This window comes from Pseudomonas sp. SA195, from assembly GCF_054131565.1.
The window spans coordinates 4,025,168-4,080,519 of the sequence record NZ_CP096392.1 but is presented as its reverse complement, the minus strand read 5'-3'; the positions used below and the strand labels follow the sequence as shown (position 1 = coordinate 4,080,519).

54 protein-coding genes (1 of these 54 cut by a window edge) are annotated in these 55,352 nt (G+C 64.4%); 24 read left to right on the top strand and 30 right to left on the bottom strand.

All coding sequences use genetic code 11. From position 1 onward, the window contains the following. The first annotated feature begins 165 nt into the window (after nucleotides 1-165). From glcD to M1D78_RS19060, 10 genes are all read left to right on the top strand, one after another. On the top strand, nucleotides 166-1,665 hold the full coding sequence (glcD, locus tag M1D78_RS19105) for a glycolate oxidase subunit GlcD (protein WP_437421528.1): 1,500 nt from the start codon (nucleotides 166-168) through the stop codon (nucleotides 1,663-1,665). After that, a complete protein-coding gene (gene glcE / locus M1D78_RS19100) occupies nucleotides 1,665-2,723 on the top strand; it encodes a glycolate oxidase subunit GlcE (RefSeq protein ID WP_437421527.1) in 1,059 nt (352 codons plus the stop codon). Before glcD ends, glcE begins: the two co-directional genes overlap by 1 nt. 2 nt (nucleotides 2,724-2,725) lie before the next feature. Then, entirely contained in the window at nucleotides 2,726-3,943 is a 1,218-nt protein-coding gene (glcF, locus tag M1D78_RS19095; protein ID WP_437421526.1) for a glycolate oxidase subunit GlcF, read from the top strand. 304 nt (nucleotides 3,944-4,247) lie between these two features. Beyond that, complete coding sequence (locus M1D78_RS19090) at nucleotides 4,248-4,652, top strand: heme-binding protein (RefSeq protein WP_437421525.1); 405 nt, start codon at nucleotides 4,248-4,250, stop codon at nucleotides 4,650-4,652. 22 nt (nucleotides 4,653-4,674) lie between these two features. After that, nucleotides 4,675-6,855: a malate synthase G gene (locus M1D78_RS19085; RefSeq protein WP_437421524.1), complete on the top strand. Its 2,181-nt coding sequence runs from the start codon at nucleotides 4,675-4,677 to the stop codon at nucleotides 6,853-6,855. 224 nt (nucleotides 6,856-7,079) lie between these two features. After that, on the top strand, nucleotides 7,080-8,789 hold the full coding sequence (locus M1D78_RS19080) for an L-lactate permease (protein WP_437421523.1): 1,710 nt from the start codon (nucleotides 7,080-7,082) through the stop codon (nucleotides 8,787-8,789). 154 nt (nucleotides 8,790-8,943) lie between these two features. After that, complete coding sequence (locus tag M1D78_RS19075; protein ID WP_437421522.1) at nucleotides 8,944-9,111, top strand: rubredoxin; 168 nt, start codon at nucleotides 8,944-8,946, stop codon at nucleotides 9,109-9,111. 1 nt (nucleotide 9,112) lies between these two features. Continuing rightward, on the top strand, nucleotides 9,113-10,312 hold the full coding sequence (locus tag M1D78_RS19070; protein ID WP_437421521.1) for an NAD(P)/FAD-dependent oxidoreductase: 1,200 nt from the start codon (nucleotides 9,113-9,115) through the stop codon (nucleotides 10,310-10,312). A gap of 151 nt (nucleotides 10,313-10,463) precedes the next feature. Then, a complete protein-coding gene (locus M1D78_RS19065) occupies nucleotides 10,464-10,736 on the top strand; it encodes an HU family DNA-binding protein (protein WP_014854330.1) in 273 nt (90 codons plus the stop codon). 137 nt (nucleotides 10,737-10,873) lie between these two features. Then, nucleotides 10,874-11,260, top strand: a complete 387-nt coding sequence (locus M1D78_RS19060) for an SCP2 sterol-binding domain-containing protein (RefSeq protein WP_437421520.1) — start codon at nucleotides 10,874-10,876, stop codon at nucleotides 11,258-11,260. A 54-nt stretch (nucleotides 11,261-11,314) separates the two neighbouring features. On the opposite strand, the gene M1D78_RS19055 is transcribed toward M1D78_RS19060, so the two are convergent. Beyond that, nucleotides 11,315-12,220, bottom strand: coding sequence for a LysR family transcriptional regulator (locus M1D78_RS19055; RefSeq protein WP_437421519.1), 906 nt, complete (start codon nucleotides 12,218-12,220; stop codon nucleotides 11,315-11,317). A gap of 179 nt (nucleotides 12,221-12,399) precedes the next feature. Between M1D78_RS19055 and M1D78_RS19050 the strand changes: the two genes are divergently transcribed. The 5 genes from M1D78_RS19050 to M1D78_RS19030 all read left to right on the top strand — a co-directional run bounded on the left by M1D78_RS19050 (nucleotide 12,400) and on the right by M1D78_RS19030 (nucleotide 17,240). Next, on the top strand, nucleotides 12,400-13,581 hold the full coding sequence (locus tag M1D78_RS19050) for an acyl-CoA dehydrogenase (RefSeq protein ID WP_437421518.1): 1,182 nt from the start codon (nucleotides 12,400-12,402) through the stop codon (nucleotides 13,579-13,581). A 127-nt stretch (nucleotides 13,582-13,708) separates the two neighbouring features. Then, a complete protein-coding gene (locus M1D78_RS19045; RefSeq protein WP_437421517.1) occupies nucleotides 13,709-14,932 on the top strand; it encodes a CaiB/BaiF CoA transferase family protein in 1,224 nt (407 codons plus the stop codon). 289 nt (nucleotides 14,933-15,221) lie between these two features. After that, nucleotides 15,222-15,830, top strand: coding sequence for a LemA family protein (locus M1D78_RS19040; protein WP_437421516.1), 609 nt, complete (start codon nucleotides 15,222-15,224; stop codon nucleotides 15,828-15,830). Beyond that, nucleotides 15,827-16,579 carry a TPM domain-containing protein gene (locus M1D78_RS19035; RefSeq protein WP_437421515.1) on the top strand — a complete coding sequence of 251 codons (753 nt, stop codon included), beginning with the start codon at nucleotides 15,827-15,829 and terminating at the stop codon, nucleotides 16,577-16,579. Before M1D78_RS19040 ends, M1D78_RS19035 begins: the two co-directional genes overlap by 4 nt. A 43-nt stretch (nucleotides 16,580-16,622) precedes the next feature. Continuing rightward, entirely contained in the window at nucleotides 16,623-17,240 is a 618-nt protein-coding gene (locus M1D78_RS19030; RefSeq protein ID WP_437421514.1) for a TPM domain-containing protein, read from the top strand. 106 nt (nucleotides 17,241-17,346) lie between these two features. Here the strand turns inward: M1D78_RS19030 and M1D78_RS19025 are convergent, their stop codons facing one another. Next, complete coding sequence (locus tag M1D78_RS19025) at nucleotides 17,347-19,314, bottom strand: AAA family ATPase (RefSeq protein ID WP_437421513.1); 1,968 nt, start codon at nucleotides 19,312-19,314, stop codon at nucleotides 17,347-17,349. Nucleotides 19,315-19,836: 522 nt separating this feature from the next. On the opposite strand from M1D78_RS19025, the gene M1D78_RS19020 reads away from it, so the two are divergent. Further along, entirely contained in the window at nucleotides 19,837-20,595 is a 759-nt protein-coding gene (locus M1D78_RS19020; RefSeq protein ID WP_437421512.1) for a substrate-binding periplasmic protein, read from the top strand. Between the two features lie 27 nt (nucleotides 20,596-20,622). Here M1D78_RS19020 and M1D78_RS19015 read toward each other — a convergent pair whose 3' ends face one another. The 15 genes from M1D78_RS19015 to M1D78_RS18945 all read right to left on the bottom strand — a co-directional run bounded on the left by M1D78_RS19015 (nucleotide 20,623) and on the right by M1D78_RS18945 (nucleotide 34,638). After that, complete coding sequence (locus tag M1D78_RS19015) at nucleotides 20,623-21,840, bottom strand: c-type cytochrome (protein ID WP_437421511.1); 1,218 nt, start codon at nucleotides 21,838-21,840, stop codon at nucleotides 20,623-20,625. Between the two features lie 9 nt (nucleotides 21,841-21,849). Further along, nucleotides 21,850-24,048, bottom strand: coding sequence for a xanthine dehydrogenase family protein molybdopterin-binding subunit (locus M1D78_RS19010; RefSeq protein WP_437421510.1), 2,199 nt, complete (start codon nucleotides 24,046-24,048; stop codon nucleotides 21,850-21,852). Between the two features lie 11 nt (nucleotides 24,049-24,059). Next, on the bottom strand, nucleotides 24,060-24,512 hold the full coding sequence (locus M1D78_RS19005) for a (2Fe-2S)-binding protein (RefSeq protein WP_423707008.1): 453 nt from the start codon (nucleotides 24,510-24,512) through the stop codon (nucleotides 24,060-24,062). Between the two features lie 176 nt (nucleotides 24,513-24,688). Then, a complete protein-coding gene (locus tag M1D78_RS19000) occupies nucleotides 24,689-25,465 on the bottom strand; it encodes a ferredoxin--NADP reductase (RefSeq protein ID WP_437421509.1) in 777 nt (258 codons plus the stop codon). Nucleotides 25,466-25,496: 31 nt separating this feature from the next. Beyond that, on the bottom strand, nucleotides 25,497-26,495 hold the full coding sequence (locus M1D78_RS18995; protein ID WP_437421508.1) for a YeiH family protein: 999 nt from the start codon (nucleotides 26,493-26,495) through the stop codon (nucleotides 25,497-25,499). Then, nucleotides 26,492-26,845 (bottom strand): DUF971 domain-containing protein, encoded by a 354-nt coding sequence (locus tag M1D78_RS18990; protein WP_437421507.1) that lies wholly within the window; start codon nucleotides 26,843-26,845, stop codon nucleotides 26,492-26,494. Before M1D78_RS18990 ends, M1D78_RS18995 begins: the two co-directional genes overlap by 4 nt. A 23-nt stretch (nucleotides 26,846-26,868) precedes the next feature. Further along, a complete protein-coding gene (locus M1D78_RS18985) occupies nucleotides 26,869-27,066 on the bottom strand; it encodes a hypothetical protein (RefSeq protein ID WP_423707005.1) in 198 nt (65 codons plus the stop codon). Nucleotides 27,067-27,069: 3 nt separating this feature from the next. Continuing rightward, on the bottom strand, nucleotides 27,070-27,393 hold the full coding sequence (gene fdxA / locus M1D78_RS18980) for a ferredoxin FdxA (protein ID WP_041014673.1): 324 nt from the start codon (nucleotides 27,391-27,393) through the stop codon (nucleotides 27,070-27,072). 181 nt (nucleotides 27,394-27,574) lie between these two features. Further along, entirely contained in the window at nucleotides 27,575-28,534 is a 960-nt protein-coding gene (locus M1D78_RS18975; RefSeq protein ID WP_133456521.1) for a HEAT repeat domain-containing protein, read from the bottom strand. A 10-nt stretch (nucleotides 28,535-28,544) separates the two neighbouring features. Then, nucleotides 28,545-28,778 carry a 4Fe-4S dicluster domain-containing protein gene (locus M1D78_RS18970; protein ID WP_014597289.1) on the bottom strand — a complete coding sequence of 78 codons (234 nt, stop codon included), beginning with the start codon at nucleotides 28,776-28,778 and terminating at the stop codon, nucleotides 28,545-28,547. Between the two features lie 99 nt (nucleotides 28,779-28,877). Beyond that, a complete protein-coding gene (locus M1D78_RS18965; RefSeq protein ID WP_133456522.1) occupies nucleotides 28,878-30,614 on the bottom strand; it encodes a fumarate reductase/succinate dehydrogenase flavoprotein subunit in 1,737 nt (578 codons plus the stop codon). 11 nt (nucleotides 30,615-30,625) lie between these two features. Continuing rightward, entirely contained in the window at nucleotides 30,626-31,369 is a 744-nt protein-coding gene (locus M1D78_RS18960) for a GntR family transcriptional regulator (RefSeq protein WP_437421506.1), read from the bottom strand. Nucleotides 31,370-31,440: 71 nt separating this feature from the next. Continuing rightward, complete coding sequence (locus M1D78_RS18955) at nucleotides 31,441-32,313, bottom strand: ABC transporter ATP-binding protein (RefSeq protein WP_267934925.1); 873 nt, start codon at nucleotides 32,311-32,313, stop codon at nucleotides 31,441-31,443. Beyond that, nucleotides 32,310-33,215: an ABC transporter permease gene (locus tag M1D78_RS18950; RefSeq protein WP_243364282.1), complete on the bottom strand. Its 906-nt coding sequence runs from the start codon at nucleotides 33,213-33,215 to the stop codon at nucleotides 32,310-32,312. The genes M1D78_RS18955 and M1D78_RS18950 overlap by 4 nt, the downstream gene beginning before the upstream one ends. A gap of 52 nt (nucleotides 33,216-33,267) precedes the next feature. Further along, entirely contained in the window at nucleotides 33,268-34,638 is a 1,371-nt protein-coding gene (locus M1D78_RS18945) for an ABC transporter substrate-binding protein (protein WP_437421505.1), read from the bottom strand. Nucleotides 34,639-35,056: 418 nt separating this feature from the next. On the opposite strand from M1D78_RS18945, the gene M1D78_RS18940 reads away from it, so the two are divergent. Beyond that, a complete protein-coding gene (locus tag M1D78_RS18940) occupies nucleotides 35,057-35,254 on the top strand; it encodes a hypothetical protein (RefSeq protein ID WP_437421504.1) in 198 nt (65 codons plus the stop codon). Between the two features lie 13 nt (nucleotides 35,255-35,267). Here the strand turns inward: M1D78_RS18940 and M1D78_RS18935 are convergent, their stop codons facing one another. Further along, on the bottom strand, nucleotides 35,268-37,361 hold the full coding sequence (locus M1D78_RS18935) for an HD domain-containing phosphohydrolase (protein ID WP_437421503.1): 2,094 nt from the start codon (nucleotides 37,359-37,361) through the stop codon (nucleotides 35,268-35,270). A gap of 117 nt (nucleotides 37,362-37,478) precedes the next feature. Here M1D78_RS18935 and M1D78_RS18930 point away from each other — a divergent pair, with 117 nt between their 5' ends. Both M1D78_RS18930 and M1D78_RS18925 read left to right on the top strand, forming a co-directional pair. After that, nucleotides 37,479-37,967, top strand: coding sequence for a FecR family protein (locus M1D78_RS18930; protein WP_437421976.1), 489 nt, complete (start codon nucleotides 37,479-37,481; stop codon nucleotides 37,965-37,967). A 5-nt stretch (nucleotides 37,968-37,972) separates the two neighbouring features. Continuing rightward, nucleotides 37,973-38,566: an OmpA family protein gene (locus M1D78_RS18925; protein ID WP_437421502.1), complete on the top strand. Its 594-nt coding sequence runs from the start codon at nucleotides 37,973-37,975 to the stop codon at nucleotides 38,564-38,566. A 6-nt stretch (nucleotides 38,567-38,572) separates the two neighbouring features. On the opposite strand, the gene M1D78_RS18920 is transcribed toward M1D78_RS18925, so the two are convergent. From M1D78_RS18920 to M1D78_RS18895, 6 genes are all read right to left on the bottom strand, one after another. Further along, the gene (locus tag M1D78_RS18920) at nucleotides 38,573-40,675 is read right to left on the bottom strand and encodes a CHASE2 domain-containing protein (RefSeq protein ID WP_437421501.1); all 2,103 of its coding nucleotides are present in this window, start codon (nucleotides 40,673-40,675) and stop codon (nucleotides 38,573-38,575) included. A 50-nt stretch (nucleotides 40,676-40,725) separates the two neighbouring features. Next, nucleotides 40,726-41,106: a RidA family protein gene (locus tag M1D78_RS18915; protein WP_437421500.1), complete on the bottom strand. Its 381-nt coding sequence runs from the start codon at nucleotides 41,104-41,106 to the stop codon at nucleotides 40,726-40,728. Between the two features lie 134 nt (nucleotides 41,107-41,240). Beyond that, nucleotides 41,241-43,349: a bifunctional GTP diphosphokinase/guanosine-3',5'-bis pyrophosphate 3'-pyrophosphohydrolase gene (gene spoT, locus M1D78_RS18910; RefSeq protein ID WP_437421499.1), complete on the bottom strand. Its 2,109-nt coding sequence runs from the start codon at nucleotides 43,347-43,349 to the stop codon at nucleotides 41,241-41,243. 61 nt (nucleotides 43,350-43,410) lie between these two features. Beyond that, nucleotides 43,411-43,674 carry a DNA-directed RNA polymerase subunit omega gene (rpoZ, locus tag M1D78_RS18905; protein ID WP_243606830.1) on the bottom strand — a complete coding sequence of 88 codons (264 nt, stop codon included), beginning with the start codon at nucleotides 43,672-43,674 and terminating at the stop codon, nucleotides 43,411-43,413. 163 nt (nucleotides 43,675-43,837) lie between these two features. After that, entirely contained in the window at nucleotides 43,838-44,458 is a 621-nt protein-coding gene (gene gmk, locus M1D78_RS18900; RefSeq protein WP_437421498.1) for a guanylate kinase, read from the bottom strand. A gap of 65 nt (nucleotides 44,459-44,523) precedes the next feature. After that, nucleotides 44,524-45,387, bottom strand: a complete 864-nt coding sequence (locus tag M1D78_RS18895) for a YicC/YloC family endoribonuclease (RefSeq protein ID WP_437421497.1) — start codon at nucleotides 45,385-45,387, stop codon at nucleotides 44,524-44,526. 177 nt (nucleotides 45,388-45,564) lie between these two features. Between M1D78_RS18895 and rph the strand changes: the two genes are divergently transcribed. Then, nucleotides 45,565-46,287 (top strand): ribonuclease PH, encoded by a 723-nt coding sequence (gene rph / locus M1D78_RS18890; protein ID WP_437421496.1) that lies wholly within the window; start codon nucleotides 45,565-45,567, stop codon nucleotides 46,285-46,287. A 16-nt stretch (nucleotides 46,288-46,303) separates the two neighbouring features. Then, nucleotides 46,304-46,672, top strand: a complete 369-nt coding sequence (locus M1D78_RS18885; protein WP_437421495.1) for a DUF4870 domain-containing protein — start codon at nucleotides 46,304-46,306, stop codon at nucleotides 46,670-46,672. Between the two features lie 78 nt (nucleotides 46,673-46,750). On the opposite strand, the gene M1D78_RS18880 is transcribed toward M1D78_RS18885, so the two are convergent. Further along, nucleotides 46,751-47,530 (bottom strand): exodeoxyribonuclease III, encoded by a 780-nt coding sequence (locus tag M1D78_RS18880; RefSeq protein ID WP_437421494.1) that lies wholly within the window; start codon nucleotides 47,528-47,530, stop codon nucleotides 46,751-46,753. An 84-nt stretch (nucleotides 47,531-47,614) separates the two neighbouring features. Between M1D78_RS18880 and pyrE the strand changes: the two genes are divergently transcribed. Together pyrE and M1D78_RS18870 are read left to right on the top strand one after the other, a co-directional pair. Further along, nucleotides 47,615-48,256, top strand: a complete 642-nt coding sequence (gene pyrE, locus M1D78_RS18875) for an orotate phosphoribosyltransferase (RefSeq protein ID WP_437421493.1) — start codon at nucleotides 47,615-47,617, stop codon at nucleotides 48,254-48,256. Between the two features lie 316 nt (nucleotides 48,257-48,572). Further along, nucleotides 48,573-49,157, top strand: a complete 585-nt coding sequence (locus M1D78_RS18870; RefSeq protein ID WP_437421492.1) for a DUF4124 domain-containing protein — start codon at nucleotides 48,573-48,575, stop codon at nucleotides 49,155-49,157. Between the two features lie 75 nt (nucleotides 49,158-49,232). On the opposite strand, the gene argB is transcribed toward M1D78_RS18870, so the two are convergent. The 4 genes from argB to coaBC all read right to left on the bottom strand — a co-directional run bounded on the left by argB (nucleotide 49,233) and on the right by coaBC (nucleotide 54,506). Further along, on the bottom strand, nucleotides 49,233-50,144 hold the full coding sequence (gene argB, locus M1D78_RS18865; protein WP_437421491.1) for an acetylglutamate kinase: 912 nt from the start codon (nucleotides 50,142-50,144) through the stop codon (nucleotides 49,233-49,235). A gap of 15 nt (nucleotides 50,145-50,159) precedes the next feature. Beyond that, complete coding sequence (algC, locus tag M1D78_RS18860) at nucleotides 50,160-51,551, bottom strand: phosphomannomutase/phosphoglucomutase (RefSeq protein ID WP_437421975.1); 1,392 nt, start codon at nucleotides 51,549-51,551, stop codon at nucleotides 50,160-50,162. A gap of 1,227 nt (nucleotides 51,552-52,778) precedes the next feature. Further along, nucleotides 52,779-53,234 (bottom strand): dUTP diphosphatase, encoded by a 456-nt coding sequence (gene dut, locus M1D78_RS18855; RefSeq protein WP_437421490.1) that lies wholly within the window; start codon nucleotides 53,232-53,234, stop codon nucleotides 52,779-52,781. A gap of 63 nt (nucleotides 53,235-53,297) precedes the next feature. After that, entirely contained in the window at nucleotides 53,298-54,506 is a 1,209-nt protein-coding gene (coaBC, locus tag M1D78_RS18850) for a bifunctional phosphopantothenoylcysteine decarboxylase/phosphopantothenate--cysteine ligase CoaBC (protein WP_437421489.1), read from the bottom strand. A gap of 119 nt (nucleotides 54,507-54,625) precedes the next feature. On the opposite strand from coaBC, the gene radC reads away from it, so the two are divergent. After that, complete coding sequence (radC, locus tag M1D78_RS18845) at nucleotides 54,626-55,300, top strand: RadC family protein (protein WP_437421488.1); 675 nt, start codon at nucleotides 54,626-54,628, stop codon at nucleotides 55,298-55,300. Nucleotides 55,301-55,312: 12 nt separating this feature from the next. On the opposite strand, the gene M1D78_RS18840 is transcribed toward radC, so the two are convergent. Next, nucleotides 55,313-55,352: the final stretch of a hypothetical protein gene (locus M1D78_RS18840; protein WP_437421487.1), read on the bottom strand. It continues 1,298 nt past the right edge of the window; only the last 40 of its 1,338 coding nucleotides appear in the window; its start codon lies off the right edge, out of view; its stop codon occupies nucleotides 55,313-55,315.

Below are 55,352 nucleotides of genomic sequence, written 5' to 3'. Positions count from 1 at the left end.
GCTTGATCTGCGGCAATTACTGATCCAGAGATTGAAAGGCTTACGAAAGAAACTGGTAGGACCAGTGGTTTCCAATATGGACGGATGAGAACTGTCGGGCTAATGATGCGACAAACCACCGCAGCGGGCCGTGCGCGCGGTGAATCATCAAGAGCACCGACTGCCATGAATATCCTCTACGACGAACGCGTCGACGGTGAGCTGCCCAAGGTCGACAAGGCCGCCTTGCTGGCCGAGTTGCAGGCGCAGCTGCCGGGCATGGACATCCTCCATCGAGGCGAAGACCTCAAGCCCTACGAGTGCGACGGCCTGTCCGCTTACCGCACCACGCCGATGCTGGTGGTGTTGCCGGAGCGCGTCGAACAGGTCGAAACCCTGCTGAAGATTGCCCACAAGCGTGGCGTGCCGGTGGTGGCGCGTGGCGCAGGGACCGGACTTTCCGGCGGCGCGTTGCCGCTGGAGCAGGGCATCCTTCTGGTGATGGCGCGCTTCAACAAGATTCTCGAAGTCGACCCGGCCGGTCGTTTCGCCCGCGTTCAGCCCGGCGTACGCAACCTGGCGATCTCACAGGCGGCGGCGCCCTATGATTTGTACTACGCGCCCGATCCATCCTCGCAGATCGCTTGCTCCATTGGCGGCAACGTCGCTGAGAACGCCGGCGGCGTGCACTGCCTGAAATACGGGCTGACCGTACATAACCTGCTCAAGGTGGACATTCTCACCGTCGATGGCGAGCGCATGGTGCTTGGCTCCGATGCCCTGGATTCGCCGGGCTTCGACCTGCTGGCGCTGTTCACCGGTTCCGAAGGCATGCTCGGCATCGTCACCGAGGTGACGGTCAAACTGCTGCCCAAGCCGCAGGTGGCCAAGGTGCTGCTGGCGGCGTTCGACTCGGTGGAAAAGGCTGGCCGCGCCGTGGGCGACATCATCGCTGCCGGCATCATCCCCGGCGGCCTGGAAATGATGGACAACCTGTCGATCCGCGCCGCCGAAGACTTCATCCGTGCCGGCTACCCGGTGGACGCCGAGGCGATCCTGCTCTGCGAGCTGGACGGAGTCGAAGCGGACGTGCACGACGACTGCGCCCGCGTGGGCGAAGTGCTCAAGCTGGCCGGCGCCACCGAGGTACGGCTGGCAAAGGACGAGGCCGAGCGCGTCAAGTTCTGGGCCGGTCGCAAGAACGCCTTCCCGGCGGTCGGGCGCATCTCGCCGGACTACTACTGCATGGACGGCACCATTCCACGCCGCGAGCTGCCTGGCGTGCTCAAGGGCATCAGTGACCTGTCGGACGAGTACGGCCTGCGCGTCGCCAACGTATTCCATGCCGGTGACGGCAACATGCACCCGTTGATCCTCTTCGATGCCAACACCGAAGGCGAGCTGGAACGCGCCGAGGCGCTGGGCGGCAAGATTCTCGAGCTCTGCGTCAAGGTCGGTGGTTCGATTACCGGCGAGCACGGCGTCGGCCGCGAAAAGATCAACCAGATGTGTTCGCAGTTCAACGCCGACGAGCTGACCCTGTTCCATGCCGTGAAGGCGGCCTTCGACCCCAGCGGCCTGCTCAACCCCGGCAAGAACATCCCGACGCTGCACCGCTGCGCCGAATTCGGCGGCATGCACGTCCATGGCGGGCAGTTGCCCTTCCCTGAACTGGAGCGCTTCTGATGACGGTTTCCTTCGACGACAGCCAGCAGCTGCTCGACCACGTCAACCAGGCGTTGGCCAGCAACACCCCGCTGCGTATTCAGGGCGGTGGCAGCAAGGCGTTTCTCGGTCGTGAAGTCCAGGGCACGCCGCTCGACACCCGTGCCCATCGCGGCATCGTCAGCTATGACCCGACCGAGTTGGTGATCAGCGTTCGCGCCGGCACCCCGCTGGCTGAGCTGGAGGCCGCGCTCGACGAGGCCAACCAGATGCTGCCCTGCGAGCCACCGCACCTGGGCGAAGGTGCCACCGTGGGCGGCATGATCGCGACCGGCCTGTCCGGCCCGCGGCGCCCCTGGAGTGGCTCGGTGCGCGACTTCGTGCTGGGCTCGCGGGTCATCACCGGCCACGGCAAGCACCTGCGTTTCGGCGGCGAGGTGATGAAAAACGTCGCTGGCTACGACCTGTCGCGCCTGATGGCCGGCAGCTTCGGCTGCCTCGGCCTGCTCACCGAAGTCTCGCTCAAGGTACTGCCCAAGCCGCGCCTTTCGCGCAGCTTGCGGGTGGACATGCCGGTCGATCGCGCGCTGCTCAAGCTGGCCGAATGGGGTCAGCAACCCGTACCAATCACCGCGGCGAGCCATGACGGCCAGGCGCTGCATCTGCGCCTGGAAGGCGGCGAAGGTTCGGTCAATGCCGCCTGCGACCGTATCGGTGGCGAGACGCTGGAGGCCGGCTATTGGAACGACCTGCGCGAACAGCGCCTGGGCTTCTTCAGCGACGCGCGCCCGCTGTGGCGCCTCTCGTTGCCCACCGATACCCCGGAGCTGGCGTTGCCTGGTGAGCAGCTGATCGACTGGGCCGGCGCCCAGCGTTGGCTGAAATCCGATGCCGACGCACAGATCATTCGCGCCATCGTCAGTGAAGTAGGCGGTCATGCCACCTGTTTCACCGCTGGCGCCACGGCGAGTCCGTTTCAGCCTTTGGCCGAGCCGTTGCTGCGCTATCACCGCCAGCTGAAAGCCGCGCTGGACCCGCAGGGGATCTTCAACCCCGGCCGTATGTATTCCGAGGTCTGACCATGCAAACCAATCTGAGTGAAGCCGCGAAGAAGCTGCCGCGCGCCGAGGAAGCCGAGAGCATCCTGCGCTCCTGCGTGCATTGCGGTTTCTGCAACGCTACTTGCCCGACCTACCAGCTGCTCGGAGACGAGCTGGATGGCCCGCGCGGGCGCATCTATTTGATGAAGCAGATGCTCGAAGGCGGTGAGGTTACCGAGGCCACCCAGACTCACCTGGATCGCTGCCTGACCTGCCGTAACTGTGAAACCACCTGCCCCTCTGGCGTGCAGTATCACAATCTGCTGGATATCGGTCGCGACTTCATGGAGCAGCAGGTGCCGCGCTCGGCGCGTGAGCGTCTGTTGCGCACCGGCCTGCGCACGGTGATCCCACGTCCGGGCTTGTTCAAAAGTCTGCTCAGCACCGGTAACGCGCTGCGTCCGTTGATGCCCGCGACACTCAAGGCGCACATGCCGCGCAAGGTCACTCCGGCCAAGCCGCGCCCCCAGGTGCTGCATGCCCGCCGCGTATTGATTCTCGAAGGCTGCGTGCAGCCGAGCCTGTCGCCCAACACCAATGCCGCCACCGCGCGGGTGCTCGATCGCCTGGGTATCAGCGTGACGACTGCGCGCGAAGCGGGCTGCTGCGGCGCGGTGGACTATCACCTGAATGCGCAGGAAGCAGGCCTGGACCGTGCACGGCGCAACATCGAAGCCTGGTGGCCGGCCATCGAAGGCGGTGCTGAAGCCATCGTTCAGACGGCCAGCGGTTGCGGCGCCTTCATCAAGGACTACGGTCATTTACTACGGAACGACCCGGCCTATGCGACCAAGGCCGCGCGGGTCAGCGCGCTGGCCAAGGATCTGGTGGAGGTGATGCGCAGCGCCGAGCTTGAGCGCCTGAAGGTCGAGACCGACAAGCGCATGGCCTTTCATTGCCCCTGCACCCTGCAGCACGCACAGAAGCTCGGCGGCGCGGTCGAAGACGTGCTCACCCGGCTCGGCTTCCACCTCACCGCGGTGCCGGATGCGCATCTGTGCTGCGGATCGGCGGGCAGCTATTCGATCACCCAACCGGAGATCTCCCACCAGTTGCGCGACAACAAGCTCAATGCGCTGGAAAGCGGCCAGCCGGAAGTGATCGTCACCGCCAACATCGGTTGCCAGACACACCTCGACGGTGCCGGCCGCACGCCGGTGCGGCACTGGATCGAGATCGTCGAGGAGGCGATGGGGTGACCCGACCACCCCTCACCCCGGCCCTCTCCCCAGAGGGGCGAGGGAGCAAGGCGGCGCGTGCGCGAATTCGGCGTGGTGCTGGCCACAGCACGGCGCAACCATCCCCTCTCCCCGCTGGGGAGAGGGTTAGGGTGAGGGGAAAGCGGCCCACACCGAGTGCCAGGCCGCACACCGGAGCGGCTCTGGAGCATGGACTCCACGCTTACCGGAGCAAGGACCGCAGTTAAACGATGCATCAATAGCGAGCAGGCTCGCTGCAACACAAGTACGCGCCGTGACGCACCTCGAATCGACAGGAGAAAACATGAAAACCAAAGCCATGCTGACCCAGACCGAAGTGACCGCCATCCTGGCCGCCGCGCGCAGCGAAGCGCAGAACAACGGCTGGGCCGTGACCATCGTGGTCGCCGACGACGGCGGCCACCCGCTGGCGCTGGAACGTCTGGACGGCTGTGCGCCGATCGCCTCCTACATCGCCACCGAAAAGGCGCGCAGCGCCGCGGTGGGGCGTCGCGAAACCAAGGGCTACGAAGACATGGTCAACGGCGGGCGCAACGCTTTCCTGTCCGCCCCGGTGGTCTGCTCGCTGGAAGGTGGCGTGCCGGTGATCGTCGACGGGCAGGTGATCGGTTCGGTCGGCGTCTCCGGCGTGACGGCCGCCCAGGATGCCCAGATCGCCAAGGCCGGCGTTGCCGCTGTCGCCAACTGATTCGGAAAAGGAGAACAACAGCATGACCGAGCGCGTAACCCTGGGCCGGCTCCAAGTCGCGGCCAACCTGCAACGCTTTATCGAAGACGAAGTTCTGCCGGGCACCGGCGTTGAGGTAGAAGCCTTCTGGAAGGGCTTCGATCAGTTGGTTCACGACCTGGCACCGAAGAACCGCGCCCTGCTGGCCGAGCGCGACCGCCTGCAGGTCGAGCTGGACAACTGGCATCGCAGCAATCCCGGCCCGATCAGCGACATGCCGGCTTACCGCCGCTTCCTCGAATCCATCGGCTACCTGCAGCCCGAGCCGGGCGAGGTGAAGATCAGCACCAGCAACGTCGACAGCGAGATCGCCACTCAGGCCGGCCCGCAGCTCGTCGTGCCGATCGGCAATGCGCGTTACGCGCTGAATGCTGCCAACGCCCGCTGGGGCTCGCTGTATGACGCGCTCTACGGCACCGACGCCATCAGCGAAGAGAACGGCGCACAGAAGGGGCCGGGCTACAACGAAGTGCGCGGCGCCAAGGTCATCGCCTTCGCGCGCAACTTCCTCGATCAGGCCGCCCCATTGGCTGAAGGCAGCCACGCAGACTCGGTCAGCTACCGGGTGCAGGACGGCGCGCTCAAGGTCACGCTGGAAAACGGCAGCGTTACCGAGCTCAAGCAGCCCGAGAAATTCGTGGGCTATCAGGGCGAAGCTGTCGAGCCGACTGCGATCCTGCTGAAGAACAACGGCCTGCACGTCGAGATCCAGATCGATCCGAACAGCCCGATCGGCCAGACCGACGCTGCCGGCGTGAAGGATCTGCTGATGGAGGCCGCCGTCACCACCATCATGGACTGCGAGGATTCCACCGCCGCGGTCGATGCCGACGACAAGGTGCTGGTCTACCGCAACTGGCTGGGCCTGATGAAGGGCGATCTGGTCGAAGACCTGGAGAAGGGCGGCAAGCGTATCACCCGTCGCCTTAACGCCGATCGTGAATACACCGCCGCCGACGGCTCCAACCTGAAGCTGCACGGCCGTTCGCTGCTGTTCATCCGCAACGTTGGTCACCTGATGACCAACCCGGCGATCATCGACGGCGAAGGCCACGAGATTCCCGAGGGCATCATGGACGGCGTGGTCACCAGCCTGATCGCTCTGCACGATCAGCAGCGCAAGGGCAACTCGCGCACCGGCTCGATGTACATCGTCAAACCGAAAATGCACGGACCGGCCGAGGTCGCCTTCGCCGACGAGCTGTTCGGTCGCGTCGAAGACCTGATCGGCCTGCCGCGTTATACGCTCAAGGTCGGCATCATGGACGAGGAGCGCCGCACCAGCGTCAACCTCAAGGCCTGCATCGGCGCAGCGAAGAACCGCGTGGCCTTCATCAACACCGGCTTCCTCGACCGTACCGGCGATGAGATGCACAGCATCATGGAAGCCGGCGCCGTGCTGCGTAAGGGCGACATGAAAGGTACCGCCTGGATCCAGGCCTACGAGCGCAACAACGTGCTGGTCGGCCTGAATTGCGGCCTGCGGGGCAAGGCGCAGATCGGCAAGGGCATGTGGGCCATGCCGGACCTGATGGCCGCCATGCTCGAGCAGAAGATCGCCCACCCCAAGGCCGGCGCCAACACCGCCTGGGTACCATCACCGACTGGCGCCACGCTGCATGCGCTGCATTACCACCAGGTCGACGTCCAGGCGGTCCAGGCCGAGCTGGAGAAGATCGATCTGGCCGCCGAGCGCGACAAGCTGACTAATGACCTGCTGACCATCCCGGTCGCGCCGGAGCGCAACTGGTCGGCCGCGGAGATCCAGCAGGAGCTGGACAACAACTGCCAGGGCATCCTCGGCTACGTAGTGCGCTGGGTCGAACAGGGCGTCGGTTGCTCCAAGGTGCCAGACATCCATGACGTCGGCCTTATGGAGGACCGCGCCACGCTGCGTATCTCCAGCCAGCACCTGGCCAACTGGCTGCGTCATGGCGTGGTCGACGAGGCGCAGGTTCGCGAAACGCTGGAGCGCATGGCCAAGGTGGTCGACCAGCAGAACGCGGGCGATCCGGCCTACCGTCCGATGGCGGGCAACTATTCTCAGTCAGCAGCGTTCCAGGCGGCCTGTGATCTGGTGTTCAAGGGTCGCGAGCAGCCGAGCGGCTACACAGAGCCGCTGCTGCATGCCTGGCGTCAGCGCTTCAAGCAGCAGGCCGGTTGAGCGTTATCAGCCGGACAGTCGGCGGTCAGCATTTGTTGATCACCGACGTGATTTGACGAGCCCCGGGCGCCTTTCAGCGCTCGGGGCTTTCGAGCAAGAGGGGCCGGCCAACATGACCTGTTGGTCAGTCGCTCGGACTGAGGTGACACGTTCATTTCAGCCATGCGTGGGACCGGGCTTTCCCGGATAGAAGTGGTTCACAACAAAAAACAAGGAACCCAACAATGAGTCAGACACTGCTGTCCATACTGGCCTTCGTGCCGCTGGTGCTGGCGGGGGTACTGCTGATCGGCTTTCGCTGGCCGGCCAAGTACGCAATGCCGCTGGTTTTCGTGCTCACTGCGTTGATCGGCCTCCTGGCCTGGGACATGACCTTCAACCGGGTCCTGGCTTCCACGCTGCAAGGTCTGATTCTTACCGCCGCGATCCTCTGGATCATCTTCGGCGCCATCCTGTTGCTCAACACGCTCAAGCATTCCGGGGGGATCGCATCCATTCGCCGGGGCTTCGCCAACGTCAGCCCCGACAAGCGCGTTCAGGTGCTGATCGTGGCTTGGCTGTTCGGCTGCTTCATCGAAGGGGCGTCGGGCTTCGGTACGCCGGCCGCCGTCGCGGCGCCGCTGCTCGTGGCACTGGGCTTCCCGGCGCTGACCGCGGTCGTGCTCGGCATGATGGTGCAATCCACGCCCGTGTCGTTCGGTGCGGTGGGAACGCCGATTCTGGTGGGTGTTGCCGGTGGCCTCGACCAAGCCACGCTAGGCGGCCAGCTCACAGCCGCGGGCAGCAGCTGGGAGGTGTTCTTCCACCTGATCTTCTCCCGCGTGGCGATCATCCATGCGCTGTGCGGCATCCTCATGCCGCTGATCATGATCTGCATCATGACCCGCTTCTTCGGCCGTAACCGCTCCTGGAGCGAAGGCCTCGCAATGGCACCGTTCGCCATCTTCACCGGGCTGGCGTTCGTGATTCCCTATGCGGCGGCTGGCGTGTTCCTCGGGCCGGAATTCCCTTCGATGATCGGTGCGCTGATTGGCCTCGCCATCGTGGTGCCGGCGGCCAAGGCGGGCTTCCTGCTGCCCAAGTCCAGCTGGGATTTCGCCCCGGCCAGCGAGTGGCCGGTGGAGTGGATGGGCAAGATCGAGATGAAGATCGAGGACGTCGCCGGACGCACGCCGATCTCCGTGCCGATGGCCTGGGCGCCGTACTTGCTGCTGGCGGCCTTCCTCGTAATCTCGCGTGTGTTCCCCGGTGTGAAGGCTGCACTGATGTCGGTCAGCTTCGGCTGGAAGGACATCCTCGGTGAAACGGGCGTCTCCGGAACCCTGGAGCCGCTCTATCTACCGGGTGGAATCCTCTGCATGGTGGTTCTGGTGACCTTCTTCCTGCATCGGATGAAGGCCGCTCAGCTGGGCGCGGCGATCTCCGAATCGAGCAAGACGCTGCTGGGTGCGGGCTTCGTGCTCATCTTCACCATTCCGATGGTGCGGATTCTGATCAACTCCGGCGTTAACGGGTCGGACCTGGTTTCGATGCCGGTGGCGATGGCGCAGCTGGTCGCGAACAGCGTTGGAAGTGTCTACCCGTTCTTCGCGCCGGCCGTCGGTGCGCTGGGTGCGTTCATTGCCGGCTCCAACACCGTCTCCAACCTGATGTTGTCGCAGTTCCAGTTCAACACGGCGGGGCTGCTCGGCATCTCCGGCGCGTTGATGGTGGCGCTGCAGTCAGTGGGTGCTGCCGCGGGCAACATGATCGCGATTCACAACGTGGTTGCGGCGTCGGCCACGGTCGGCTTGCTCGGCCGCGAAGGCATCACGCTTCGCAAGACCATGTTGCCGACGCTGTACTACCTCGTACTGGCCGGCACCATCGGCCTGATCGGCTTCTATGTGATGGGTATCAGCGATCCGCTGGTGGGCATCGCCAACGGAAGCTGATAGCGCTGTGACACCGAACGGGCGGCCCAGGCCGCCCGTTTCCTTTGGTGCAGGAAAAGCACGCGCGGCGTTGTCCTTAATCCGAGCGGGCCATTTGGCGCTTTCCGCGGTTCTGTTATAGCGTCAGCGCAACCGAGACTGATCGAGGTGAATAATGAAGAAGTGGCAATGCGTGGTATGCGGTTTCATCTACGACGAGGCCGAAGGCTGGCCGGACGAAGGCATCGCGCCGGGCACCCGTTGGGAAGACGTACCCGAAGACTGGCTCTGCCCTGATTGTGGCGTCGGCAAGATGGACTTCGAAATGATTGCGATCGGCTGATATGAATGCATCGAACGATATGGCGCCGCTGGTCATCATCGGCACCGGGCTGGCGGGCTATAACCTCGCCCGGGAGTTTCGCAAGCTCGACAGCGAGACGCCGCTGCTCCTGATCACGGCGGACGATGGCCGCTCCTATTCCAAACCCATGCTCTCCACCGGCTTCGCCATGAACAAGGACGCAGACGCGCTGGGCATGATGACGGTCGGGCAGATGGCCATTCAGCTCGACGCCGAGATCCGCACCCACACGCGCGTTACCCGGCTCGAGCCGCAAGCGCGTCGCGTGTGGATTGGCAACGAGCCAGTCGCGTATCGCGACCTGGTGATCGCCTGGGGCGCGCAAACTATTTCGGTGCCGGTTGCGGGCGACGCGCAGGATGCGATCTACCCAATCAACGACCTGCTCGACTACGGCCGTTTCCGCGAGGCCGCACAGGGCAAGCGGCGGGTGCTGATCCTTGGCGCCGGGTTGATTGGCTGTGAGTTCGCCAACGACCTGCTGCAGGGCGGCTACGAGGTGGAGCTGGTGGCGCCCTGTGACCAGATCATGCCATCCCTGTTGCCACCGGAACCGGCTGCAGCGGTCCGGCGCGGGCTTGAGTCGCTGGGCGCACGCTTTCACCTGGGGCCGGTGCTCCAACGCCTCGACCGCGAAGGCGATACCTTGCAGGCGAGCCTGTCCGATGGCCAACGCATCCCCTGCGACCTGGTCGTCAGCGCTGTCGGCCTGCGCCCGCGTATCGAGCTGGCCGAGGCAGCAGGACTGAACGTCAATCGCGGCATCGAGGTGGATCGCCAGCTGCGAACCTCGGCTGACCACGTCTATGCGCTGGGCGACTGCGCCGAGGTCGAAGGGCTCAATCTGCTCTACGTGATGCCATTGATGAGTGGGGTGCGCGCGCTTGCCCGCACGCTGGCCGGCCAGCCGACGCCGGTCACTTACGGCCCGATGCCGATCACGGTCAAGACGCCGGTCTGTCCGCTGGTGGTTTCGCCGCCCGCCGTGGGCAGTGAAGGCGCTTGGCAGGTCGAAGGCGAGGGCAACGACCTGCAAGCCGAGTACCGCGGCGCAGACGGCCGGCTGCTGGGCTATGCGCTCACCGGAACGGCCGTTCAGGCGCGCCTGGCCTTGAACAAGCAGCTGCCGCCAGTGCTGGCGGAAGTACCGCAGGTTCTGTCGTTTAAGACGTCGGATTGACCGTTCAAAGCGCTGGCGGGGGCTGGCGCGAGTGCTAGCAGCGTGCCATTCTCCTAGAGCGCTGCCGCACGCTAGAGCCGCTGCAGCGCCTTGTAACCCACGGTTCGGAGAACCGTGGACACAACAACAATAAAGTCTAAAGAGGCTACCTATGCGCAAACCGGAACTCGCAGCCGCCATCGCCGAAAAGGCCGATCTCACTAAGGATCAGGCCAATCGGGTCCTTAATGCCGTTCTCGATGAAATCACCAACGCGCTCAACCGCAAGGACAGCGTGACCCTGGTTGGTTTTGGCACCTTCCTGCAACGCCACCGTGGCGCCCGCACCGGAAAGAATCCCCAGACAGGTGAGCCCGTCACCATCAAGGCCAGTAACACCGTGGCCTTCAAGCCGGGAAAGATGTTGAAAGACGCGATCAACTGACCTCGCCTGGCCCCGGGGCCGCCCAGGCTCCGGGTCAGCTTGACCGAACGGTCCGCTCTGGACCGGCCTGTTCTCCCGCTTCCACCGCCCGAACCAGCCGCTACAATCCCGTTTTTTCTGCCACGGTCGGCCCGTTCATGAAATTTCGCTTTCTCCTCTGGATGCTTGGCCGTCTGATGACCAAGGCCAGCCGCACCAACCCCGACTTTCAGAAGCAACTCGGCGACAAGGCTTTGACCTTTCAGCTCCACACCCTGGACGGCAAGGTTGCCCGACATTACGTAGTGAAAGACCAGCGCATGACCCACCATGCCGGCCCAGCCACCGATCCGGCCTTTGCCATCGGCTTCAAGGACAGCGCCTACGGCTTCGCCACCCTGAACGCCAAGAACAAGCAGCTGGCGTTCATGCAGGGCATTCAGGACAAGCACATTCAGATCCAGGGTAATCCCGCCTTGGTGATGTGGTTCCAAGGCCTGACCAAATACCTCAAGCCCCGCAAGCCGAAGCCCGCTGCGGTCTGATCGCCCCCGCCCAGCGAGGCGGTTCGCTCATCGCGTGCCCGGCCTGAGTGACGGCTAGACCGACTGCGCCACCCAGGCGCGCGCTTCGTCCAGCAACCAGTCTCGAAAAGCATTCAGCGCCGCCGATTCCACGCGGCGCTCTGGGATCATCAGGTGATAGGCCTGGCCTTCGCGGCGGTACGCGTGCGGATGAGCGATTACCAGGCGTTGCTCGGCCAGCTCGCGCTGAATCAGAAACGGCGGAATCAGCGCTACCCCCATCTGGTGTTCGGCCGCCTGCGCCAGCATGGAAAACAGTTCCAGGCGTGGGCCGGTCATGTCGCGCGCGACTTTCATGCCCAGAGAGTCGAACCACTGCCGCCAGGCGTAGGGGCGGGTGGTCTGTTGCAGGAGCGGCATGTCGGCAATCCGCGTAGCCGTGAGCGAGCCGGCGCCGCCCAGCAGGGCCGGGCTGCACACGGGCACCGAGTGCTCGGGCATCAACGGATAAGCCACGGTGCCGGACCAGTCGCCATCACCGAAATAGATGGCTGCATCGAACTCGGTATCGGCGAAGAGAAACGGGCGGGTGCGGTTGGTCAGGTTGACGGTAATTTCCGGATGCATTTGCTGGAACTGATGCAGGCGCGGCAGTAGCCACTGGGTGCCAAAGGTGGGCACCAGTGCCAGCTCAATCGTCTGCGCGCCCTGCTGGCCCATCACCGAAAGCGTGTCGCGCTCGACCGCATCGAGCTGCGTGGCCACTCGGCGTGCATAGGACTGGCCCGCTTCGGTCAGCTTCACGCCGCGGCGTGAGCGGCGGAACAGTTCGAGCCCTAGAAACTCCTCGAGACCACCAATCTGTCGGCAGATCGCGCTTTGCGTCAGCGACAGCTCCTCAGCGGCGCGGGTGAAGCTTTGATGACGCGCAGCGGCCTCGAAGGCGATAAGCGCGGCGGTGCTTGGTATTTTGCGGCGCATTATGCGGCAGCCTCACTAAACTCGGTCCTGATCGGGCGAAGAGCATACGTTTTAGTGCGCTTTACGCACAGGTGTTTGCGAATAACTCGTTTGCCGCCTCGCGCCCCTGCTTCTAGCATCCGTCCTATCGACCACGTCGGGCGTCGCTCGACGTACCGCTTCCAACAAGAGGACCTCCCATGGCCGGCACCGCAAGCTTCAACTGGATCGACCCGCTGCTGCTCGACCAGCAGCTCACCGAAGACGAGCGCATGGTGCGTGACAGTGCCGCGCAGTTCTGTGCCGACAAGCTGGCGCCGCGGGTGCTGGAGGCATTCCGTCATGAAAAGACCGACCCGGCCATTTTCCGCGAGATGGGCGAGACCGGCCTGCTCGGTGCGACCATCCCTGAAGCCTACGGTGGCAGCGGGTTGAACTATGTGTGCTACGGCCTGATTGCGCGCGAGGTCGAGCGCGTCGATTCCGGCTACCGCTCGATGATGAGCGTGCAGTCCTCTCTGGTGATGGTGCCGATCAATGAATTCGGCAACGAAGAAACCAAGCAGAAGTACCTGCCCAAGCTGGCCAGCGGCGAATACATCGGCTGCTTCGGTCTGACCGAGCCGAACCACGGCTCCGATCCGGGCTCTATGGTCACGCGTGCCAAGAAGGTCGACGGCGGCTATCGGCTGTCCGGCAGCAAGATGTGGATCACCAACAGCCCGATCGCCGATGTTTTCTTGGTGTGGGCCAAGGATGATGATGGCGCTATCCGTGGCTTCGTGCTCGAGAAGGGCTGGGAAGGCCTCAGCGCGCCGGCGATCCACGGCAAGGTCGGCTTGCGCGCTTCGATCACCGGCGAGATCGTGATGGACAACGTGTTCTGCCCCGAAGAAAACGCCTTCCCGGACGTGCGTGGCCTGAAGGGCCCATTCACCTGCCTGAACAGCGCGCGCTACGGCATCAGCTGGGGCGCACTGGGCGCTGCCGAATTCTGCTGGCATACCGCCCGGCAATACGTGCTGGACCGCAACCAGTTCGGCCGCCCGCTGGCTGCCAATCAGCTGATCCAGAAGAAGCTGGCCGACATGCAGACCGAGATCACGTTGGCGCTTCAGGGCTGCCTGCGCCTCGGCCGTATGAAGGACGAAGGCACCGCGGCGGTGGAAATTACCTCGATCATGAAGCGCAACAGCTGTGGCAAGGCGCTCGACGTGGCGCGCATGGCCCGCGACATGATGGGCGGCAACGGCATCAGCGATGAGTTCGGCGTGGCCCGTCACCTGGTCAACCTCGAGGTGGTGAACACCTATGAAGGCACGCATGACGTGCATGCGCTGATCCTGGGTCGCGCGCAGACGGGCATCCAGGCGTTCTTCTAAGCGGGACGTCGATGTGGGGCGAGCAAGCTCGCTCCCACACAAGGCTCAACTGCTGTAGGTGGGCGCACTCGTGTGCGCCATCTAGCAAGCGATCACGTTTTACCCCATCCGCTACTGAGAGACCTCTATGTCCGGCGCTCTTTCCCACATCCGCGTCCTCGACCTGTCGCGCGTGCTCGCCGGCCCCTGGTGCGGGCAGATCCTCGGTGACCTTGGCGCCGAGGTGATCAAGGTCGAGCGTCCGCGCACGGGCGATGACACCCGTCACTGGGGGCCGCCGTACTTGAAAGACCAGCAGGGCGAAAACACCTCAGAAGCGGCTTATTTCCTGTCAGCCAACCGCAACAAGCAGTCGCTGACGCTGGATTTCACCCAGCCTGAAGGCCAGCGCATCATCCGTGAGCTGGTCGAACGGTGCGATGTGCTGCTGGAAAATTTCAAAGTCGGCGGGTTGGCGGCGTACGGGCTGGACTATGAAAGCCTGAAAGCCATCAACCCGCGGCTGATCTATTGCTCGATCACCGGTTTCGGCAGCGACGGCCCCTACGCCGGGCGGGCCGGTTACGACTTCATGATCCAGGGCATGGGTGGGCTGATGAGCCTGACCGGGCGTAGCGATGCGGAGGAGGGCGCCGGGCCGGTAAAGGCGGGCGTGGCACTGACCGACATCCTCACCGGGCTCTATGCCACGGTCGGCGTGCTCGCCGCGTTGAATCACCGCGAGCAAACGGGTGTCGGCCAGCATGTCGAAACGGCGCTGCTGGACGTGCAGGTCGCCTGCCTGGCCAACCAGGCGATGAACTATCTCACCACCGGCGTGGCACCCAAGCGCATGGGCAATGCGCACCCGAACATCGTGCCCTACCAGGACTTCCCGACAGCCGACGGTGACATCATTCTCACCATCGGTAACGACGGCCAGTTCCGCAAGTTCGCCGAGGTGGCGGGGCATGCTGAATGGGCGAGTGATCCGCGTTTTACCAACAACAAGGCGCGGGTGGCGCACCGCGCCGAGCTGATCCCGCTGATTCGCCAGGCCACGGTGTTCCGCACCACCGCCGAGTGGGTTGCCCTGCTGGAAGCGGCCGGCGTGCCTTGCGGGCCGATCAACGACTTGTCCCAGGTATTCGCGGACCCGCAGGTACAGGCGCGGGGCCTGCGTCTGGACTTGCCACATCCGCTGGCTGGCAGCGTGCCGCAAGTGGCGAGCCCGCTCCGGCTGTCCGAATCGCCAGTGAGCTATCGCAAGGCGCCGCCACTGCTGGGCGAGCACAGCGAAGCGGTGCTGCAGAACGTGCTGGGGTTGAGCTTCGAAAAGATCCTGTCCCTGCGGCAGTCCGGCGTGATCTGAACGCGTGATCAGCGGTCGCTGCCCGATCTGGACCGCCAGCACACGAGCTCCGCACGGGCTTGCTACGCGAAGATTAGAGCAGCGCCTGTAGCAGGCTTGCTCCTAACAAAACAGCGCGCCGCGAAGTGAGTGCTGTAGGAGCCCGCTTGCTGACGATCAGCTACCCGGACCGTCATCAGCTGCCTCGCCCACTTACCGGAACGGGTCGGTCCTGTGCCCCACGCTGAACTCTCTTGCCGTTAGGTCATCCCTATATGTGGAATTCATCACACTTACGGATAAGCGAATCATGCAGACGCAGCGCTATCGACTCACCTGGCAGGTCGCCGGGGTTCTGTTCCTGTCCTGGCTGCTGGCCGGATGCGGGATCAACAACATTCCGCAGTATGACGAGCAGGTGAAATCGGCCTGGTCGCAGGTTGAAAACCAATACCAGCGGCGTGCGGACCTGATTCCCAATCTGGTCGAGACGGTCAAGGGCTTCGCTCGCCAGGAACAGGAAACCCTGACCGCCGTGACTGAGGCGCGCTCACGTGCTACGTCCATCCAGATGAGCGCCGACGATCTCGATGATCCAGAAAAACTGCGCCGCTTCCAGGAAGCGCAAAACCAGCTGACTGGCGCGCTGAGCCGCCTGATGGCGGTGTCCGAGCGCTACCCGGACTTGAAGTCGAACCAGAATTTCCTGGCATTGCAGTCGCAGCTCGAAGGCACCGAGAACCGGATTGCAGTGGCACGGCGGGATTTCATTCAGGCGGTCGAGCGTTACAACACCGAGATCCGCACATTCCCCGGTCGGATCTGGCACACCCTGATGTACAGCGATATGCCAGTGCGGGAGAACTTCGAAGCCACCGCTGAAAACGCCGATCAGGCTCCACGCGTGCAGTTTCAATGACCCGCACCGTCGCGCTGCTGCTGGCGCTGCTCCTGTGGGCAGGCGGCGTCGTCGCCCAGTCGTTCGAGGTCCCGCCGCTGACCGGGCGCGTGGTCGACCGTGCCGAGCTGCTCGATACCCAGTCCAAAGCGCGGCTGACGGGGATGCTCGCTGCACACGAACAGGCCAGCGGCGAGCAGGTGGTTGTCGTCACTTTGCCGAACCTGCAGGGCCAGAGTATCGAGGAGGTCGGGCTGGCGCTGGGGCGCGAGTGGGGCATTGGCCAGAAGGATGAGGACACTGGCGCGTTACTGATCGTCGCGCGCGATGACCGGCGGATTCGCATCGAGGTGGGCTACGGCCTGGAAGGCCGCCTGACCGATGCGCAGTCTTCGGTGATCATCAACCGGATCATTGCGCCGGCGTTTCAACAGGGCGACTTTACCCGCGGCATCGTCGAGGGCGCCGAAGCGATGATTCAGGTGCTTGGCGGCGATCCGCTGCGCACGGCTGCGACCCAGCCGGCCATGCCGATGCACGCACAGGAGCCGGGCGGCTTCGGCATCCTCGGCTTCTTCCTCATGCTGGTGGCGATTTTCGTCATCGGAGGCGGTCGAGGTGGGCGTGGCGGGCGCGGTGCGGGTCGCGCGGTCCTTCTGGGCGCGCTCCTCGGCGGGATGGGGCGCGGCGGAGGCGGCGGCTTTGGTGGGGGTGGTTTCGGTGGCGGGGGTGGCGGCTTTGGTGGCGGCGGCGCCTCAGGTGGCTGGTGAAGCCGAGCAGCACAGGACAACGAATTCTCAGACGGATGACTAGATGACCCTACTGACCGAACGCGAGCTCGAGCAGGTCGCCGAAGCGATCAACCGCGTCGAGCGGCACACCGACGCCGAACTGGTGACCGTGCTTGCTGCGCAGGCTGACGACTACCGCTACATTCCGCTGCTCTGGGCGAGCCTGCTGGCGCTGCTGTTACCGGGCGCGCTGGTGTTCTTCACGGGCTGGCTGAGCGCGTGGCAGATGCTGCTGGCGCAATGGGCAACCTTCATCGTGCTGGCCTTGGTCTTTCGCATCGATGCGGTGACCAGCCGACTCATTCCACGCTCCGTTCGCCACTGGCGCGCCTGCAACCTGGCGCGGCGTCAGTTCATCGAGCAGAACCTGCACCACACCGCCGCCGGGACAGGCATGCTGATCTTCGTGTCCGAAGCCGAGCGCTATGTGGAGATTCTTGTGGACCGCGGCATTTCCAGCCGCATCGATGACGCGGTCTGGCAGTCCGTCGTTGCTTCCTTCACCGAAGACGTGCGCAACGGCCAGGTGCTTGAAGGTTTTCTGACCTGCATCGAAACCTGCGGTGCGCTGCTCACGGAACACCTTCCAGCCACTCACGAACGCAACGAGTTGCCAAATCATCTGGTGGTAATCGAGTAAAGCGTAAAGCCGAACGTGGGAGGCCGGAGGCCAGACCGGCCTCCCTGTTTCGTCAGCTACGTGGCACCAGCCTCCCGTTCATCGCTTCTTGACCCGTCTCAGCGGGTCAGACCATCCCCGGCCCGTCATCCTCGGGCTGTTCGACTGGCGCCAGATCAAGGAACGGAGCGTTCTCCATAGCGCTGGCAGCAACGCGGTCGATGGTGCTCATGGCATGACCGATGATCGAGCTGACATTGGCGTCAAGGTGGTGATCAGGCAGCCGCTCGATGGCAGCCAATACTTCTTCGCCCGGCACGGTTTCTTCAGCCAGCAGCTTGTCGGCGATTTCGTCCAGTGCCGGCTTGAGCCGTTGCAGCAGCGCCATGCAGTCGCGGTCGAGCTGCTTGAGCAGGTCGTCGGCGGCGCGGATGGATTCGCCGGAATCGAACTCAATGTGAGCGTCGCGCACCGCCTGCAGGCTGAGCAGCGAACCGTTCGGGTCCATGCCCAGCGCGCCGACCATCGACAGTGCGATTTTCGAGGCTTCCTGCAGATCCTGGCCGGCACCGGAGGAGACTTCGTGGAAGTACAGCTGCTCGGCGCCACGGCCGGCCAGCAGCATCTGAATGCGGTTGCGAAGCTCGGATTCCATGTGCAAGCGCTTGTCCTCGACCGGGGTGACCAGGGTCACGCCCAGCGCTTGGCCTCGGGGCAGGATGGTGACCTTTTCCACGCGGCCGGTTTTCAGCGCGGCGGCGACCAACGCGTGGCCAGCCTCGTGCACGGCAATGCGCTTGCGGTCGGTCGGCGACATCGGCGTGACGCCGGACGGCTGCTCGCCGATCCGGCAGGTTTCCACGGCATCGACGAAATGCGCCATGGTCACCGCCTTCGCTTCGCTTCGCGCAGCCAGCAGCGCCGCATGGTTCACGATGTAGGCGATGGCGGCGGGCGTCAGGCCGACGGTATTGCGGGCCAGCTGCGGATAGTCCAACGCTTGTTCGGCGCGGATCTTAGCGGCGTAAAGGCGGAACAGCGCCTCACGGTCTGCGAGGCCCGGCAGGCCGACCGCAATGGAGCGGTCGAAGCGGCCCTCGCGCACCAGCGCCGGGTCCAGCGAGTTGGGGAAGTTGGTCGCCCCCAGTACCAGCACACCGCTCGCACCGTCGAAGCCGTCCATCTCGGCAAGAAACTGGTTGATGATGCGATTGCTTTCGGCGTCGCTGGATCGCTGCTGTTCGGCACGTTTGCCGATGCCATCGATCTCATCGATGAAGATGATGCAGGGGGCCTGGCGGCGCGCCGTACGGAACAGTGCCTTGACCTTCTGGATGCCGACGCCGAAATACATCGAGGAAAAATCGCTACCGGTCACCTGAATGAAGCTGGCGTTGGATTCGGTGGCCAGCGCCTTGGCCAGCTGCGTCTTGCCGGTGCCGGGTTCGCCGGTGAGCAGCACGCCTTTCGGCGGCCGTGCGCCCAGCGCGGTATAGGCGGCCGGATCGCGCAGATAGGCCGTGACGTCACTCAGCGCCTGCTTGGCTTCGCTCGCGCCAATCACATCGCTGAAGCTGATACCGCTGCCTTTTCGGTGCACCTGGAACGCCTGGCTCTTGATCGCCAGGTACGTCAGGGCGCCAACCAGCAGCAGAATGAATGGCGCATAGGGCAGCACCATTCGATACCAGGGCTTCTCGCCGTCAGTATCGAACAGGGTTAGCGGAAACAGCTCACCGTCACTGCTGGCGTACTGGTCCAGAAGCAGCTGGGCGACGCGTCCGGACTGATCCGGAACCCAATAACGCAGGCCGTCGTGCAGGCTGATATAGACCGCATCCTTGCCCAGCGCGGCGCTGGCGATGGTGGCGCCGCGCAGATCGCTCATCAGCACGGACAGATCCCGGCGATTGGCTTGCCAAGGGTCGGTGGACTCCTGCAGGGCGTCGAGCATGCTCGCCGCTGCACCGGTGGCCGGTGTCGAGGGTGCGCTCGGGCGTAACTGCCAATAGGCCACGCAGGCGGCCACCAGTAGCAACAGGAAAACGGAGAGTACAGGGCCGCGGCGACCTTGTAGCAGGCGTGGTGTTTTCATTTCACATCCAATCGGGAAGCCCGATGTCTCGACAAACAACCGCCCGGGAAGGCGGACCACAGTTGTTCGCGGGGAATTTCCCGCGGCGCCAATCAGATGGCGCAACACAGCTCGGACGTGTCGGATGCGATTTATATGCCGGACTGTGAATCGGGTCGGCGGACTCCGATAGCCGGCGAGAATACGGCAAGCACCTGCGCCGAAGTGGCGGAGCGACGAATGGCGCCCCGGTTTGCGACGAACGACCGCTGGGTCGCGGAACCCCTTCAGATCGCTGCAATCGTTGGAGACCTCGGGGCAGAGCGGGTCCGCTGGCGCAGCCTGGCAAAGCGGGCTGAGCGGCTTCGAATGACTGTCACTTAAGTGACCCGGCGCAGCGTTTGCGCTGCGCATGCCTGCTACCGTTCGTCCGCGCGGTCGGTCTGTCTGAATCGGCCCGCAGGCGTTAGCGACAGGTGCCGAGCCCGCCGCCCGACCGTGGCACGCCCATACAACAATAAATTCAACGACCGAGAGTCTGACATGCCAACCAAACACAACAGTGTTCGCGGCGCCGTTCTGGGCGCGCTGTTCACCCTCCTGCCGCTCGCCCAGGCTCATGCCACCGGCGAAAAGATCAACCTGCTCACCCAGAACTTCCCGCCGTTCAGCATGGCCGTCGATGGGAAGAACTTCGCCAAGGAGAGTGCGATCAACGGCATCGACGCCGAGGTCGTGGCTGAGTTATTCAAGCGAGCGGGCGTGCCCTACGAGATGACGCTGCGCTTCCCCTGGAGCCGCCTGCAAGACCTGGCGGAGAAGACGCACGGGTTTGGTGTGTTTTCCCTCAGCCGCACGCCGCAGCGTGAGCCCAAATACAAATGGGTTGGCCCGCTGAGCGAAATCCAGATCGTGTTGCTCAAAACCCCGGAAAGCCCCATCCAGCTCACCAGCCTGGAAGATGCCAAGCAGTACCGGATCGGATCGAAGGATGGCAGCGTCGGCAGCCAGTACCTGATCACGCGCGGTATCGAGGTACAGAACTCGTTGATCGACACGCCGGCCAAGCTCAAAAGCGGTCAGTTCGATCTCTGGGCGACCACCAACCCCTCCGGCGAATACGAAGCCAAGCAAGCCGGCGTCGGGCCTCTGGTCGTGGCCCTGACGTTGAATCGGGTCGACCTGTATCTCGCCCTGAACAAGGACACCCCCGACGACGTGGTCGAGAAGCTGCAGCGCACCCTGGACCAGATGAAGCAGGATGGCCTGCTGGAACAGGCTGCCCGCCGCTACGTTGATTGAGGTCGAAGGGCGGGCTTGCCGAGCCTCTCAGCGGCGCTCGGAGATCGTCTCGGCGCTCAACGTGCCGGGTTGCGCGCCAAAGTGGCCGAGCATGAAGTTGGCCAGCGCGGCCACTTCCCGGTCGTTGAAGTGCCGGTTGAAAGCCGGCATCAGGTGATGCCCGCTGGGGCCGTGCAGGGCATCGCCGTCGAGGATGACCCGAACCAGATTCAACCCCTGCGGGTCATTCAGCGTGCGCAGGCCGCGCAGCGAGGCGTAATCGCTCTGCCGGCCGCTGCCGTCCCACTTGTGACAACTGGCGCAGGCATCCGCGAACAGCTTCTGGCCCAGCGGATCGACCGCTTTGGCGGGCGGCTCGTTGGCGAGCGTCTTGGCCTCGGGCCGCTCGATCTCCGCGGGTTGGGCTGGCACTGATTTGAGGTAGACGACCATGGCCTGGATGTCCTCGGGCGTGAGGTGGCGCAGGCTGTGGTTGACCACCTCGGCCATCGGCCCGCCCGCAACGCCGTAGCCGGGTGCGACGCCGGTAGCCAGGTAGCGTGCCAGGGCGTCGTCCGGCCAGTCGCCGATCCCACCCTGTCTATCACCGGTGATGTTCCAGGCGGCCCAGCCCTGGATCGTCGAGCCGGCGAGCGCCTCGGAGCCCTTCTTCGCCTGCATGAAATTGCGCGGCGTGTGGCACTCGCCGCAATGCCCCGGCCCTTCGACCAGATAGGCGCCGCGGTTCCACTGTTCGGATTGTTCCGGGTCCGGTTCGAAACGCTCGTCGTCGAGAAAAAGCAGGTTCCACAACGCGATGCCCCAGCGCTGGTTGAAGGGAAAGCCGATGTCGTTTTCCTTGTTCGGCTGGTGCACCGGCTCGAGGCTGAACAGGTACGCCTTGATTGCGAGAATGTCTTCGCGCGGCATCAGTGTGTAAGAGGTGTAGGGGAAGGCCGGGTAGTAGTGACGGCCGTCCGGCCCGATACCTTGCTGCATGGCCTCGACGAACTCGTCGTCGGTCCAGTTGCCGATGCCGGTTTCCTTGTCTGGTGTGATGTTGGTCGAGTACAGGGTGCCGAACGGCATCTCCACAGGCAGGCCGCCGGCGTAAGGCTTTCCGCCTTCGGTGACGTGGCAGGCCAGGCAGTCCGCTGCGCGGGTCAGGTACTCGCCGCGCTCAAGGGTCGGGTCGGCCAAGGCGGTCGCCGCGCTCAGCACGAGCGCAGCGCCGAGCAGGCCGCGATAGGGCAGTCGAATCGTCATGCTCGTTCCTCAGATCACGTAATAGCCGGCGCGTGCCAGGGGCAGGCGGCGGATGCGGGTGCCATTGGCTGCGGCAAGTGCATTGACAAGCGCCGGGGCGATCATCGCTGTGCCGGCTTCGCCAACTCCGCCGGGCGCCTCGGTGCTCTGCACGATGTAGGTTTCCACCGGCGGCGCCTCGGTGATCCGCAATTGGCGGTAATCATGGAAGTTCGTTTGCTCGACGCGGCCACCGCTGACGGTGATTTCGTTGAACAGCGCGGCGGAGAGCCCGAACAGGGTGCCGCCCTCGATCTGCGACTTGACGGATACCGGGTTCATCACCTGCCCGCAATCGATCGCAACCACCAGGCGCTTGAGCTTGATGCCCTTGTCCTCAGTGACCTGCAGCTCAACCACAGTGGCAAGGAAGCTGCCGAATACCTCCTGTACTGCTACGCCGCGGCCATGCCCGCTTGCCAGCGGCTCGCTCCAACCGGACTTTTCGGCCGCCAGTTGCAGAACTGCCTGCGCGCGTGGATGGCTGCCGAGTAGCGCCATGCGGAAGTCCACCGGGTCGCGCTCGGCGTGGCGGGCGAGCTCGTCGACGAAGCTCTCGAGCATGTAGGTACTGCGCAGCGGGCCCACGCCGCGCCACCAGGACTGATGCAGCGCCCTGGGCGGCACCGGCACGTAGTTCACCCGAAGGTGCTGCAGCGCGTAGATGGGGTGCATGGCCACTTCCACCGCATCGCCATCCAGCCCGTTCTCAGGCACCGCCTCGGGTGCGAAGCGGGCCAGCACCGAGGCGCCGGCAATGGTGTGACGCCAGCCCAGCAGCTGGCCCTCGGCGTCGAATGCGGCGGCGAAGCGGTCGATGTAGTGCGGCCGGTACATGTCGTGGGTGGTGTCTTCCTCGCGTGTCCAGGTCAGCTTGATGGGGTAATCGACCTTTGCTGCGATGGCGACTGCCTGATGGATGAAATCGACTTCCAGTCTACGACCGAAAGCACCTCCGATGAGCTGGTTGTGAATGATCACCTGCTCGGCGGGCCGTTGCGCCGCCTCGGCGGCGGCCGTCTGCGCGCGCACCGGCACCTGGGTGCCGACCCAGACCTCCACGGCGTCGGGCCGCACTTGCGCTACACAGCTCATCGGCTCGAGCGCCGCATGGGCGAGGAAGGGCATCTGGTACTCGGCTTCAAACGTCTTGGCCGCGTCCTTGAGCGCACCGTCGATGTCGCCCTGTTCGTTGGCGATGGCACCAGGCTTGTCCAGCGCCTCCTTGATCTCGCGCTCCATCTGCGCTGAGTCGATGTTGGCGTTCTCGCCCAGCTCCCAGTCGATTTCCAGCGTGCGCACGCCGGCGATGGCGGCCCAGGTGTGCTCGCCGATCACCGCCACGGCGTTGCCTAGGGCGATCACCTCCAGTACCCCAGGGACTTTTCGAGCGGCAGCGTCATCGACGCTGCGCACCGTGCCGCCGATCACCGGGCAGGCGCGGATCGAGGCGTACTTCATGCCGGGCAGCACCAGGTCGATGGTGAAGCGTGCCGTACCGTCGACTTTCGCAGGCGTGTCAAGGCGCCGGGTGGGCTTGCCGATCAGCTTGAACTCGCTGGCCGGCTTGAGCGGAATGTTCTCCGGGACGGGTAATTTCGAGGCATCCTCGACCAGCTCGCCGTAGCCGAAGCTCTGGCCATTAGGGCCGAGCACACGGCCGTTCTCTGCTCGCAGGCCATCGGCGGCTAGCTGCCAACGCTGCGCCGCGGCCTGGATCAGCAACAACCGCGCGGCCGCACCGGCCTGGCGCAGCGGCTCCCAATTGCTGCGGATTGAAGTCGAGCCGCCGGTGGCCTGGAAATTCAGCAGCTTGTCGTTGTAGATGGCTTCGTTCGGCGGCGCTTCCTTGAGCGTGATCTGGTCGAGGCCGATCTCAAGCTCCTCGGCGACCATCACGGCCAGCCCGCTCTGCGCGCCCTGGCCCATTTCGATTTTCGGCACGGTGAAGGTGACCTGGCCGTCGCGGTCGATGCTGATGAAGGCATCCAGCGCCGTGGCGTTGGACATTGGCTGGTCTTCCGGGCCTTCGTTCAGGATCTGCTCGGCGAAGCTGCGCCCGGCGAACGGCAGGGTGAAACCGATCACCAGCCCGCCCAGGGCCAGGCTGCCGACTTTGAGCAAGGTGCGGCGCGAAGGGGATTGCAGGGTCGTTTCGGGTTGGCTCATCTCGCGCCTCCTCATGCCTGGGCGACGCGCTTGATGGCGCTGCGGATGCGGGTATAGGTGCAGCAGCGGCAGAGGTTGCCGGCCATGCCCTGGTCGATGGCGCGGTCGTCGGGCTGCGGATTTTGCTCCAGCAGGGCAACGGCGGACATGATCTGCCCGCACTGGCAATAGCCGCACTGCACCACCTCATCCTCCAGCCAGGCCTGTTGCACCTTCCGGCCGAGCTCCGTGTTGCCGATGCGTTCGATGGTGACCACCTTGCGGCCCTTCACCTCGCCGACCGGCAAGACGCAGGCGCGCGCCGCCTGGCCATCCAGGTGCACGGTGCAGGCGCCGCACTGGGCGATACCGCAGCCGTACTTGCTGCCGGTGAGCCCGAGCACGTCGCGCAGGACCCAGAGCAGAGGCATGTCTTCGGGCACGTCGACCTGAAGGTCGGCGCCGTTGATGGAAAGTGTCAGCATGGAACAGGGACCTCACGTCAGGCTCGGAAACGGCGCGCTTATGTTTGGTTGGATGCGCGCCTTAGAACGAGACAACGAAAGAGGCGAAAGTTGCCCGTCCGGCGCGAATCAAGCGCCGGACGGGCCAAGGCTGAGCCAGGAGCGAGTCCTTCCCTGTAGAGCCACGGTGTACGGCTCTACTTTTCCACGAACGCTCGCTCGATGACGTAATCACCCGGTACGCCCTGGCTGGGCGAGGCCTGGAAGCCCAGGGCATCGAGCTGGCCGGTAAGGGTGTCGAGCATCGCCGGGCTGCCACAGAGCATCACGCGGTCGGTCTCGGGGTTCAGCCGCGGCAGGCCGAGGTCGTCGGTGAGCTTGCCGGTCTCGATCAGTGTATTGATGCGCCCAGTGTGGCGGAACGCCTCGCGCGTCACCGTCGGGTAGTAGAGCAGCTTGGCCCGCACCGCTTCGCCAAGGAATTCGTGCGCCGGCAGTTCCTGGGTGAGGTAGTCGTGGTAGGCCAGCTCGCTGACCTCGCGCACCCCGTGCACGAGCACGACCTTGTCGAAACGCTCGTAGGCTTCCGGATCGCGGACGATGCTCATGAACGGCGCCAGCCCCGTGCCGGTGCCCAGCAGGTAGAGGTGCTTGCCGGGCCTGAGGTCATGCATCACCAGGGTGCCGACCGGCTTGCGGCTGACAATGAGCGAGTCGCCGACCTTCAGGTGCTGCAGGCGCGAGGTCAGCGGGCCGTCTGGCACTTTGATGCTGAGGAATTCCAGGTGCTCGTCGTGGTTGGCGCTGACGATGCTGTAGGCGCGCATCAGCGGCTTGCTGTCGACTTCCAGGCCGATCATCACGAAGTGGCCGTTCTCGAAGCGCAGCGCCGGGTCGCGGGTGGTGCGAAAGCTGAACAGGGTGTCGTTCCAGTGGTGCACGGATAGAACGCTTTCGGTGCCGAGTGCAGACATGGGGGCCTTCCTCTCTCGTGGATTGAGTCGATCAGAACAGGATCAGCAGCAGGCTCGTCGCCAGCAGCAGCGCGGCGCTGAGCAGGGCCAGGTGGGCAAAGGGCTGCCAGCCCTGGGCAAACAGGTCGCCGACACGGGTGCGCATGCCGAGCGCGGCCATGGTCAGCAGCAGGCAGGCCTGCGAGCCGGCGACCAGCGCCTCGCGCAGCCCGGCCGGCAGCCAGCCGAGGCTGTTCAGCGTGAACAGGCCGAGAAAGCCGAGCAGGAACAGCGGGAAGTCCGGGCTGCCCGGTTCCTGCCGACGCAGCAGCAGGCCGATCACCAGCACCAGCGGCGCGAGCAGGGCGACGCGCAACAGCTTGGTCAGGGTCGCGACGTCGCCAGCGGTCTCCGAGACGAGATACCCGGCACCGGCCGCTTGGGCGACGTCATGAATGCTGGCGCCGAGCAGCAGACCGCTGTCGAGCGCATCCAGCCCGAGCAGGCCGGTCAGCGGCGGGTAGAGCAGCATCGACAGCGTGCCGAGGGCCGTCACGCCGACCACCACAGCGAGCAGCCGGCGCTCTTCCAGGCGCCCAGCCGGGATCACCGCCGCCACGGCAATCGCTGCCGACACGCCGCAGATCGCCACTGCCGCGCCCGCCACCAGGCTGTGCAGGGTCGGCAGCCGCAGCAGCCGGCCGAGCAGCAGCGCCAGGCCGAGCACCAGCGGCACCGTGACGAGCACCAGCATCAAGGGCCGCGCACCGACCGCTTCCAGCTGCGCGACGCCAATGCGCGCGCCGAGCAGCGCCACACCGATGCGCAGCAGTTGCCGGCTGCACAACGCCACGCCCGGCTGCATGCGTGCCTCGCTGCCCTGGCTGGCGAAACCCAGGCCGAGCAGCAACACCATCAGCAGCGCGGGCGCGCCGTAGTGATCGGCGAGAAAGCTGCCGGCCAGTGCCAGCACCGCACACAGGGCCAGGCCCGGGTAGTGCTTGCGACACAGCGCGACGGGCGGGGCGAGCGCTTCGAGCCGGGCGTTCATGCCGGATTGCCCAGGTCGCGCAGGTAGGCCCAGGGGTACAGGCCGCGGAAATGACCGTCGCTGAAATACAACTGCAGACCGCTGATGCCGGACAGTTCCAGGCGGTTCACGCCGACCTCGGCGTCGATCAGCGTCAGCGCGCCGGTCTGCTGGAGGCGTTGGCAATTGGAGCAGGCGCAGGCCCGCCGCAGCGTCAGGCAGCTGATGCGGCTCTGCGCGCCATCCGGCCAGGTCAGTTCGAGCACGCGCTGCGCCTTGCGCAGGCGGATCTCTCGGGGTGGGTCGATCGGCCGTTGGGGCTGTGCGATGGGGAACGTGGCGTCGTGATTCGATGCGTTGAAGGCGTTCATGAAACCCTCCGGGCCTGCGGCCTCTAGCGAATGAACGGTGTGACGAGGCCGCGCGGCAGGGGCGCCGGGCCGCTGCTGACGAGCAGCGTGGGCGCTTCCGGGCTGCGCACGGAGCGTTCCGGCGTGTCCACCGGCCGGGCGCTGCCGAGCGTGGCGGCACTGACCGTGACCAGGGCCAGTACGCCGTGGCGCAACCCACTCGTCATGACAAGTTGGGGCATGCTTCAGCGCTCCAGAAAGGCCAGCTTGCCGCCCTGGTCCACCCAGGTTTCGGCCTCGGCCAGCGGCGAGGCGCTCTGGGTGATCACCGGCCAGACTTCGGCCAGCTCGGCGTTGAGTTCGAGAAAGTGCTGTTGGCCTTCGGGCAAGGCGTTGTCGGCGAAGATCGCATCGGCCGGGCATTCCGGCGCGCAGAGGCTGCAGTCGATGCAGGTCTCGGGGTTGATCACGAGAAAGTTCGGGCCTTCGTGGAAACAGTCGGCCGGGCAGACTTCCACGCAGTCGGTGTATTTGCAGCGGATGCAGTTCTCTGTAACGACGTAGGTCATTTCGTTCTCCTCGAAACCACTGCGCTTGCGGATGCTGCGTTGAAGGCGGCGCGCGGGATGCTCATTTACGGCCTGTAAACTCCGCTCCCGCGCGCGACCTTCGCCTTGGCTGGGCGCCCCCGCCCCGCTGCGCTCGTGACGTTTCGGCTTCAAGTTCTGTGCAACAAAAAGCGCATAAAAATCAGGCCGCGGCCTCGAGTTTCGACATGGCCCAGCGGGCGAGCTTGCGGACGTCCGGGTCGGGGTCGTCCATGGCCAGTTCGACGAAGGGGCGGCCATCGTTGTGTGCGATGGCGCCCAGCGCGCCGATGGCGGCCTTGCGCAGGTTGCTCATCGGGTCGCGGGCGCAGACGCCGAGCGCCGGGATCGCACCCACCGCACCGAGCTTGCCGAGCGCATCGACGGCCTTTTCCCGGACCTGCCAGAAACTGTCGTGCGTGGCCTCGACCAGGGGCTGCAGTGCGGCCTGGTAGTCGAGCTTGCCGATGCTCACCGCGGCCTCGACGCGCACCTGCCAGTGTTCGTCGCGCAGGATGCCGATCAGCGCCGGGCCGACCTGTTCGGGCGCGGCATAGACCAGCGCGCCGGTCGCGGCGCGGCGGACGTCGGCATCGTCGTCGTGCTGCGCCCGCTCTATCAGTGCCGGCAGATTCGCTGGCTGCTTGAGCCAGCCGATCACCGCCACCGCTTCGCGGCGCACGCCCGGGTCGGCGTGCTGCATCCGCGCCAGGGCCGGCGCCTGCGCCTGTGGATTGCGCAGCGGCTTGAGCGCACGGAGGATGCCGGCGACGACGAAGGGATCGTCGCTGCCGGCCAACGCTTCGAGCAGCGGCAACGCGACGGCGGGGTCCTTTAGGTCCGCCAGCGCGTGGGCGGCGGCGTTGCGCACCACCTCGTCGCTGTCCTGCAGGGCGGCGATCAGGGCGTCGGCGATGTCGGCGGCGTCGAACTCGTCGACCACCTTGGCCGCCTCCTGGCGCACCGACGGGTCCGGGTCGTTCAGCGCCAGGATCAGCAGCTCGGCGGCTTCCGGTTCGCCGCTGTCGACCAGCTCGAGCACGGCCACGCGGCGGATGCCGGGGTCGCTCGAGGTCAGGTTGGTGGCGATGTCCTGCAGCAGAGGGTCGTCGTAGGTTTTCATTGGTCGGCCCTCAGCGCAGCAGGTAGGGAATGTTCACTGTCACCGCATCGGTCGGGCAGTCCGCCTCGCAGGGCATGCAGTACCAGCATTCGTCGTACTTCATGTGCGCCTTGCCGGTGTCCGGGTTGATCCACAGGACGTCCAGCGGGCAGACGTCGATGCAGACACGGCAACCCTTTTCGGCGATGCATTTTTCTTCGTCCACGATGACCGGGACGGCGGAGCGGTGGGTGGCGACGGGCATGGTTGATCTCCTCGGTACGGTCGGCTCGCTGCCGGCCTGTAGGGGCGAATTCATTCGCCCATGGCATCAGGTGTTGGGCGAACGAGTTCGCCCCCACGGTCAGGCATTGGCGGCCTTCTTCACGCGCAGGCGGTTGTAGGCGTCCTTCTCTTCGCCGAGCGGCACGATGTAGTCGGCGATGGGTCGCTTGCCGTGGGCCATCTGGCCGTTAGCGTCCTTGAACAGGCGGGTGTGGCAGAACCACTCGGCGCTGTTCTGCTCGGGGTGGTCGACGCGGTAGTGGTACAGCCCCCAGCGCGACTCGGTGCGGTACAGCGAGGCGCGGGCGGCCATCTCGGCACAGTCAATGATCGACTGCACTTCCAGCGCACGGAGCAGTTCGTGCGGATCGGCGGCGGCCAGCCGCGGGACGTCCTCGCGCACGGCGAGGATGCGCTCCAGGCCGATCTCCATCTTCTTGGTCACTTTCGGCGGCTGCAGGTAGTCGTTCACCAGGCGGCGGACCTTGTATTCCATCTGCTCCGGTGGGATGCCTTCGGTGACTTTCAGCGGCGCCTGGATGCGGGCGAGTTCGGCAGCGATGAAGGCTTCGTCCAGCTGGGGTTCGGCGCGGTCCTTGACGAAGGCCGCTGCGCTCTCGCCGCAGATCTGCCCGTAAACGAAGGCGCCGAGCATGTAGTTGTGTGGCACCGAAGCCATGTCGCCAGCGCAGAACAGCCCGGGTACGGTGGTCGCGCCGGTCTCGTCGGTCCACACGCCCGAAGCCGAGTGGCCCGAGCAGAAACCGATCTCGGAAATGTGCATTTCCACCATGCGCTGGCGGTAGTCGATGTGCCGCCCTTCGTGAAAGCGCCCGCGTGAAGGCCGCTCGTTGGTGTGCAGGACGGTCTCGATCTCTTGAATCGTTTCCTCGGCCAGGTGGTCGAGCTTGAGGAACACCGGGCCGGTGCCGGATTCGAGCTCCTTGAAGAACTCCAGCATCATCTGCCCGGACCAGTAGTCGCACTCGATGAAGCGCTCGCCGTAGGCGTTGGCGGTGAAGCCGCCGAGCGGGCCGGTGACGTAGGCACAGGCCGGGCCGTTGTAGTCCTTGAGCAGCGGGTTGACCTGGAAACACTCGAGGTTGGCCAGGTCCGCACCGGCGTGGTAGGCCATGGCGTGGCCGTCACCGCAGTTGGCCGGGTTCTCGTAGGTGCCGAAGAGATAACCCGAGTTTGGCAGGCCGATGCGCCCGGCGGCACCGGTGGCCATGATCACCGCCTTGGCACGGATGATGATCGGCTCGGCGGTGCGGGTGTTCACCCCGATCATGCCGGCGATGTTGCCGTCCGGGTCCTTCAGCAGGCGGGTGGCGATGAAGCGGTTCTCGATATCCACGCGCACCCGGCGCAGGCGGCGGTAGAGGATCTTCTTGACGTTGTGGCCCTCCGGCATCGGCAGCACGTAGGTGCCGAGGTGGTGGACCTTCTTCATGTCGTAGTCGCCGGTCTCGTCCTTCTGGAAATGCACGCCCCAGGCGTCGAGCTGCTCGATCATCGAGAACGAGCGCGTGGCGTAGGCCATCAGCGCCGGCTGGTGAACGATGCCGTCGTTGGCGATGGTGATTTCCTTGACGTACTGCTCGGGCGTGGCGTGGCCGGGCACGACCGCGTTGTTCAGTCCGTCCATGCCCATGGAGATCGCCCCGGAGCGCTTGACGTTGGCCTTCTCCAGCAGCAGCACCTTGAGCGTCGGGTCCTGCTCCTTGACTGTGACGGCGGCCATCGGGCCGGCGGTGCCACCGCCGATCACCAGCACGTCGGTTTCGATGACGGGAATGTCGTGAATCGTGGTCATGGTGGTCTCCTCTATTTCCGGTCGACCCGGAACTGGTACTTGAAGGCGTCGCCGCGGTAGCACAGGTATTCGAAATCGATCGGCCGACCGCTGCGGTCATGGGTCAGCCGCTCGACGCGCAGGATGGGTTCACCGGCCTTCAGGCCGAGGTAGGGCTGGTGCTCGTCGTCGGCCAGGGTGGCGTCGAGGCCGATCGCGGCATGGCCGAGGCCGATGCCGAAGCGGTTCTCCAGCAGAGGGAAGATGTCGCCGGACAGGTCCAGGCCGAACAGGCGCTGGCCGATGTCCAGGGGGAAGTAGCTGTGCTCCAGGCACACCGGGGCGCGGTTGAGAAAGCGCACGCGCTTGACCTCGACCACATCCGCGCCGGGCGCGAGGTTCAGCGCGGCGGCCGCCGGTTTGGGTGGCTTGCGTTCCTGAATCGACAGCAGCCGCGCGGTCGCTTCGTAGCCCTGGGCGGCCATGGCCTCGCCGAAGCCCTGCAGACGCTGCACGTTCTGCACCGCCTTGGGCTTGCTGACGTAGGTGCCCTTGCCCTGGGCGCTGAACACCAACCCTTCGTTGTGCAGGTCGCGCAGCGCCTGGCGGATGGTGATGCGGCTGACGCCGAAGGCGGTCATCAGCTCGTTTTCCGAGGGCAGCCGTTCATGCACGGCATAGTTGCCTTCGAGGATCTTGCGTCTGAGGGTGTCGCGGATCTGCACGTACAGCGGCAGTGGCGACTGACCCGGGGCGAGCGGTTCGAGGCGGCTCATGGGCGTGGCTCCAGCCTGTCATGACAGGTCATGTCGAGCGTGGGCGCAGGTAAAGGACGGATATGCATGGCTCAGCCTCCGTTCTGCTGCTGGAAGGCGCGCAGGGTTTCCTGGCGGATCAGGTCCAGGCACTGGCGCTTGTAGTCGATGAAGGCAGGGTCGGTGAGCAGGCTCTGCTCGCGCGGTCGCGGCAGCTCGACGCGGATGTCGGCGATGATCCGTCCGGGGCTGGCGCTCATCACCACGATGCGGTCGGAGAGGAACACCGCCTCGTCGATGTCGTGGGTGACGAACACCACGGTGTTCTTGAACTCACGCCAGATCTCCAGCAGGTTCTCCTGCATCATGATCCGGGTCTGTGCGTCCAGTGCGCCGAACGGCTCGTCCATCAGCAGCACGCTGGGGTAGTTGGCGAGCGCTCGGGCGATGCCGACGCGCTGCTGCATGCCGCCGGACAGCGTGCCGGGGTAGGCGTCCTCGAAGGCGGCGAGCCCCACCAGCGAAAGGAAGGTGCGCGCCACCCCGGTGGCCTCGTTACGCGAGGCACCGGCCATCAGCGGGCCGAAGGCGACGTTTTCGCGCACCGTCTTCCAGGGGAACAGCGAGTGCTGCTGGAACACCATGCCGCGGTCCGGGCCAGGTCCGGCGATGGGCTGACCGTCGACGGTCAGCTCGCCGCGGGTGGGTTTGACGAAGCCGGCGATGGCGTTCATCAGGGTCGACTTGCCGCAACCCGAGGGGCCGAGCAGGCAGACGAACTCGCCGGGGCGAATCTCCAGGCTGGCCTGTTGCACCGCGGCGCGCTTGCCGCCGGCGTGGTCGAATTCGATGGACAGCGCACGCACGCTGACATGGCCGCGCCCGTCGCCCTTGGCCGCGGCCTTGGCGCGCAGTCGGCTGTGATCGAGCACGGCGAGGCGGTTGTCGGAGACGATCGCATTCATGACCGGCCCCCCTGCTGCTGCCAGCGCAGCAGAGGCACGCAGGCCTTGCGCACGAGCAGCGTGCAGAGCGTGCCGAGCCCGCCGATGGTGAGCATGCCGATGATGATTTCCGGGTACTTGACCAGGGTGTAGCTGGTCCAGGTGAAGTAGCCGATGCCGTATTGGCCGCTGATGATTTCGCCGGCCAGCAGCGAGAACCAGGCTACGCCCATGCCGATCGCCAGGCCGGCGACGATGCTTGGCATCGCACCGGGAATCACCACGTGCCAGAGGATCGCCCGGTCGCTGGCGCCCAGGCTGCGCGCGGCACGCACCAGCACGTCCGGCGTCTGCTCCACGCCGTGCACGGTGTTCAGCACGATGGGGAAGAAGGCGCCGAGAAAGGTGATGAAGACGATGCTCGACTGCTCGGTCGGTAGCATCAGGATCGCCAACGGAATCCAGGCCACCGCCGGAATCGGCCGGAACAGCTCGATGTAGGGCAGCAGGATGTCCTCGGCCCAGCGCGAACGGCCGATGAGCACGCCGCAAAGGACGCCGAGCACCACGGCGTAGGCATAGGCCAGCGCGATGCGTTCCAGGCTGTGGACGATATGCAGGTAGAACTCGCTGCTGCCCAGCTGCTGGATCAGCGTCTGGCCCACCAGCAGCGGTGCCGGCACGTTCTCGAAATTGATGAACAGGTTGAAGCCCGTCGCGGTCGCCAGGTGCCAGATCAGCAAGGCTGCGAGCAGCGCCAACACGCGCACCAGGTAACGCCCGGCCATCGGCGGCAGGCGACGCGGCGCGGAAGGGGTGGCAACCGGCGCTGGCTGCGGAGCCGGCGCAGCGGTCAGCAGCGGCCGGTCGGCTTCTGGCGTTGCCGGATCGCTATCGAACAGGGGGGTCGGTTTGACGCTCATGCGGTCACTCCTCGGCTTGAGGCGGGGCCCGTGGCACGGGCCGCGCAGGGGCTCAGTCCAGCATCGCCACGGGTGCATCGGTCAGCAGGGCGCTGCCGCCGTGCTGGGCGATGTGCTGCTCCGAGTCGCTTTTCTTCATGAAGGCCAGCACCTCGCCGCTGGCGTCCTTGACCAGGTAGGCGGCCTTGCCGAACAGCTTCAGGCCGGTGAGGTTGTCGTAGACGTAGGTGGCGTTGATGGCTTTGCCGGACGCCTTGGCGTCGGCTTCGGCGTCGAGCATGGTGGCGGTGCTGTCATAGGCGACGATGCCCTGATCGGCGAACCAGATTTCCGCCGGTTTGCGCCCGGCGGCGCGGGGCGTCGGACTGACCACGCTGGCGACCGCGGCGGCGTAGTCCAGGCCCATGTCGGCGTAGGCCTTCTTCAGGTAGCTGTCGTCGATCCAGCTGGCGAAATCCAGATCGGGGATCTGCATTTCCTGCTGCAGCAGGGCGTGGTCGTATTTCATCGCCTCGACCCACTGCGGCTTGATGCTGGCCTCCATGGTCGAAATGCCGCCCTGGCTGAAGTAGAGGTAGAGCACCTCCTGCTCCACGCCGGTCCATTCGGCGACCTTTTCCGCAGCGCGCCGTGGGTCTTCGCTGATCCATTGCTGCGCGGCCAGGGTGGCCTTGAGCACGCCCTCGACCACCTCGGGGTACTGCCTGGCGAAGTCGTCGCGCACCACGATGCCGTGGAAGGTGGGGATGCCGGCCTCGCTGCCGTCGTAGATCTTCCGCGCGGTGCCGCGGAATTCCATGATCTCGGACCAGGGGCAGAAGTCGGCATGCGCGTCGATCTTGCCGGCGGCAATGTTCGCCGCGCCCACCGGGGGGCTCTGGTTGACTAGCGTCACCTTGTCGGACAGGCCGGCGTCGCGCAGCACCTTCAGCGTCATGCCCCAGGCCGCACTGCCGACCGGCGTGGACAGGCTCTTGCCGGCGAGGTCGGCAAGCGACTGCACAGGTGAGTCCTTGGGCACCACGATGCCGTTGCCGGTGCCCTTGAGGTTGTAGCCGGTCACCGCGATGAAGCGCGTCTGCTGTTTGCCGGTGGCCTGGAACTTGGCGCCATTGACGATCAGCGGGTAGTCGCCCATGACACCGAAGTCGAGCTTGCCGGCGAGCATCTGGTTGGTGATCGGCGGGCCGGAATCGTAGTCGCGAAACTCGATCTGGTAGTCGGCGTCCGCGTACTTGCCCGTGTGCGGCAGGTGCTTGTTCAGTAGGTCGAGTTTCTTCAGCACGATGCCGCCGGAAACGGTGTTGGTGACCATGCTCTGATGGCCGATACCGATGCGGATGGTTTCCGCTGCCAGCGGGCCGCTGAACAGCAGGACGGATCCGAGTAACGAGGTCGCAAGCAGGCTATTCCGGTTGTCCATTTGTCTTCACCTTGGCGGTTGAGCAACTTGTACTAACAGGGCATGACGCCTGCTTTTGAAGGTGCACCGGCTGTGCCAGAACGCCGCGGATCGGAACTATGTCCCTGTTTTGGGAATGGATTTCGGCCTGCGGTTGACTACTCGATCAGGCGGCTGCCCAGCGCTTCGGCGCCCGCCGATGGTGCGCACCGGGTCACGCCGTCCCAACGCGGCGCAGCCGGCGATGCCGCGGTTAGAACAAGTGGAACAAGTCGAGAGAGGTCGCCGCTGGGGGCGGATGAAGGGGTTTGTCGAGGGCGCTGACGAGGCTTTGCGAGGCGTTCCGATAAGCGGCCTGCTAGGCGTCGGCTGCTTCGCGCAATTGGTGCGGTTCCGTAGTAAATAGGCTGGCTTTTAAACCCCAGAGCAGTACCCGCCCATGTCCACCCTCACCGAACTCGCGCAGCAGATCGCTGCGCTCTATCCGCTGCATGACAAAACTGTCGGTAAGCGCTATCGCATCGTCAGCCAGTTGGCCGGTACCACCGAGCTGGAAGAGATCAGCGGCGTGCCGCGCTACGTCGATACTTGCCAGCTGGCCGATACGTCGCTGTGGGAGAACCGCGTCGCCAGTTGAGCGAGGCAGCGATTCACGCTAATGGTGCGGCCGGGCGTTCCAGCAGCGCGTCGACATCGACGTGATCCATCTGCTCGGGTTTGAGGTGCCGGGCGCCGTAGGTCAGGTGCAGGCCGGAGGTGAGAAAAAGGGCGAACAGGTCGGCGTCGATGTGCCCGCTATCGCGCAGGCCAGCGAGGATGCGAAGTGACTCGCTCAGCGGCTTGGCCTTCTTGTAGGGGCGATCACAGGCCGTCAGCGCCTCGAAGATGTCGGCGATGGCCATGATCCTGGCCGGAATCGATAGTTGCTCCGGCCCTAGCTGACGCGGGTATCCGGTGCCGAGCAACGTTTCATGATGAGTGCCGGCGTATTCAGGCACGCGCTGCAGGTTACGAGGGAATGGCAGGTTTTCCAGCATCACGATGGTCTGCACGATGTGTTCGTTGACGGTGAATCGCTCTTCGGCCGTCAGCGTGCCGCGGGTGACGCTCAGGTTGTAGAGCTCGCCGAGGTTGGCCTGGTAGTCCGGCACCGTCATCTTGAACCCGTAGCGCGGGTCCAGCGCCTTGGTCGGCAGGCGCGGGATGCGATGCTCGGGTCTGTCGGCCAGCAACGCCTCGGTCGCCGGTAGCGGCTGCACCGGGAAGGCCTCTAGCCGCGCGGACTCCTCATGGGAGAGGCCGGCGCGATCGTCGAAGTGGCGGGTCCATGTCCGTTCGGCGATCCGATTCAGCCGCTCTATCCGCTCGGGCGCCATCCGCTCGCCGCCAATGTTGCATTCGGCGACGAAAGCAAACTCCTCGTGCAGGCGGGCCACTGTCTCGGCATGGCGCGCCGCTACCCGATCCTCCTGCTCGCCCGCGGCCAGTGCCTGGAGCCGCTCGATCATGGCGTCACGCAGTAGTACCTCGAAGCGCATGCGAATTTCATGGATGCGGTTGTAGAGCGTTTCCAGCTTGGTGGACTTGTCGACGAGCTGCTCGGGCGTGGTGATCTTGCCGCAGTCATGCAGCCAGGCGCCGATGCGAAACTCTCGCCATTGTTCCTCGGTGTCGAAGCGGAACTCGGCCAGGGGGCCTTGCTGCGCGGCGCAGGCCTGTTCTGCAAGGAGCAGGGCCAGCTCCGGCACGCGCGCGCAGTGCCCGCCGGTATGGGCGCTCTTGGCGTCGATGGCACCGGCAAGAATCTCGATCATGGCGTCGATCAGGGCCGTCTGCGAATCGATCAGGTTCTTGTTTTCCAGCGCGACGGCCGATTGCGACGCCAGCGCCTCGACGTACCTTAGGTTGTGGCTGGAAAACTCGGTAGGCAGCCCGGTGCCGGGGTCCGTGGCGTTCAAGAATTGCAGTACGCCCAGCACGTCTCCGCTCTGTCCAACCAGCGGCACGCAAAGCATCGAGACCGTGCGATAGCCGGATTCCAGATCGAAATGGCGGGTGCCCGAAAGGTCGAAGCGCTGCTCACGGTAGACGTCATCGATGACCACCGTTTCTTTGCGCAGGGCCACGTAGGTCGATACGTGATGCTCGTTGGGGGCGCCGGTGTCGGGGTCGTGCAGGGGCAGCTCGATGATTGGCAGCGGGTCGGCCTTCGAGCGTAGGGCGAAGCGCAGGCTGTCGTGATCGGTCATCAGATAGAGCGTGGCGGCGTCGGCATGACAGATGCGCTTGCCCTGCAGCAGGATGTGCTCGAGCAAGCGATGCCGGTCGCGTTCGGATGAGAGCAGCATGCCGTTTTCTACCAGCCCGGCGAGTTTCTCCTGCGCATGTTCCAAGGCGCGGTGCTGGGTTTCCAGCGAGCGCCGCATGGCATCGTGCTGACGATGCAGCGCATCCAGTTCGCGGATGGGCGAGTCGGGGCGCTCGCGGCGGCTGAAATCCAGCTCGCGGATGCGCCTGGCATCGTCGGCGAGCGCGTCCAGGGAGCGCCGCAGGCTGGTAAGGCAGGCGCACAGCAGCGGCAGGCCGATGAACATGATCAGCAATTCGGTGAGCAGCAAGCGGCGCAGGTCGAACCATTCGAAGCCAACTAGCATCAGAGCCGGTACGGTTGGCATCAGCACGAACAGCATGACGAGCGCTGCGGTGCAGGTTTCGTAGCTGAGCTTGTATTTGCTGGAGGTCATACTGCATCCTGCGGCGGTTACTTGACGGACGTGCCAGAAAACGATGACGGCCCTACTACGCAGCGGCAGTTGCGCCAGATCGCAGGCCTTTGGCCAGCTATGGAGAGTACATTGATCATGGTCCCGAAGATGGATGCAATGCCGAAATTTGCCCGAACAGCAGTGCTCCTTGGCCTGTTGACGGCCCCAGGCTGGGTGGCTGCGCAAGAGCCGGTCAGCGAGCCGGTCAGCGAGCCGGTCGGTTACATCATGAAGGTTCAGGGCGAGGCCACGGTTACGAGCCGAGGTCAGACCATCGAAGCCCGAGTCGGCCAGGCGGTCATTGCCGGCGCGACCCTGCGCACCGGCGCCAGCGGCGCCATGGGCGTGACCTTGAGCGACAACACGGTGATGTCCTTCGGGCCGAACAGTGAATTCATCCTCGACGACTACGCCTTCGATCCGGCTCGCGAAGAGTTGCGGCTCAGCGCACGGATTACCCAGGGCACGCTCAACTTCATCTCCGGCGTGATTGCCAAGCTCAAACCCGAAGCGGTCGAGCTGAAGACTCCGACGGGCACCATCGGGGTGCGAGGCACCCATTTCCTGGTGAAGGTCAGCGAGTGAGGCGAATGCTGCGAAGGTTGTTGCTGTCATGTAGCGTCGCCCTGGGGCTGACCGGGTGTGCCACGGGCGATTACGTAGTGTTGTTGGAAAGCCCGGATGGCACGACCGGCGCGGTGGTGGTCGAGGATGCGCGCGGCCAGACGCGGCTCGACCGCAAGCAGCAGGGCATGCGGATCGGCGCACGAGGGTTGGGCGCCGGGCCGTTCGAGGTTGGCGATCTGCGCATCGCTCGCGATTTCTCTGCTGCGCTGGATGCCCAGCCAGCGCTTCCGCAACGCTTTCAGCTGTATTTCGAGATAGGCAGTGCCGAACTGACCGCCTCGTCCCGGCGCGAGATCGAACATATCGTCGGGGTGATCCGTCAGCGCGGCCCTTCGGCGGTTTCGGTGATTGGACATACCGACACGCTCAGCGGCCCGCAGTGGAACGAGCAGCTCGGTCTGATCCGCGCTACGGCGGTAGCCGAGATGCTGCGCAATCGGAATATCGAGGTTATCGATCTGCGCGTCTCGTCGCATGGTGAGCGCAACCTGCTGATCGCGACACCGGATGGTGTCTCGGAGCCTCGCAATCGGCGGGTCGAGATCAGCGTGCGCTAAGCGCGGCTACTTAGCCGTCATCACGATGCGCTCGCTGTGCACACCCGCGCGCAGGCGCTCCAGCTGGAATTTCACAAGACCGTCGCCCGGCCGTTGCGCGTGCAGCTGTTCGAAGGCCGCCTGTGCAGCGTTGCCGTCCGTTGCGATGAGGGCGAACGCAGCGTCGTAGGCAGCGTCATGGGTCAGTTCGCAGGGTTCGTACAGGCGAACGGGCTCCGCCTTGCCCTTGAGTTGCACGTCGCCGATCGGCCGCATCGGCACGGACGGATTGGCGTCGCGGATCGTCTGGGACGCGCACAGGTCGGTGCCCAGATGTCGGTTGAGGTTTTCCAGGCGTGCGGCGATGTTGACGGCATCGCCCAGCGCCCGGTAATCGAACAGCGTCGACCCACCGAAATTGCCCACCACCACGTCGCCGCTGTGCACGCCGATCCTCGTGCAGCCGAGGGCGACGCCGGCCGCCTGCTGAGCTGCGGCGTGCTCGCGGGTGAAGCGGCGGATGTCCAGCGCGCAGGCGAGGGCGCGGCGTTGATGGTCGGGTTGGGCCAGGGGCGCGGAAAACAGGATCGCCATGCCGTCGCCCATGATGCGTTCGAGCGTGCCCTCATGCCGGAAAGCGATCTGGATGATGCCGTCGAGGTAATCGTTGAGCAGGCTGACCACGCGCTCGGGCGGCTGCCCGTCCATCAGGCGGGTGGAGTCGGTCAAATCGGTGAAGACGAAGCTGCACTGCCGGCGCTCCCCGCTCAGGCGCAACTGCTCGGGATGTTGCACCAGGTATTCGACAAGATTGGGTGAGATGTAGCGGGAAAATGCACCGCGGACCCAGCGCTGTTGCCGCTCGCTGGCAAGGTGGCGAGCGATGCTGGCACCGAGATAGGCCAGCAGCAGGCCTATCGATGGGTTGAGTGCATCGAACAGCAACCCGTGCCGCGAATAGGCCCACCAGGCGCCAAGATTCAGTATGAGCAGCATGGCCGTCGCGGCCAGCGCACTGCTCAATGCGCCGGTGCCGAGGGTGAGTCCGCACAGCAGTAGCGCGGCCAGCAACAAGGTCATCGCTTCGATCGGCGCCGCCCAATGCGGCCGCTGCAACGCGCGACCGAACAGCGCCTGCTCGATCGCCTGCGCATGGATTTCGACGCCGGGAACCATGCCGCCGAGCGGGCTGAAACGCAAATCCTGCAGACCCTGCGCTGAGCTCCCGACAAGCACGATGGCGCCGTCTAGTTTCGAGGTGGAGGCCTGCTCGAATAGCTGCCAGGCGGGCGTTCGATGGGCTCGCATGTCTTCGCGGTAGTGAATCCAGAGTTCACCCCGTCGGTTCGTGGGGAGCTGGAGGTGGCCAATGTCCAACCGGGCGACATTGCCGCGCGCGTCAGCTTCGATGCGGTACAGGCGCTGGCCCAGGTAGACGCGTATCGACTCGGCGACCAAGGAGGGCCAAAGATGCTCGCCAACACGAATCATCAGCGGGACGCGCCGCACCACACCGTCGTGGTCCGACTCGAAGGTCATGGCGCCACTGCCCGCAGCGGCAGCCCCCAAGCTCGGCAAGGGGCTGACGGTTCCGGCATAAGCCGGCACCCGGGGCGTTCCGGCTTCGGCTGAGCGCTGCACCCCGAAGCGGCTCTGCGGCGCCGCCCCCGAAGGCGTGCGGGTCGCGGCGAAGCCCAGTACGGTCGGCTGTCCTGCCAGTGAGGAGGCGAAGCGCTGATCGGGATCGGGAAGCTGTTCGAGCTGTGCCGCCAGCGCTGCGGGAAGGCTATCTCGCAGGCGCGCCGCCGCGCCACGGTCCGCCTCAGCAAAGAGGACGTCGAATACCACCACCGCGGCGCCAGCCTGCTGAAGGCGCTCCACCAGTTCCGCCATGCGTTCTCGTGGCCAGGGCCATTGGCCGATACGGGCCAGGCTGGCTTCGTCGATGTCCAGCACTTGCACGCTGGATTGAGTCGGCGCCGTGCGCGGCTGCCAGCGCTGATACTGATCGAACAGCGCGTTGCGCAAGGTTTGAAGCAGGGCGGGTTCAGCCAGATAGAGCGCGCAAGCCGCCAGCAGCCCAGCGCAGGCGAGCCCCAGGCGTGGCCAAAGACGGCTGGGCGGCGTCATCCGTCGCGCTCCCTGCTGCCGGATCGAGTATCAGGCCGGATCGCAGGCGCTTACTCGAGTACCAGGATGGCGTCCATCTCGACCTGCGCACCCTTGGGCAACGCGGCGATGCCGATGGCGGCACGGGCAGGGTAGGGTTGCTGGAAGTAACGGCTCATTACTTCGTTGACCGTGGCGAAGTTGCCGAGGTCGGTGAGGAAGATGTTCAGCTTGACGATGTCCTTCAGCGAACCACCCGCGGCCTCGGCAACCGCCTGGAGATTCTCGAAGACTTGCACCGTCTGCGCCTCGAAGCCTTCGACCAGCTCCATGGTCTTCGGATCCAGAGGGATCTGGCCCGACAGGTAGACGGTGTCACCCGCCTTGATGGCCTGAGAGTAGGTGCCGATGGCGGCGGGGGCTTTGTCGGTGGAAATGACAGTCTTACTCACGGGTAGCTCCTGCGTGAAGTGAACGGATGGGCAAGGATAGTGGGAAAAGCCGACAAAAGCGTAGTGGGTGAATCAGCGCGCACCGTGACTGGCCTTCGCGACCCGCCTCGAATCTTCGGCGCTTCGATCGGCTGTCAGGCCTTCACCCGTGTGATACGCGTGACGCCCTTTATGGTTCGCAGCTTTCTGATGACCCGGGCGAGGTGGACCCGGTCATGCACGCTGACGACCAGCTGGACAACGCTGATACGGCCGTCGCGCTCGTCCATGCCGATCTTCTCGATGTTGCCGTCGGCGGCGTTTACGCTGCCGGCGAGCAGGGCGATCAGGCCGCGCTGATGTTCCAGTTCGACGCGCAATTCGACGTTGAACTCGCCGGCGACGTCCTTGGACCAGGACAGTTGAATGCACTTGTCAGGGTTGTGCCGCACATCGGCGATATTGCGGCAGGTTTCCAGGTGCACGACCATGCCCTTGCCGGCCGAGAGGTGACCGACGATGGGGTCTCCGGGGATCGGGGTGCAGCATTTGGCATAATTGAGCACCAGGCCTTCGGTGCCGCGGATCGCCAGCGGTCCTTCAGCGGTGGGGGCCTGCTCGCCTTCACTGGCCACCAGGCGCCTGGCGATCACGTAGGCCATGCGGTTGCCGAGGCCGATGTCTTCGAGCAGGTCTTCGACGTAATCCATGTGGTACTCGTTGAGCACCGTGCGGATGCGTTCCTGCGAAATCTTCTCCAAGCTCGTCTCGAAACCGGTGAGCGCCTTGTTCAGCAGGCGTTCGCCCAGGTTGATCGATTCCGAGCGGCGTTGTTGCTTGAGCGCGTGGCGAATATGGGTGCGGGCCTTGCCGGTGACGACGAAGTTGAGCCAGGCGGGGTTCGGCCGGGCGCCTGGCGCGGTGACGATTTCTACCGTACTGCCGCTTTCCAGTGCTTGTGACAGCGGCGCCAGACGGCGATTGACGCGGCAGGCGATGCAGGTGTTGCCGACGTCGGTATGCACGGCGTAGGCGAAGTCCACCGCGGTCGAGCCCTTGGGCAGCTCCATGATGCTGCCCTTGGGTGTGAAGACGTAGACCTCGTCGGGGAACAGGTCGATCTTTACGCTTTCGATGAACTCCAGCGAATTGCCGGCGCGCTCCTGCAGTTCGAGCACGCCCTTGACCCATTGGCGCGCACGGGCGTGAGTGCCTTTGGGCGCCTCCTCGCCGTTGGATTTGTACAGCCAATGTGCGGCAATACCATTGTTGGCCATCTCTTCCATCTCGCGGGTGCGAATCTGGATCTCGATAGGCACGCCATGCATGCCAAACAGGGTGGTATGCAGCGATTGGTAGCCGTTGGCCTTGGGTATCGCAATGTAATCCTTGAAACGCCCGGGCAGCGGCTTGTAGAGGCTGTGTACGGCGCCGAGCACGCGATAGCAGGTGTCGACCTTGTCGACCACGATACGGAAGGCATAGACGTCCATGATCTCGTTGAACGCCTTGCGCTTGCCGCGCATCTTTTTGTAGATGCTGTAAAGGTGCTTTTCGCGGCCCACGACCTCGCCGCCGAGGCCCTCGCGTTCAAGGCAATGGATCAGCGACTGCTCGATCTTCTCGACGATTTCGTTGCGGTTGCCGCGCGCCCGGCGTACCGCGGCCCGAATCCGCTCGGAGCGCATCGGGTGCATCGCTTTGAAGCCCAGGTCTTCGAACTCGACGCGCATCGAGTGCATGCCCAGGCGGTTAGCGATGGGCGCATAGATTTCGAGGGTTTCCTTGGCAATACGCCGGCGCTTCTCGCCCGCGAGCACTTCAAGCGTGCGCATGTTATGCAGGCGGTCAGCGAGCTTGACGAGGATGACGCGGATGTCACGCGCCATGGCCATTGCCATCTTCTGGAAGTTCTCGGCCTGCGCTTCGGCCTTGGTCTCGAACTTCATCTGGGTGAGCTTGCTGACGCCATCGACCAGTTCGGCGACGGTTTCGCCGAACTGCGCGGTCAACGCTTCCTTGGCGATGCCGGTGTCCTCGATGACATCGTGCAGCATGGCGGCCATCAGGCTCTGATGGTCCATGTGCATGTCAGCAAGGATATTGGCTACCGCGAGGGGGTGGGTGACGTAGGCTTCACCGCTGCGTCGCCGCTGGCCGTCATGGGCCTGCTCGGCGTAGAAGTACGCACGGCGGACCAGGTTGACCTGTTCGGCGCCGAGGTAGGTCGACAGGCGATCGGCAAGCGCGTCTATGGCTGGCAAGGCAGTGCTCCTTGCCGGCATGACGGTTGGCGGGCGATTCGACGTCGACCTGGCATTCGTATCAGAGGGCCTCGTTGGGCTCTTCCTCGTATTGGATGAACAGCGGCTCGTCATCCACGACGTCATCCTGGGCGATGACGTCGTAGTCCACCAGGCCCGATGCGATCTCACGCAGCGCGACGACGGTGGGCTTGTCGTTTTCCCAGCCGACCTTCGGTTCCTTGCCACCGGTGGCCAGTTGGCGGGCGCGCTTGGTGGCGAGCATGACCAGCTCGAAGCGGTTATCTACGTTGTCCAAGCAGTCTTCGACGGTGACGCGGGCCATGGTCTTCCTCATCAATTGCGGTAAAGCATGCCCGAATGGGCGAGCGGACGGGATAGTCTAAAAAATCACCAGCCATTAGGGAAGCGGTAAAAGGCAAAAGCGGCCTTGCCCAAGGTGCTGGCCAATGATCGACGCGATTCGAGGTGGGCTATCGATCGCTGCGTTACGCGAGTAGCTGCTTGAGCAGCCCTTCGAAGCGCTGCTGCTGGGCGTCCTGCCGTAACTGATTGGCGCGAAAGATCGCCTGCAGGTCAATCAATGCATGGGCAAAATCGTCGTTGATGACGAGGTAGTCGTATTCAACGTAATGGGTCATCTCGCTAACCGCTTCACGCATCCGCTTTTCGATCACATCGTCGCTGTCCTGGCCGCGGTTGGTCAGGCGCTGGCGGAGCGCTTCCTGTGTCGGCGGCAGGATGAAGATCGACTTGGCTTGTGGCATCAGTCTGCGCACCTGCTGCGCGCCCTGCCAGTCAATCTCCAAGATCAGGTCGAAGCCTTCATCCAACGTTTGCTCGACCCAGCGCTGCGAAGTGCCATAGAGGTTGTCGAATACTTCGGCATGTTCGAGGAATTCGTTCTGCGCAAGGCGTTCGAGAAAGGCGTCGCGAGTGACGAAATGGTAGTTGACGCCATCCACCTCGCCCGGTCGCATCGGGCGTGTCGTGTGCGAGACCGATACCTTGACCTGCGGCTGGGCATCGAGCAGTGCCTTGACCAGGCTGGTCTTGCCGGCCCCGGAGGGCGCGGAAATGATGTAGAGCGTACCGGTGGAGGCTGACATGAGTTTTCTGGACCTGTGACTGGAAATTAGGCAGCGATAGGTGCTGCTTTCATCGACTGCATTCGCTATTCGATGTTCTGGACCTGTTCGCGCATCTGCTCGATCAGCACCTTGAGAGTCACTGCCGCCTGGGTGCTGCGGGTGTCGATCGCCTTGGAGCCGAGGGTATTCGCTTCGCGGTTGAGTTCCTGCATGAGGAAGTCGAGCCTGCGCCCCGCTGCGCCACCGGATTGTAGGACGCGGCGCACTTCGCTCACGTGGGTCGCGAGCCGGTCGAGCTCCTCGGTGACATCGCTTTTCTGCGCAAGCAGCGCCAGCTCCTGCTCGAGCCGCTGGGGGTCGAGCTCGACGCGCATCTCGGCGCAACGATCAAGCATCTTTTGCCGCTGGGCGGCGAGCATCTGCGGGACGAGGCCGCGCAACGTCGTGGTTTCTTGAGTGATGGCATCCAGCCGGTCGTTGATCAGGCGTGCCAACTCTTCCCCCTCACGCTGGCGCCCGGTCTTAAGCTCCGCTAGCGCCTTGTCGAAGAGTTGCAGCGCCGCTTTGCCGAGCGCCTGCGGGTCAGCCGCGTCGCCGACGATGACTCCAGGCCAGGCAAGGACGTCCAGCGGGTTGATCGGGGCGGGGCGCTCGATCAAGCGGGCCACTGCTTCGGCGGCTGCGATCAGGGTCTTGGCGCGGGATTCGTCGACCTGCATCGAACGACCTGCGGCGTCTTCTGCGTAGCGCAAGGTACATTCGACCTTGCCACGCGAGAGGCCTTTGCGAAGCGCGTCGCGCACGGCGCCTTCCAGGTCGCGAAAGGCTTCCGGTAGCCGAAGGTGCGGCTCCAGGTAACGGTGATTCACCGAGCGGATCTCCCAGCTGAGAGTGCCGTGGTCGCCGGCCAATTCGGCACGGGCGAAGGCGGTCATGCTGTGGATCATGGGTAACCCTCGGGATTTAAAGGTCGGAGATTGTAAAGGAAAACGGGCCTCCTTGGCGCCCGGTGAGGGGTGCGCGTCCCGTCGCCCGGTGCAAGCGATTCCCTGCCGACGACCCCTATTCACTTTGCAGGGCCCTATAATGCCGCCACTCATACCGCAAAGAAGCAGGAACCCTCCATGAAGCGTCCCAGTGGCCGCGCCGCCGATCAGCTGCGTCAGATTCGTATCACCCGCAATTACACCCGGCATGCAGAAGGCTCGGTATTGGTCGAGTTCGGTGATACCAAGGTGATTTGCACGGCAAGTATCGAAAATGGTGTGCCGCGCTTCCTCAAAGGGCAGGGACAGGGCTGGCTCACCGCCGAATACGGCATGCTGCCTCGCGCCACTGGCGAGCGTAATCAGCGTGAGGCCAGTCGAGGCAAGCAGGGCGGCCGGACTCTGGAAATCCAGCGTTTGATTGGTCGTTCGCTTCGGGCTTCGCTGGACATGAGCAAGTTGGGCGAGAACACGCTGTACATCGATTGCGATGTGATCCAGGCCGATGGCGGGACGCGCACCGCGTCGATTACCGGTGCGATGGTTGCCCTGGCGGATGCGCTGAAAGTCCTGAAGAAGCGCGGCGGCTTGAAGAGTGGCGACCCGCTCAAGCAGATGGTCGCGGCGGTGTCGGTGGGCATCTACCAGGGCGAGCCCGTGTTAGACCTGGATTATCTCGAGGACTCGGCAGCCGAGACCGACCTGAACGTGGTGATGACGAGTACCGGTGGTTTCATCGAGGTTCAGGGCACGGCCGAGGGTGCGCCGTTTCAGCCCGCCGAGCTCAATGCCATGCTTGCGCTGGCGCAGTCGGGAATGCAGGAACTGTTCGCCCTGCAGCTCGCGGCGCTGGCGGACTGATCCAGAGGGTATTGCCATGTCCGATCAGGAGTTGATGCCGTTGCCGTCGCCTAAGGCGCGGCAGTGGGCCATGTTCTGTCACTACTCGTCGTTCTGCTGGTTCCTGGTGCCGATGATTGGCAACGTGCTGGGCCCGCTGATCGTCTGGCAACTTAAGAAGGATATGGACCCATTCGTCGACGAGCAGGGCAAGGAGGCGCTCAACTTCCAGATCACCTTCAGCATCCTGCTGATGGTATGCGGCGTATTGGCGTGGATCCTGATCGGGTTCCCGCTGATGGCGCTGATAAGCGTCGTGGCGCTGGTGCTGGTGGTGATCGCCGGCATCCGCGCCAATGAAGGCAAGCCGTACCGCTATCCATTCTGCTGGCGAATCGTTAAGTAGCCGTGAGCCAGGGGCTGATGTTGGCCCGTTGCCTGGTTTGCCCAGGCTCGGGCTGGCTAAGCTGCGTTCAACGAAAGGTCAAAGACTCAGCGTCCAGTCATAGTCGACTACCAGCGGTGCATGCTGGGAGAAACGCGGCTGGCGAGGCAGGCGAGCGTTGCGCACGAAGCGGCGCATGCCGGAGGTGAGGATCTGGTAGTCGAAGCGCCAGCCGAGGTTGAGCATCTGGGCCTGTTCGGTGTCTGGCCACCAGCTATACAGATCGCCTTCGCGGGAAACCTCCCGCAACGCATCGATGTATCCCATGTTGCCAAAGATTTCGTCGAGCCAGGCCCGTTCCGGCGCGAGAAAGCCTGTCGCCTGCTGGCAATCGCGCCAGTTCTTCACGTCGAGCTTTTGGTGGGCCACATAAAGCGATCCGCAATAAATATATTCGCGGCGCTTGCGCCGTTGTTTGTCGAGGTAATGGGCGAAATCGTCCATGAACTTGAATTTTTGGTTCAGCTCTTCGTCGCCGCCGCGACCGCTAGGCAGCAGTAGGCTGGCGATGCTGACCTTGTCGAAGTCGGCCTGTAGATAACGGCCGTAGCGGTCGGCGGTTTCGAAGCCGAGGCTCATGATCACGGCTTTGGGTTGTAGGCGGGAGTAGAGCGCGACGCCACCCTGTTCCGGAATTTCCGCATCGACGGCATAGAGAAAATAGCCGTCGAGCTGGTAGGCCGGGTCGTCAAGTTCGATTACGGAGGCGCGGGTATCCTGCAGACAGATGACATCGGCATTCTGCGCTTGCAGCCAGCTGAGTAAGCCTCGCTGTGCTGCCGCTTGAATACCATTCACATTGACGCTGATGATCCGCATAAATGGCCCCTAAAAACACGTGCGTGTATGATAACCCAAGCTCTTTGCAATTAGCTAAATCAGTGTCTTCCGGGAATATCCTTCATGCAGGCGTACCAGCGCGATTTCATTCGCTTCGCCATCGAGCGCGGTGTCCTGCGCTTCGGTGAGTTCACCCTGAAATCGGGTCGCACCAGCCCCTATTTTTTCAATGCCGGCTTGTTCAATTCCGGGACCGCCCTGGCGCAACTGGGCCGATTCTATGCGGCGGCTGTGGTGGACAGCGGGATTGAGTTCGACGTCCTATTCGGGCCGGCGTACAAGGGGATACCCTTGGCGAGCGCGACGGCGATTTCGCTGGCCGAGCACCATCAACGTGACGTGCCCTGGTGTTTCAACCGCAAGGAGGCGAAGGATCATGGTGAGGGCGGCACCTTGGTCGGCGCCCCGCTCGACGGTCGCGTGCTGATCGTCGATGACGTCATTACTGCGGGCACTGCGATCCGCGAGGTGATGCAGATCATCGAAAATCAATCGGCCAAGGCAGCCGGCGTGCTGATCGCGCTCAATCGGCAGGAGCGTGGCCAGGGGGAGCTTTCTGCGATCCAGGAAGTGGAGCGAGATTACGGTATTCCGGTGGTGAGCATCGTCTCGCTCGCGCAAGTGCTTGAGTTTCTAGCAGGCGACGTGCAACTGAAGCAGCACTTGCCTGCCGTAGAAGCCTATCGGGACCGCTTCGGCATTTAGCCCCGATTGCCGTTTGTGACCGGGGTCTAAGTTGACCTGCAGCTTTCGTCAGCAACTGACGTTTTGTGACGCTTTGCATGTTTGTGTGGTGGCACTTCGATGGCTTTCGTTGCGGATTATGGTCAGCTGCGTTGGCCGCTGCGCTCGTATCGATCAGCGTCGCCGAGGTCTGGCGAGAAGTCGAAGCCTCCTATCGCCACGGTTGGTGTGCTTCTTGCTCACCGCTGTGATGGGCTTGTATAAGCTGAGCCCACAACGACAAGCAGGCGTGTCCAATGGCCCGTCTTGGGCTGGTGGAATACGGAAGAGGCGGAAAATGCAGTTAGGGAGCCGGATGGTGTTGCTGTTGAGCTTGCTGGGTGCCGTCCAGGCGCATGCTGAGCTCTACCGTTATGTCGATGATAAGGGCGTCACCGTGCTGGACCGTCACGGCGTGCCGCCGCAATTCATTGGGAAGGGCTATGAGGTCCTGAACGATCAGGGCCGGGTCACCCGTGTGGTACCGCCGGCGCCCACCGCCCAGGAGCGCAAGCGCATGCTCGAAGCGAAGGAGCGCGCCGGCTCCGATGCGCGGCTACTGCGTCTGTATGCCAGTGTCGAGGATGTCGAGCGTGCCAAGGCGCGCAAGCTGTCGGAGCTCGACAGTGTTATCGGCATTACCCGTGGCAACCTGCAGTCGCTGCGCACCCAGCAGGCCAACCTGCAGAGCCAGGCTGCCAACCACGAGCGCGCTGGTCGGCCAGTTCCGGATCCATTGCTGAAGCAGATCGATAACCTGAGCCGAGAGCAGGCCAGCTTGCAGCGAGACGTCGCGCGCTATCGGCAGGCTCGCAAGCAGGCTGAAGTGAGCTTCACCCAAGAACGTGCCCGCGTAGCGGAGCTGCTTGGCGACGCCCGATAGTGGTTATCCAGGCAAGAAAAAGCCCGGCTTCTCGATGAGAGCCGGGCTTTTTCTTGCGCGACGTTCTTTAAGCGATCAATGACCCGTGTGCTTGCGGTTGGTGATCAGCGTCCCGACGCCGATATCGGTGAAAATCTCCAGCAGGACGGCATTCGGTACGCGGCCGTCGATGATGTGGGCGCTGTGAACGCCGCCTTGCACCGCCTCTAGGGCGCAGCGAATCTTTGGCAGCATGCCGCCATAGATGGTGCCGTCGGCGATCAACTCGTCCACTTGGGCGGTGGTCAGGCCAGTCAGCACCTGGCCTTGCTTGTCCATCAGCCCGGCAATGTTGGTCAACAGCATCAGCTTTTCCGATTTCAAGGCTTCGGCGACCTTGCCGGCGACCAGGTCAGCGTTGATGTTGTACGACTCGCCGTCCGGGCCCACGCCAATGGGCGCAATCACCGGGATGAAGTTGCCGCGCACCAGCATTTCCAGCAGCTCGGTGTTGACGCCGGTAACCTCGCCGACCTGGCCGATGTCGATGATCTCGGGTGAGGTCATTTCCGGTGTCTGGCGAGTGGCTTTGAGCTTCTTGGCGCGGATGAGCTTGGCATCCTTGCCGGTCAAGCCAATGGCTGCGCCGCCGTGCTGGTTGATCAGGCTGACAATGCTCTTGTTGACCTGCCCCCCAAGCACCATCTCCACCACATCCATGGTCTGGCTGTCGGTAACCCGCATGCCGTCGATGAATTGACTTTCGATATTGAGCCGCTTCAGCAGATCACCGATTTGTGGCCCACCGCCGTGCACCACCACTGGATTGATCCCCACCGCCTTCATCAACACGATGTCGCGCGCGAAACCAGTCTTCAGTTCCTCGCTTTCCATCGCGTTGCCGCCGTACTTGATGACCAGCGTCTTGCCGACGAATCGACGGATATAGGGCAGCGCTTCGGACAGAACCTGAGCGAATTGGGTGGCGGCTTCACGGCTGAGGGTCATGCAGGGCTCCGCAGGTCAGAACGGCAGGGTGAGATCAGGCGCGACAGTATAAAGCTGTGCACGGAAGACTTCCTGTATGCGCTTGAGTTCTTCTTCGCTTTCGGCTTCGAACCGCAGGACCAGGACCGGCGTGGTGTTCGAGGCGCGCACCAGACCCCAGCCCTTCGGGTAGTCGACCCGTACGCCGTCAAGCGTGGTGATATTCGCCTCGCCCCAGTGAGCGTCGCGATGCAGGGCCTCGATGATGGTGAACTTGCTTTCCTCGGTGACCTTGATGTTGATCTCCGGCGTGGAGATGTCGTTGGGGAACGAGGCGAACACCTGCTCGGCATTGCGCTTGTCCTGGCTGAGGATCTCCAGTAGGCGTACCGCGCTGTAGATGCCGTCGTCGAAGCCGTACCAGCGCTCCTTGAAAAACACATGGCCGCTCATCTCGCCGGCCAGCAATGCGCCGGTTTCCTTCATTTTCTTTTTGATCAGCGAGTGGCCTGTCTTCCACATGACCGGGCGACCACCGTAGCCGCTGATCAGAGGGGTCAGGCGGCGGGTACATTTGACGTCGAAGATGATGTCGGCGCCCGGATTGCGCGACACCACATCTTTGGCAAAGAGCATCAACAGGCGATCCGGGAATACCACGGTCCCGGCGTTGGTCACGACGCCCACGCGGTCACCGTCGCCGTCGAAAGCCAGGCCCAGGTCGGCATTTTCCGCCTTCACCTTGGCGATCAGGTCTTCAAGATTCTCCAGCTTGCCCGGATCCGGGTGGTGGTTCGGGAAGTGCCCGTCAACGTCGCAGAACAGCGGGATGACCTTGCAGTCGAGGGCTTCGATCAATTGCGGTGCAATCACGCCGGCGACGCCATTGCCGCAGTCGACGACGACTTTCATCGGTTTGGCCAGCGCGATGTCGTCACGAATGCGCTTGAAGTAGCTTTGCAGCACGTCGACCTGTTCGGCCTGGCCGACGCCTTCGCTGAGGTTGCCAGTCTCGATCCGCTCGCGCAGAGCCTGAATCTGCTCGTTGGCGATCGTGTCGCCGGCGATGACGATCTTGAAACCGTTGTAATCCGGCGGGTTGTGGCTGCCGGTGAGCATGACGCCGGATTTGCCGGCCAGGACATTGGCGGCGTAATAGAGCACAGGGGTCGGCACCATGCCGACATCGCTGACAGTGCAACCGCTGTCCACCAAGCCCTGAATCAGGTGCTCGACCAGCGTCGGACCGGAGAGGCGACCGTCGCGACCGACCGAAACGTTCGGTTCGCCCTTGGCCAGGCTCTCGGAACCGACGGCGCGACCGATCCAGTACGCGGCCTCGTTGGTCAGGGTGTCGCCGACGACGCCACGGATGTCGTAGGCGCGGAAAATGCTCGCGGGCAATTGCGGGGCTTTGGGGGCGCTCATTGCGGTTTCTCGCTCCTTGGTGTCGAGGCCAAGCCAGTCCTGGTCCTCGTCGAGAATGTCGATGTCGAGAATATCGGTGTCCTGAAACAAGGGGTCGACGTACTCGGTGGATGGGGCTTGCCGGGGGCCGGGCTGTGGTGCAGCCGGGGCTTTGGCCGGTGCCGCTCCGGCGGTGCGGGGTGGCAGACGGGCCAGACTCTTGGCCAGCGCATCGAGCGCCGGCAGGCTCAAGGTCGGTGTTTTGATGGCCTTGCCGTTGGAGAGTTCCTGCACCATCTGTCCCAAGTGGATAACGTCCTCGCGCAGCTTTCGCTGTTGCGCGCTGAGCGCCATCTGCAGGCCGAGCAGCAAGCCACCGAGCGCGAGAAGCGCCGCCGCCAACAGGAACAGGGGTGATGGCGAGGCGGCACTCAGCTGCGAGCCAGGCAGGAACGTGAGCGTCCAGTTCGGGTTACCGCTGGGTAGCTTGATTGCCAGGTCTTCGCGCCCGCTACCGCCACGCTGTGCAAGTTGTTGCAGCGGCGCGTTGGCGAATTGCTGGGTGAGGCGTAATTGGCCTGCCTCGGCGGGAAGTGCCGGAAGGGTGGCCAGCAAGCGGTCAAGGGTTGTGACCAAGAGCAGCGAGCCGATGGCCGGCTGCTGCGGATCGGGACGCAGCGCGACCGCGCTGTAAAGCAACCAGGTATTACCGACCTTGAAGGCTTCCGGCGCGGGCGCCTGGCCGCTTTCGGCACGCTGCAGCAGGTCGAGCGCGGCGAAGTTCAAGGGGCCCGGGCGGCCTGTGTCCTGCCGAGCCTGGCCGCGCAAGCTGAGGTGGGCGTCGACCACGCCATCGCGGTAACCAAGCGCCTGCTCAGCCGCGCGAACCTGGCTAGGCGAGTCGCTGCGCAGTGCCTGTATCAGCTCGGGTGCGCTCGCTGCCGCACGGGTGTCGGCCGCCAGTTGGAGAAGCGCTTGGGCGAGGCCGGAGGCCTGGCTTTGCCCCCAGACCTGGGTCAGCTGGTAGTCCGCTTCTTTCTGGCTCGTTTGTTGTGCGAACCAGAGCAGGGCGCCGGCGGCCACCAGGCCGATCAGCCCGGGCAGCAGTCCCGGCATCAAGGGTGCGAGGCTGCCGCTGCGGCGGGGCGCGCGGGTGGCCTCGGTGGGGTTGAGTACACCTGAATCCTTGGCGGAGCGCTTGAAGAGTTTCATGGGGCTCGGTTCATCCTTAATGGGCGAGAGGTGGGCTCAGTGACTGCCGGAGTGGCCGAAGCCTCCCGCACCACGGTCGCTGCTGTCGAATTCGCTTACCAGCTCGAATTGCGCCTGGATCACCGGCACCAGCATCAGCTGAGCGATGCGCTCGCCTACGGCGATGGTGAAGCTGGTCTGCCCACGGTTCCAGCACGACACCATTAGCTCGCCTTGGTAGTCCGAATCGATCAGCCCGACCAGGTTGCCGAGCACGATGCCGTGCTTGTGACCCAGCCCCGAGCGCGGTAGTACCAGAGCGGCGAGGGTTGGGTCGCCGATGTGGATGCTCAGGCCGGTCGGGATCAGCAGGGTCTGCCCGGGTTCGATTACGTGGTCCTGCTGCAGCATGGCGCGCAGGTCCAGCCCGGCGGAACCGCTCGTCGCATACGCGGGCAGAGGGAAGTCGCGGCCTAGGCGCGGGTCGAGGACTTTCGCTTGGAGCTTATGCATGGTCTGGCCTGTTCGAGGTCGATGGGGCGGCGTTAGCGTTAGCGTTGTCGTTGTCGTTGGCGCTCAGTGCTGGTGGTAGCGGTCGGCGATGAAGCCGATCAGCTGGCGGGCAATGTGCCCCTTGCTGGCCTGGCTGAAACGCGTTTCGTGTTGCTGGCGGTCGATCACCGTAACGGCATTTTCTTCGCTGTTGAAGCCGATGCTGGGGTTGGCCACGTCGTTCGCCACGATCAGGTCGAGATTCTTGTCACGCAGCTTTCGCGTGGCATATTCGAGCAGATTTTCCGTCTCGGCAGCGAAGCCGACGCTGAAGGGGCGGTCATCCCGGCTGGCCAGGGTGGCGAGGATGTCCGGGTTGCGCACCATTTGCAGTAGCAGACCGTCGCCGTTGGTGGGGTCCTTCTTGAGTTTGTGCGGTGCGATCACTTCCGGCCGATAGTCGGCGACGGCGGCGGCGGCGATGAACAGATCGCAGGGCATCGCGGCTTCGCAGGCGGCGAGCATGTCGCGCGCGCTGACCACGTCGATGCGCTGGACCCGATCCGGTGTAGGCAGGAATACCGGGCCGGCGACCAGCGTCACGCGTGCGCCAGCCTCCGCAGCCGCCTCGGCCAGCGCGAAGCCCATCTTTCCGGAGCTGTGATTGGTGATGTAGCGCACCGGGTCGATGTTTTCCTGGGTGGGCCCGGCGGTAATCAACAGGTGCCTGCCCGTTAGCAGATCACGTTCGAAGCAGTCAGCTGCCGCTTGCGCCAGGTCGTTCGGTTCGAGCATGCGGCCGAGGCCGACATCGCCACAGGCTTGACTGCCGGAGGCTGGCCCGAACAGGCGAATGCCGCGTTGCTGCAGTAGGGTGCGATTGGCCTGGGTCGCTGGATCGGCCCACATCGCCTGGTTCATCGCCGGCGCGAGGGCTACGGGAGCATGGGTGGCAAGCACCAGCGTGGTGAGCAGGTCGTTGGCCACGCCCTGGGCCAGGCGTGCCATGAGATCGGCCGTGGCCGGTGCAACCAGCACCAGATCAGCCCAACGTGCCAGTTCGATGTGGCCCATGGCCGCTTCGGCGGCCGGGTCGAGCAGGTCAAGGTGGACGGGGTGGCCGGACAGCGCCTGGAGCGTCAGCGGGGTAATGAATTCGCGGCCCCCGCTGGTCATAACGACGCGTACCTCGGCGCCGTGATCGCGGAGCCGGCGCACCAGCTCGGCACTCTTATAGGCCGCAATGCCGCCGCCTACACCCAGCACGATGCGTTTCCGATAAAGCCGCTGCATAGGCCTGCCTTTTTACGGTGAGAACTGGTTCCGGCGAGCGCCGGTTGCCGTCGATAAAAGGCCGCTAAGATAGCACAGCGCCCCCACAGGACGAGGGGCAGGCTCGACAGGGAGACGACATGAGCATAAGGGACTGGCCTGCGGCGGAACGCCCGCGGGAAAAGCTGCTTGAACAGGGGGCGGCGGTGTTATCCGACGCCGAACTGTTGGCGATATTTCTACGGACTGGCGTGTCCGGCAAGAGCGCGGTAGACCTCGCCCGGCACCTGCTTGCCGAGTTCGGCAGCCTGCGTGCGTTGTTGGAAAGCGACCTCGCCGCGTTCAGCCAGCACCTAGGGTTGGGGCCAGCCAAGTTTGCCCAGCTGCAGGCCGTGCTGGAGATGGGCCGTCGGCACCTGGCCGAGCGCATCCGCCGCGATTCCGCACTGGAAAGCCCGCAGGCCGTGCGGGATTACCTCAAAGCCCGCCTTCGCCACGAGCCGCATGAGCTCTTTGCCTGTCTCTTTCTCGATTCCAAGCACCGGGTGTTGGCATTCGAAGTGCTCTTTCACGGCACCATCGATGGCGCCAGTGTCTATCCGCGGCAGGTGGTGAAACGAGCGCTGGCGCAGAACGCGGCGGCGGTCATCCTGACGCATAACCACCCTTCGGGTGTCGCCGAGCCGAGTCAGGCCGATCGCCATCTGACTCGGCGGCTGACCGATGCGCTGGCGCTGGTCGATGTACGTGTGTTGGATCATTTCATCGTGGGAGACGGCGAGCCGCTGTCGATGGCCGAGCACGGCTGGATGTAGCCCTGCCAATGCTCAAGCCAGCAGCGGGATGAGCAGCAGCGGCGTCAGCACG

Excerpts from the sequence above, each read along its gene's own strand:
- M1D78_RS19060 (WP_437421520.1), top strand. The coding sequence starts at position 10,874 with ATGAAATTTCGCTTTCTCCTCTGGATGCTTGGCCGTCTGATGACCAAG.
- M1D78_RS18870 (WP_437421492.1), top strand. The coding sequence starts at position 48,573 with ATGCAGTTAGGGAGCCGGATGGTGTTGCTGTTGAGCTTGCTGGGTGCC.
- M1D78_RS19080 (WP_437421523.1), top strand. The coding sequence starts at position 7,080 with ATGAGTCAGACACTGCTGTCCATACTGGCCTTCGTGCCGCTGGTGCTG.
- M1D78_RS18950 (WP_243364282.1), bottom strand. The coding sequence starts at position 33,215 with ATGAGCGTCAAACCGACCCCCCTGTTCGATAGCGATCCGGCAACGCCA.
- algC (WP_437421975.1), bottom strand. The coding sequence starts at position 51,551 with ATGAGCGCCCCCAAAGCCCCGCAATTGCCCGCGAGCATTTTCCGCGCC.
- M1D78_RS18920 (WP_437421501.1), bottom strand. The coding sequence starts at position 40,675 with ATGACGCCGCCCAGCCGTCTTTGGCCACGCCTGGGGCTCGCCTGCGCT.
- M1D78_RS18940 (WP_437421504.1), top strand. The coding sequence starts at position 35,057 with ATGTCCACCCTCACCGAACTCGCGCAGCAGATCGCTGCGCTCTATCCG.
- radC (WP_437421488.1), top strand. The coding sequence starts at position 54,626 with ATGAGCATAAGGGACTGGCCTGCGGCGGAACGCCCGCGGGAAAAGCTG.
- M1D78_RS18970 (WP_014597289.1), bottom strand. The coding sequence starts at position 28,778 with ATGCCCGTCGCCACCCACCGCTCCGCCGTCCCGGTCATCGTGGACGAA.
- M1D78_RS19075 (WP_437421522.1), top strand. The coding sequence starts at position 8,944 with ATGAAGAAGTGGCAATGCGTGGTATGCGGTTTCATCTACGACGAGGCC.
- M1D78_RS19015 (WP_437421511.1), bottom strand. The coding sequence starts at position 21,840 with ATGACGATTCGACTGCCCTATCGCGGCCTGCTCGGCGCTGCGCTCGTG.
- M1D78_RS18995 (WP_437421508.1), bottom strand. The coding sequence starts at position 26,495 with ATGAACGCCCGGCTCGAAGCGCTCGCCCCGCCCGTCGCGCTGTGTCGC.
- glcF (WP_437421526.1), top strand. The coding sequence starts at position 2,726 with ATGCAAACCAATCTGAGTGAAGCCGCGAAGAAGCTGCCGCGCGCCGAG.
- M1D78_RS19000 (WP_437421509.1), bottom strand. The coding sequence starts at position 25,465 with ATGTCTGCACTCGGCACCGAAAGCGTTCTATCCGTGCACCACTGGAAC.
- M1D78_RS19005 (WP_423707008.1), bottom strand. The coding sequence starts at position 24,512 with ATGCTGACACTTTCCATCAACGGCGCCGACCTTCAGGTCGACGTGCCC.
- M1D78_RS19070 (WP_437421521.1), top strand. The coding sequence starts at position 9,113 with ATGAATGCATCGAACGATATGGCGCCGCTGGTCATCATCGGCACCGGG.
- M1D78_RS19030 (WP_437421514.1), top strand. The coding sequence starts at position 16,623 with ATGACCCTACTGACCGAACGCGAGCTCGAGCAGGTCGCCGAAGCGATC.
- M1D78_RS18885 (WP_437421495.1), top strand. The coding sequence starts at position 46,304 with ATGTCCGATCAGGAGTTGATGCCGTTGCCGTCGCCTAAGGCGCGGCAG.
- M1D78_RS18990 (WP_437421507.1), bottom strand. The coding sequence starts at position 26,845 with ATGAACGCCTTCAACGCATCGAATCACGACGCCACGTTCCCCATCGCA.
- M1D78_RS19045 (WP_437421517.1), top strand. The coding sequence starts at position 13,709 with ATGTCCGGCGCTCTTTCCCACATCCGCGTCCTCGACCTGTCGCGCGTG.
- coaBC (WP_437421489.1), bottom strand. The coding sequence starts at position 54,506 with ATGCAGCGGCTTTATCGGAAACGCATCGTGCTGGGTGTAGGCGGCGGC.
- M1D78_RS19065 (WP_014854330.1), top strand. The coding sequence starts at position 10,464 with ATGCGCAAACCGGAACTCGCAGCCGCCATCGCCGAAAAGGCCGATCTC.
- M1D78_RS18965 (WP_133456522.1), bottom strand. The coding sequence starts at position 30,614 with ATGACCACGATTCACGACATTCCCGTCATCGAAACCGACGTGCTGGTG.
- M1D78_RS19020 (WP_437421512.1), top strand. The coding sequence starts at position 19,837 with ATGCCAACCAAACACAACAGTGTTCGCGGCGCCGTTCTGGGCGCGCTG.
- fdxA (WP_041014673.1), bottom strand. The coding sequence starts at position 27,393 with ATGACCTACGTCGTTACAGAGAACTGCATCCGCTGCAAATACACCGAC.
- glcE (WP_437421527.1), top strand. The coding sequence starts at position 1,665 with ATGACGGTTTCCTTCGACGACAGCCAGCAGCTGCTCGACCACGTCAAC.
- gmk (WP_437421498.1), bottom strand. The coding sequence starts at position 44,458 with ATGTCAGCCTCCACCGGTACGCTCTACATCATTTCCGCGCCCTCCGGG.
- rph (WP_437421496.1), top strand. The coding sequence starts at position 45,565 with ATGAAGCGTCCCAGTGGCCGCGCCGCCGATCAGCTGCGTCAGATTCGT.
- M1D78_RS18930 (WP_437421976.1), top strand. The coding sequence starts at position 37,479 with ATGGTCCCGAAGATGGATGCAATGCCGAAATTTGCCCGAACAGCAGTG.
- argB (WP_437421491.1), bottom strand. The coding sequence starts at position 50,144 with ATGACCCTCAGCCGTGAAGCCGCCACCCAATTCGCTCAGGTTCTGTCC.
- M1D78_RS19025 (WP_437421513.1), bottom strand. The coding sequence starts at position 19,314 with ATGAAAACACCACGCCTGCTACAAGGTCGCCGCGGCCCTGTACTCTCC.
- M1D78_RS18960 (WP_437421506.1), bottom strand. The coding sequence starts at position 31,369 with ATGAGCCGCCTCGAACCGCTCGCCCCGGGTCAGTCGCCACTGCCGCTG.
- rpoZ (WP_243606830.1), bottom strand. The coding sequence starts at position 43,674 with ATGGCCCGCGTCACCGTCGAAGACTGCTTGGACAACGTAGATAACCGC.
- M1D78_RS19090 (WP_437421525.1), top strand. The coding sequence starts at position 4,248 with ATGAAAACCAAAGCCATGCTGACCCAGACCGAAGTGACCGCCATCCTG.
- M1D78_RS18985 (WP_423707005.1), bottom strand. The coding sequence starts at position 27,066 with ATGCCCCAACTTGTCATGACGAGTGGGTTGCGCCACGGCGTACTGGCC.
- M1D78_RS18925 (WP_437421502.1), top strand. The coding sequence starts at position 37,973 with ATGCTGCGAAGGTTGTTGCTGTCATGTAGCGTCGCCCTGGGGCTGACC.
- M1D78_RS18880 (WP_437421494.1), bottom strand. The coding sequence starts at position 47,530 with ATGCGGATCATCAGCGTCAATGTGAATGGTATTCAAGCGGCAGCACAG.
- M1D78_RS19035 (WP_437421515.1), top strand. The coding sequence starts at position 15,827 with ATGACCCGCACCGTCGCGCTGCTGCTGGCGCTGCTCCTGTGGGCAGGC.
- M1D78_RS19040 (WP_437421516.1), top strand. The coding sequence starts at position 15,222 with ATGCAGACGCAGCGCTATCGACTCACCTGGCAGGTCGCCGGGGTTCTG.
- dut (WP_437421490.1), bottom strand. The coding sequence starts at position 53,234 with ATGCATAAGCTCCAAGCGAAAGTCCTCGACCCGCGCCTAGGCCGCGAC.
- pyrE (WP_437421493.1), top strand. The coding sequence starts at position 47,615 with ATGCAGGCGTACCAGCGCGATTTCATTCGCTTCGCCATCGAGCGCGGT.
- M1D78_RS19055 (WP_437421519.1), bottom strand. The coding sequence starts at position 12,220 with ATGCGCCGCAAAATACCAAGCACCGCCGCGCTTATCGCCTTCGAGGCC.
- M1D78_RS18935 (WP_437421503.1), bottom strand. The coding sequence starts at position 37,361 with ATGACCTCCAGCAAATACAAGCTCAGCTACGAAACCTGCACCGCAGCG.
- M1D78_RS19085 (WP_437421524.1), top strand. The coding sequence starts at position 4,675 with ATGACCGAGCGCGTAACCCTGGGCCGGCTCCAAGTCGCGGCCAACCTG.
- M1D78_RS18945 (WP_437421505.1), bottom strand. The coding sequence starts at position 34,638 with ATGGACAACCGGAATAGCCTGCTTGCGACCTCGTTACTCGGATCCGTC.
- M1D78_RS18955 (WP_267934925.1), bottom strand. The coding sequence starts at position 32,313 with ATGAATGCGATCGTCTCCGACAACCGCCTCGCCGTGCTCGATCACAGC.
- M1D78_RS18975 (WP_133456521.1), bottom strand. The coding sequence starts at position 28,534 with ATGAAAACCTACGACGACCCTCTGCTGCAGGACATCGCCACCAACCTG.
- glcD (WP_437421528.1), top strand. The coding sequence starts at position 166 with ATGAATATCCTCTACGACGAACGCGTCGACGGTGAGCTGCCCAAGGTC.
- M1D78_RS19010 (WP_437421510.1), bottom strand. The coding sequence starts at position 24,048 with ATGAGCCAACCCGAAACGACCCTGCAATCCCCTTCGCGCCGCACCTTG.
- M1D78_RS19050 (WP_437421518.1), top strand. The coding sequence starts at position 12,400 with ATGGCCGGCACCGCAAGCTTCAACTGGATCGACCCGCTGCTGCTCGAC.
- M1D78_RS18895 (WP_437421497.1), bottom strand. The coding sequence starts at position 45,387 with ATGATCCACAGCATGACCGCCTTCGCCCGTGCCGAATTGGCCGGCGAC.